Origin of the sequence: Candidatus Palauibacter sp. (assembly GCF_965197445.1) — a bacterium.
Classification (GTDB): domain Bacteria; phylum Gemmatimonadota; class Gemmatimonadetes; order Palauibacterales; family Palauibacteraceae; genus Palauibacter.
The window spans coordinates 1,608,886-1,666,556 of record NZ_CBDANE010000005.1 but is presented as its reverse complement, the minus strand read 5'-3'; the positions used below and the strand labels follow the sequence as shown (position 1 = coordinate 1,666,556).

The window sequence follows — 57,671 nt, the reverse complement described above, 5'->3', positions numbered from 1 at the left end:
CGACGCACCGTCCTCGTCCGCCCGATAGGTCGCATTCGCCACGGCCGAGCGCAGCAGCTTGCCGATCGGCCGGGCCGCCTTCTTCTTCGAGAACTGCAGGATGGCGTACGCGTCGTTGACGTCACGGCCACGAATCTGGTCGATAACCAGGCGCATCTTCCGCGCGGACATGCCGACGTTCTTCGCCTTCGCCGTGGCCCGCATCAGACTCTGCCCCGCCGATCCCGCGCCGAGCCGGCGTGTCCCCTGAACGTTCTCGTCGTCGCGAACTCGCCCAGCTTGTGCCCCACCATGTTCTCGGTCACGTAGACCGGGATGAACTTGTTGCCGTTGTGCACCGCGAGCGTGTGCCCGACGAAATCGGGGCTAATGGTAGAGGCCCGCGCCCAGGTCTTGATGACCGACTTGTCTCCGGAATCGTTCATCCGCTGCACCTTCATGAGCAGCTTCTCGTCGATGTACGGTCCCTTCTTGACGCTTCTCGGCATCGCTTTACCTCGCTCCTACTTTGTGGCCTTGCCGCGCTTGCGGCCGCGCACGATCAGCCTATCGCTCTGCTTCCGCTTCTTCCGCGTCTTGCGCCCCTCGGGCTTCCCCCAGGGCGACACGGGCGGACGACCACCCGAACTGCGCCCTTCGCCGCCCCCGAGGGGGTGGTCGACCGGGTTCATCGCCACGCCACGCACCTTCGGCCGGCGGCCCTTCCATCGCGACCGGCCGGCCTTGCCGGCGCGGATCAACTCATGGTCGACGTTGCCGACCTGACCGATCGTCGCCCGGCACAATTCGGGCACCATACGCATCTCGGTGCTCGGAAGCCGCAGCGTGACGGTCCCTCTCTCCTTCGCGACGACCTGGACCGAGGCTCCGGCGGAGCGGGCCATTTGCGCTCCCTTGCCAGGCACCAGTTCCACGCCGTGCACCAGGGTCCCGAGCGGCACTTCGCGCAGGGGAAGACAGTTCCCGACGTTAGGGTCGATACCCGATCCGGAGAGGACCGTGTCACCCACGCCAAGTCCGCGGGGATGGAGGATGTAGCGCTTCTCTCCGTCCACGTAGTGAATGAGCGCGATGCGGGCCGACCGGTTGGGATCGTACTCGATCTCCGCCACGACCCCCGGAACGCCGTCCTTCCTGCGCTTGAAGTCGATACGCCGATAGCGCCGCTTGTGGCCGCCGCCCCGCCTGCGGCTCGTGATCCGGCCGTGGTGGTTGCGGCCCGCCTTCTTCGGCAGCCCCTCGGTGAGCGACTTCTCCGGTTCGGTTCGCGTAATCTCCTCGAAGGTCGAGACGCTTCGGTATCTGGAGGCGGACGTGACCGGCTTGAACTTTCGAATCGGCATCGATCAGCCTCCCTCGAGCACATCGATGGGGCCATCGGCGATCTCTATGATCGCCTTCTTCCAGTGTGGCCGCCGCCCCACCGAGCGTCCCACGCGCTTCTTCTTTCCCCGCACGTTCATCGTTCGCACGGAGGTAACCCGCTGACCTTCGAAGATCGCCTCGAAGGCCCGCCGGATCTCGATCTTGTTCGCGTCCGGTGCCACCTCGAAGGTGTATTTCGGGCGAGGTTCAACCTCGCCGCGCTCGATTCGGGCCTGGAGCCTCCGGCCAACCCCGTCGGTCCCCTCGGACTGCAAGCTGGTCGAGCTCTTTTCGGTGAAGAGCGGACGAAGGATGATCTCGTTCGGCGCCCGTCTCATGCTTCACTCTCCCCGGCGCCGTCCGCCTGCCCGTTCAGCGCCGGTGCTTCCACGAGCACCAGGTCGGACCAGAGGATGTCGTACGCCGATGCCTCGCCCCAGGGGAGCACGCGCACGCCCGGCAAATTCCTCGCGGACAGATAGACCTTTGGCTTGTAGCCCGCGGTCAGGACGAGGACGTTCTCCGACGCGCGGCCGATGCGCGTCAGCAACGCAGCCACATCGCGGGTCCTGGGTGGATCGAAGTGCAGCGGCTCCACGAGCGCGAGATCACCGCTCAGGGCTCTCGTGTTGAGCGCCGAACGGATCGCGAGCCGGCGGAGCTGCCGGGGCACCCGGACTCGATATGATCGCGGATGCGGACCGAAGACCACCGAGCCACCGCGCCACAGCGCGGAGCGAATCGAACCCGCCCGAGCACGACCCGTGCCCTTCTGGCGCCACGGTTTGCGCGATCCACCATGCACGGTCGAGCGGGTCTTCGTCGAGGCGGTTCCCTGTCGGCGGTTGGCGAGCACGGCCGTGACTACCTGATGCAGCGCGTCTTCGTTGACGGTCCCGTCGAACGGCGTTTCCGGCAGCGACCGCTCTTCGCCTGACGTGCCGTCGGCCCTGTACGTGGCGACTTTCATCGACCCGGCCTCACCATGACGATGTTGTTGCGTCCACCCGGCACCGATCCCCGGACGAGAAGCAGGTTCCTGTCGGCGTCGATGCCGATGACCTTGCGGCTCATCGCCATCCGCTGCGTCCCGCCCATGCGTCCCGCCATCTTGCGGCCCTTGATGACCCGGGACGGATCGGTGCCGGCTCCGATGGAGCCCGGACCCCGGAGAACCGAGCTTCCGCCGTGAGACCCGCGCCCGCCCGCGAAACCGTGCCGTTTCACTACACCCTGGAATCCGCGGCCCTTCGTCGCCCCCGTCACGTTCACCCGAGACCCGACGTCGAACATCTCGACCGTGAGTTCCTGGCCCAGTTCAAGATCCTCACCCCCTAAATCGAACTCGGCGAGGACGCGCGGCACGTGATCGAGTCCGGCCCGTGCGGCGTGGCCTGCGCCCGGCTTCCGGACGTTGCGCTCCTTGACCCGATCGAAGCCGAGTTGCACGGCGTCGTAGCCGTCGTGTTCGGCGGTCTTGATCTGGACCACCGGACAGGGCCCGACTTCGAGCACGGTAACGCCGACGGCCCTGCCATCGTCATCAAAGATCTGCGTCATGCCGATTTTTCGGCCGATCAACCCGGGCATCTCGCTACTCGACTTTGATTTCGACATCGACGCCGGCCGCCAGATCCAGCTTGGTCAGCGCATCGATGGTCTGCGGTCGCGAGTCGTGAATGTCGATGAGCCGCTTGTGCGTCTTGAGCTCGAACTGCTCTCGCGACTTCTTGTCCACATGCGGGCTTCGGAGAACCGTGAACAGTTGACGGCGCGTCGGCAGCGGGATCGGGCCGCTGACCGACGCACCGGTCTTCTGCGCGGTCCGAACGATGTCCGCCGCGGTTTGATCGATCACCGCCGGATCGAATGCCTTCAACCGAATCCTGATCTTCTGCGCCATCTCTACGCCGTTTCGTTTCCCGGGTGTGGTTCAGCTAGTCGTGGATGGCGGTGACGACGCCCGCGCCCACCGTCCGGCCGCCCTCGCGGATCGCGAACCGGAGGTTCTCCTCCATCGCGATCGGCGCGATCAACTCCACCGCCATGTTCACGTTGTCCCCCGGCATCACCATCTCCACCCCGTCGGGCAGCACCGCCGAGCCCGTCACGTCCGTCGTCCGAAAGTAGAACTGGGGCCGGTACCCGTTGAAGAACGGCGTGTGACGGCCCCCCTCGTTCTTCGTCAGAACGTACACTTCCGCGCTGAACTTCCGGTGCGGCGTGATCGACCGGGGGTGCGCGACCACCATCCCGCGCTCCACCTCCGTCTTCGCCACCCCCCGAAGCAGCAGACCCGCGTTGTCCCCCGCCTGGCCCTCGTCCAGGATCTTCCGGAACATCTCCACGCCCGTCACCACCGTCTTCTTCTCCGAGCCCAGCCCCACCAGCTCCACACCCTCGCCCGTCTTCACCACCCCGCGCTCGATCCGGCCCGTCACCACCGTCCCGCGGCCCGTGATCGTGAACACGTCCTCCACCGGCATCAAAAACGGCTTGTCCGTCGCGCGCTCCGGAACCGGGATGTACGTGTCCAACGCCTCCAGCAACTCCCCGATGCACGCCGTGTCCGGCGAGTCCGGATCCCCGCTCTCCAGCGCCTTCAACGCCGAACCCCGTATCACCGGCACGTCGTCGCCCGGAAACTCGTACTCGCTCAACAGCTCCCGTACCTCCAGCTCCACCAGGTCCAGCAACTCCTCGTCGTCGACCTGGTCCACCTTGTTCAAAAACACCATGATGTACGGCACGTTCACCTGGCGAGCCAGAAGAATGTGCTCCCGCGTCTGAGGCATCGGCCCGTCCGCCGCCGACACCACCACGATCGCACCATCCATCTGCGCCGCGCCCGTGATCATGTTCTTCACGTAGTCCGCGTGGCCCGGACAGTCCACATGAGCGTAGTGTCGTGACTCCGACTCGTACTCCACGTGAGCCGTCGCGATCGTGATCCCTCGCTCCCGCTCCTCCGGCGCCTTGTCGATCTGGTCGAACGCCACGTACTCCCCGTGGCCCTTCGCCGCCTGTACCTGCGTGATCGCCGCCGTCAGCGTCGTCTTCCCGTGGTCCACATGTCCGATCGTACCCACGTTCACGTGCGGCTTCGTTCGCTCAAACCTTTCCTTCGCCATCGCCCCTCTTTCTCCCCTTTGCTCGTTTCCGGTATCGGGTCGCCGGAGCCCGCGTGCCGCCTAGGCGCCGTTGGCGGAGACGATCTCCGCCGTCCTGGATCCCGGAACTTCGTCGTAGTGGGAAAACTGCATCGTGTAGACCGCACGGCCCTGGCTGATCGACCGAAGCGAGGTCGCGTACCCGAACATCTCCGATAGCGGAACCGACGCCCCGATGACGCTCGCCGAAGAGCGCTGCGTCATGCCCCCGATCTTTCCGCGCCGGCTGGACAGATCGCCCATCACGTCGCCGAGATAGTCCTCCGGTGTGACGACTTCAACATTCATCACCGGCTCGAGCAGCACGGGCTGCGCCTTGCGGGCACCTGCCTTCAACGCGATGGAGCCGGCGATCCTGAAGGCCATCTCGCTCGAATCTACCTCGTGGTACGACCCGTCGATGAGCGTCGCCTTGATGTCGATGATCGGGTAGCCGGCCACGATGCCGGAATCGAGTGCTTCGCGAATGCCCTTTTCCACCGAGAGCACATACTCGCGCGGCACATTGCCGCCACGGATCTCGGAGTCGAAGACGAAGCCGCCACCGGGGTCCGTAGGCTCGAGGTTGATGATCACATGTCCGAACTGGCCGCGCCCTCCGGACTGTCGCACGAAGCGACCTTCGACCTTGCGAACCGCCTTGCGAATCGTTTCCCGGTAGGCCACCTGCGGCCGGCCGACGTTGGCGTTAACCCTGAACTCGCGCTGCAGCCGGTCGACGATGATCTCGAGATGCAACTCACCCATCCCGCTGATGATCGTCTGGCCGGTCTCCTCATCCGTGTAGACACGGAACGTCGGGTCTTCCTCGGCCAGCTTCGCCAGCGCCTCGGCCAGCTTGTCCTGGTCGGCTTTCGTGCGCGGCTCGATCGCGACCCGGATCACGGGCTCGGGAAAGCTCATCGACTCGAGTACGATCGGATCGGCCTGCGACGCGAGCGTGTCGCCCGTGCGCGTGTGCTTCAGGCCGATCGCGGCGGCAATGTCGCCGGCGAACACGGCGTCCCGCTCCTCACGCTTGTTCGCGTGCATCTGCAGGAGTCGGCCGATGCGTTCCTTCCGGCTCCGGGACGAGTTCAGGACATGTGAGCCGGCCTCGGCCGTCCCCGAATAGACTCTGAAATAGGTCAGCCGCCCAACGTAGGGATCCGTCGCGATCTTGAACGCGAGCGCTGAGAACGGAGCCTCTTCGTCAGCAGCGCGCTCGGCGACCGTCTCGTCGCGCTGCGGCAGGTGGCCCTGGACCGGAGGGACATCGAGCGGAGAGGGAAGATAGTCGATCACGGCGTCGAGAAGGCGCTGCACGCCCTTGTTCCTGAACGCGGATCCACACAGGATCGGCGTCATGCCGTTGGCCAGCGTCGCCTTGCGAACCGCCTGCCGGATCTCCTCCTCGGTGAGCTCGTCACCTTCCAGGTACTTCTCGAGCGATGGTTCGTCGTACTCGACCGCGGCCTCGATGAGGTCGTGTCGCAGTTGGGCGACCTGGTCCGCCAGGGCGTCGGGCACGGGGCCCTCGGTCCAGCGGGCCCCCAACGACTCGTCGTCATATACGACTTTGACCTCACGAATGAGGTCGACAATGCCGGTGTAGAGTTCACCTTCCCCGAGGGGAACCTGGAGCGGATGCGCGTTCGCCCCGAGACGATCGCGCATCATGCGCACGACGTTCATGAAGTCGGCTCCGACGCGGTCCATCTTGTTGACGAACGCGATACGCGGGACGCCGTACTTGTCGGCTTGGCGCCACACCGTCTCCGACTGCGGCTCCACGCCGCCGACCGCACAGAACAGCGCCACCGCACCGTCGAGCACGCGGAGGCTGCGCTCCACTTCGACCGTGAAGTCGACGTGTCCCGGCGTATCGATGATGTTGATGCGGTACGACTCGCCGAGGTGCTCCCAGTAGCAGGTCGTCGCGGCCGACGTAATCGTAATGCCGCGCTCCTGTTCCTGCTCCATCCAGTCCATGGTCGCGTCGCCGTGATGCACTTCACCCAGGCGATGCGTCCGGCCGGTATAGAACAGCACCCGCTCGGTCGTCGTCGTCTTCCCGGCATCGATATGCGCCATGATGCCGATATTCCTAAGCCGCTCCAGCGGCGTTCTTCTCTCCATCTATCTATCTGTCCCCGAACCCCATCCTTACCCGCGTCCGTCCCGGACGCCGCCTACCAGCGGTAGTGCGCGAACGCCTTGTTCGCGTCAGCCATCCGGTGGACATCTTCCTTCTTTCTCACCGCCCCGCCGTCACCTCGCGCGGCGTCGAGAAACTCGCCCGCGAGACGTTGTGCCATCGTCTTTCCGGCCCGGGACCGCGCGTGCTGGACGAGCCATCGGCGCGCCAGCGAGTCGCGTCGCCGGTACGACACCTCCATCGGTACCTGGTACGTCGCACCCCCGACGCGCCGGCTGCGCACCTCGAGGATCGGCTTCGCGTTCTGAAGTGCCTGCCGGAACACGTTCATGGCCGGCTGGCCCGTTCTCATCTCGATGAGCTGCATGGCGTCGTAGAAGATCCCCTCGGCGAGGGACTTCTTGCCATCCAGCATCAGCATGTTGATGAACTTCGTGACCTCGGTGCTCCCGTAGCGGGAGTCCGGAATCACGTCACGTTGTTCGGCACGGTTTCGTCGTGACATCTCGTCTCGCCATGTGCGGCTCCGGGTTCATCCGGAGACTTCGTACAGAGAGCCCGGCCACGGACTCCGAGGCCGGGCCCTGCTTTCACCTGCCGGTGAATTGCCCTGAACGCCTGAACGTCCGGCCCATTCGAATTTCCGGGAAAGACCCCGAGCTACTTCCTTTTCTTCGAGCCGTACTTCGAGCGGCCCTGATTCCTGTCATCTACGCCGGAAGCGTCGAGGGTCCCCCGGATGATGTGATATCGGACACCCGGCAGATCCTTCACCCGTCCGCCCCGGATAAGCACGATGCTGTGTTCCTGAAGGTTGTGACCTTCGCCTCCGATGTACGCGGTGACCTCGTACCCGTTGGTCAGACGCACGCGCGCAACCTTGCGCAAGGCCGAGTTGGGCTTCTTCGGCGTCGTCGTGTACACCCGCGTACAGACCCCGCGCTTCTGGGGGTTCCCCTCAAGCGCCGGCGCCTTGCTCTTCTTCTCGATCTTTCGGCGGCCCTTGCGGACCAATTGATTGATGGTCGGCATTCCCGCTCCATCGCTCCCTCCAGCCGCACCGGTGCGCCGATCACCGAACCAGGGGCGCGGCCGTTGGGGGTAAAAAAATCGGGGGCAGATCAAACCGCCCCCGCGGCGACTGCCGACCGGCCGGTCGACAGAACACGGAGAGTAGTCTTGGAGCTTGCCCGTGTCAAGCGACTTTTGGTCCCCGAGACTCGCCGTAAAGGGTCCGTCAGGTCGTCATCACCGCACCCTCTTCCTCCACGGACGCCTCTTCCTCCTCGGCCTGATCGCGGAGGTCCGAGAACAGACTGCGGGGCGCGTCCTCGGGCACCACCCGGCGGCGCATGGAGTCGATCTGCGCCTTGAGCGTATCGTCGACGAGGAACTCTATGTCGGAGAAGCGGTGGGTTCCCGTCCCGGCCGGAACCAGATGGCCGATGATGATGTTCTCCTTGAGCCCCCGGAGTTGGTCTTTGGCTCCGCGCACCGCAGCATCGGTGAGGACCCGTGTTGTCTCCTGGAAGGAGGCTGCGCTGATGAACGATTCCGTCGTCAGACTCGACTTGGTAATCCCGAGCAGGATGGGCTCGGCCCGGGGCGGCTCGTCTCCGCGCTCGAGCACCGCGCGCGTCGCGTCACGGAACTCCATCCGGTCGACATGCTCGCCCTCCAGGAACTCGGTCCCGCCCGGATCGGTAATGCGGACCTTCTGCAGCATCTGGCGCACGATGACGGCGATGTGCTTGTCGTTGATCCGCACGCCCTGGAGCCGGTAGACCTCCTGGATCTCGTTGAGCAGATATTCCTGGACGGCGCGAGGCCCCCGCACCCGCAGAATGTCGTGCGGGTTGACGGGTCCCTCCGACAACCGATCTCCCGCCCTGACCAGGTCGCCCTCGTGTACCCGGAGGTGCTTCCCGACGGGAATCTGATACACCATCTGCTCGTCGTCCTCCATCGTGACGATGATCTCGCGCTTTCCGCGCTTGATCCCGCCGAAGGACACACGGCCGTCGACCTCCGTGATCGTCGCCGGATCCTTGGGCCTGCGAGCCTCGAACAACTCGGCGACGCGGGGCAGGCCCCCGGTGATGTCGCGGGTCTTGTACGCCTCGCGGCTGATCTTGGCGAGCGTCTCTCCGGCGTTCACCTTCTGCGTGTCCTGCACGAGCAACTGAGCGCCCACGGGCACGATGAACTCGCGGAGTTTCTTGCCCTTTCCGTCCACGATGTCGATGACCGGGTGGAGTTTCTTCTCCCGATCTTCGATGATGACCTGCTGACGACGCCCGGTCGCCTCGTCGAGCTCCTCCCGGACGGTCTCCTCCGGCACGATGTCCGTGAACCGGATCCGACCCTTCTTGTCGGCCACGATCGGTTCCGAGTAGGGATCCCATCCGAACAACAGATCGCCGTGCCCCACCTGGGTGCCGTCCTCGACGAAGAGGGTCGCGCCGTAGGGGACGGAGAGGCGCGACAGGATCCGATCGTCCGCCGTCTGCATGAGCAGTTCGCCCTCGCGGCTGGTCACGATCGTATCGTCCGACGGACTCTGCACCGTCGTGACGCGCTCGAAGGCGATCTTGCCCTCCAGCTTGGAGCGCCTCTGCGTCTGGGCGGCGATGCGCGCCGCCGTGCCGCCGATATGGAAGGTCCGAAGCGTCAGCTGCGTACCCGGCTCGCCGATCGACTGAGCGGCAAGGATTCCCACCGCCTCACCGAAATCGACCAGGTCCATTGTCGCCAGGTTGCGGCCGTAGCACTGCTGGCAGATGCCCCGGCGGGACTCGCACGTGAGGACCGACCGGATACGCACCTGCTGTACGCCACTCTCATCGATCGCGCGCGCCCGCGCTTCCGTGATCATGGCGCCCGCCTCCACGATCACCTCATCGTCGATCGGATCGACCACAGCTTCGGCCGCGATGTTCCCCGCCACGCGGTCCGAGAGCGGCTCGATGATATCTTCGCCCTCCTTGAGCGCCGTGACGTCGAGACCGAGGATCGTATTGCAATCCGCCTCGATGATCGTGACGTCCTGCGCCACATCTACGAGCCGGCGCGTCAGGTAGCCGGCATCCGCCGTCTTGAGCGCGGTGTCCGCCAGCCCCTTGCGGGCCCCGTGGGTCGAGATGAAGTACTCGAGCACGCTCAGGCCCTCCCGGAAGTTCGACCGGATCGGGCTCTCGATGATCTCTCCGATTCCGCCCGTCAGCTTCTTCTGGGGCTTCGCCATGAGCCCACGCATGCCCGCCAGCTGTCGGATCTGATCGCGCGAACCCCGCGCGCCGGAATCGAACATCATATAGATGGGATTGAATCCCTCTCTCGAGTTCTTCAGCCCCCCCACCATGGCGTCGGCCACATCGTTGTTGGCATGGGTCCAGGCGTCGATGACCTTGTTGTATCGCTCTCCGAAGGAGATCACCCCGCGGTGGTACGCCTTCGTGAAGCGATTCACATCTTTCTGCGCCTCTCCGAGGATCTCCTGCTTTTCCTGCGGAATCTCCATGTCGTCGAGCCCGATCGAGACGCCGGCTCGAGTGGCATATCGGAACCCGAAGTCCTTGAGATCGTCGAGGAAGATCGTGGTCGCCTCGAGACCTGCCAGCCGGAACGACTGGAACACGAGTTCTCCCAGCGTTGCCTTCCCGAGAGTCTCGTTCACATATGGGACGCTGTCCGGCAGGATGTCGTTGAACAGGGCCCGTCCAACGCTGCTCACGACCCACCTCTTCTCAATCTGGCCGTCCTCGGTCTGCTGATCGACGAGGAGCCTGATCGGCATGTGGTAGTCGGGCGTCCCCCCCGGGGACCGCAGATATCCGGACTCCAATGCGATCTCAACCTGCGCCGAGTCCGCGAAGTGGGGCAGCCCCTCTCCCGCCTCGTGCTCGTCGAAGTCCGGCCGCACCTTTGTCATGTAGTAGCAGCCGAGCACCATGTCCTGGGACGGCGACGCGATCGGCCGACCGTTCGCCGGCTTGAGGATGTTGTTGCTCGACAGCATCAGGATCCGCGCCTCGAGCTGGGACTCGAATGACAACGGGACGTGGACGGCCATCTGGTCGCCATCGAAGTCCGCGTTGAACGCCGCGCACACGAGCGGGTGGATGCGGATCGCCTTCCCTTCCACGAGGACGGGTTCGAACGCCTGGATCCCCAGCCTGTGCAGCGTCGGAGCCCGGTTCAGAAGCACCGGGTGATCCTTGATGATGTCCTCGAGCACTTCGTAGACCGTCGGGTCGTCGAGTTCTACGAGCTTCTTCGCGCGCTTTACGGTCTCGGCGTGCAACCGCCGCTCGAGTTCGTGGATGATGAACGGCTTGAACAGTTCGACCGCCATCTTCTTTGGCAGACCGCACTGGTGGAGGCGGAGTTCGGGCCCCACGACGATCACCGAGCGACCCGAGTAGTCGACCCGCTTTCCGAGCAGGTTCTGCCTGAAGCGTCCCTGCTTCCCCTTGAGCATGTCGGACAGCGACTTGAGCGGTCGCTTGCCCCGCCCGCGGATGGCCTTCCCGCGGCGACCGTTGTCGAACAGCGCGTCCACCGCCTCCTGGAGCATGCGCTTCTCGTTACGGAGAATCACCTCCGGCGCGCGCATCTCGAGCAGCTTCTTGAGCCGGTTGTTCCGGTTGATCACCCGGCGGTAGAGGTCGTTGAGGTCGGATGTCGCGAACCGGCCGCCGTCGAGCGGGACGAGGGGACGCAGATCCGGCGGGATGACCGGAATCACGTCCATGATCATGTGCTCGGGGCTGTTCCGCTTCGACACTTCATCGTCGCTGTTGCGAATCGCGTCGATGACCTTGAGCCGCTTCAGCTTCTTTTTCTTGCGGTGCTTGGACGTCTCGTGAACGACCTCGTAGCGCAGCTGCTCGGCGAGTTCGTCGATGTCGAGCTGCCCGAGGAGGGTGCGAATCCCTTCGGCTCCGATCTCGGCACGGAACTCGGTATCTCCCTCTTCGCGCGCCTTGTCCGTCAGCTCCCAGTACTCGTCTTCCTCGATGACCTGCTTGAACTCGACTTCCTGCCGGCCGGGCTCGGTGATTACATGCGCGGCGTAGTAGATGACCTTCTCAAGATCACGCAGCTTCATCCCGAGCAGATAGCCCATCTGCGAGGGGAGGGTCTTGAAGAACCAGATGTGCGCCACGGGCACCGCGAGCTCGATATGGCCCATCCGCTCCCGGCGGACCTTGGACAGGGTGACTTCGACCCCGCACTTGTCGCATATGTGCCCGCGGTAGCGAATCCGCTTGAATTTCCCGCAGTGGCACTCCCAGTCCTTGACCGGGCCGAAGATGCGCTCGCAGAAGAGACCGTCGCGCTCGGGCTTGAACGAGCGATAGTTGATGGTCTCCGGCTTCGTGACCTCGCCGTGGCTCCAGGAACGGATCTCCTCGGGGGAGGCGAGCTTGATCTGGATCCAGTCGAACTCGGCCGGGCCGCTACTGCGATGTCGCGGAAAGTCGATCATCTGTCACCCTCTTGTTGGACCGCTAGAAGAGCGGGTCGGACTCGTCGCCGCCGAGCGTCACACTCAGCCCCAGCGCCTGAAGCTCCTTCACGAGCACGTTGAAGCTCTCCGGCACTCCCGGCTTGGGAAGGTTGTCGCCCTTGACGATTGCCTCGTACACGCGGCTCCGTCCCGTCACGTCGTCCGACTTGACCGTCAGCATCTCCTGAAGGGTGTGCGCGGCTCCGTACGCCTCCAACGCCCACACCTCCATCTCCCCGAACCGCTGGCCCCCGAACTGCGCCTTGCCGGCGAGCGGCTGCTGGGTCACCAGGCTGTACGGGCCGATCGACCGCGCATGAATCTTGTCGTCGACCAGGTGGGAGAGCTTCATCATGTAGATTTCACCCACTGCGATGTCCGCTACGAACTCCTCGCCCGTCCGGCCGTCGCGCAACCGCATCTTGCCGTTGGGGCGCAGCCCGGCCCGCTCCAGCAGCTCGATCACCGCGGCATCCAGCCCCTCGGTCACCCGGCGGCGGCCTGAAAGGGCAGCCGTCTTCGCCCAACCCGCGGAGTCCAGCTTCGCCGCCGTGGTCACGTTCGACACATCGCGTGCCACGGCAAGGACGAACGCGGCCAGGCTTCTCAGGTATTTCGGGAGCTCGCCCCGGCCGTCCAGGTAGGCGTCGAGCGAGCGTCCCAGGCTGGTGGAGTACCCCCCGACCGCCTCTTCGCCCTCCCAGGCCTGAATCTCGTGTACCAGCTTCTGGACCATCTCGTACCGGAGTTCGGGCGGGGTCACTTCGGAGCCCAGCGTGCGCGCTGCCCAGACCGCCCCGCCGATCTTCAGAAGCGCACCGATCTCGTGCTCGGTGGCTCCCTGAAAGACCGGTGTATTCGCCTCGAAGCCTAGTACGCGAGCCGCCCATCCGAGGGTGGTCTCAAGGATCTGTCCGACGTTCATCCGGCTCGGTACGCCGAGCGGGTTGAGCACGATCTCTACCGACCGACCGTCCGGCAGCACCGGCATGTCCTCTTCGGGGACCACGCGGGCGATGATGCCCTTGTTCCCGTGTCGGCCGGCCATCTTGTCTCCAACGGAGATCTTGCGCTTCTCGGCCAGGTAGACCTTCACCAACTGGACGACGCCGGGCGACAGTTCGTCGGGCTGGAAGATCTTGTCGATGCCTTCCTCGGTGCGCTCACGGATCCGCTCGACACGGGTGCGCGCCTCAGCGACCACGCGGCGGACCAGTTCGCTCGCCTTCTTCTTCTCCACGCTGAGGGTCGTGAGATCGATCTCCCCGAAGTCGAGGTTGTGCAGTTCCTTCTTCGACAGCCTCATGCCTTCGGCGAAGTAGGGCTCGATGCCGCCCCGCCGCAGGCACAGAGACACTGTCTCCCCCTCGAGCAACTCGCTGAGTTCCTCGTCACGAGCCTCCATGACGCGAGTGATCTCGTCGCGCTCGCCTTCGCGCAACTCGGCGATCCGCTCGCCGTGCTCACGCTCAAGCAGCGGATCGTCGATCCGCCGGGAGAAGATCTTGACGTCTATCACGGTCCCCTCGACGCCCGGGGGGACACGCAGCGAACTGTCCTTCACGTCCTTCGCCTTCTCGCCGAAGATCGCTGTGAGCAGTTTCTCTTCCGGCGAGAGTTCGGTCTCGCCCTTCGGCGTGATCTTCCCCACGAGGATGTCGCCCGACCTGACGGACGCGCCGATCCGGACGATCCCGCGGTCGTCGAGGTCTACCAGCGCCTCTTCGGCCACGTTGGGGATCTCGCGCGTGATCTCCTCCATCCCGCGCTTCGTATCCCGAACGTGGAGTTCAAGCTCCTGAATGTGGACCGACGTGTAGACATCCCCCTTGACCAGCTGCTCGCTGATCACGATGGCGTCCTCGAAGTTGTGCCCGAACCACGGCATGAACGCGACGAGCGCGTTGCGACCGAGGGCGAGCGAGCCGCCGTCGGTGCCCGCTCCATCGGCAATCACATCCCCGGCCTCGACCTTCTCGCCGGCCCGGACGATCGGCCGCTGGTTGATGGCCGTGTCCTGGTTCGTGCGCCAGAACTTGCGGAGGCGATAGCAGTCGTACTGCGTGAGCCGCGCCAGCGGGATCTCCCCGGCCGCCTGACGCGGCTTGCCGGTGTCGACCTCCACCTCGTCAGCGGTGACGCGCGTCACCGTACCGGCCCGACGTGCCAGCACCACCGCCCCGGAGTCCTCCGCCACCTTGCCTTCCAGCCCCGTCCCGACGAGCGGACGCTCCGGGAACAGAAGCGGGACGGCCTGCCGCTGCATGTTCGATCCCATCAGCGCGCGGTTCGCGTCGTCGTGTTCCAGGAAAGGGATCAGCGCGGGCGACACGGCGACCAACTGGTCCGGCGCGACATCCATGAAATCGATCTCGTCCGGCGGCAGCAGTGGATAGTCGTCACGGCGGCGACACAGGACGAGCGACCGTGCGAAGGTCCCATCGGGGTTGAGCTCGGCGTTGGCCTGCGCGACGGCGTATTCCTCTTCCTCGCTGGCCGAGAGCCATATGATTTCGTCGGTGCTCACCTTCTCGTTGACGACTCGGCGATAGGGGGTCTCCAGGAAACCCAGTTCGTTGAGGCGCGAGTAGGTCGTCACCGAGGTGATGAGACCGATGTTCGGTCCCTCGGGCGTCTCGATCGGACACATCCGGCCATAGTGCGAGTAGTGCACGTCCCGCACCTCGAATCCCGCGCGCTCCCGCGTCAGGCCGCCCGGCCCGAGCGCGCTGAGCCGCCGCTTGTGCGTGAGCTCCGACAGCGGATTCGTCTGATCCATGAACTGGCTGAGCTGCGAACTCCCGAAGAAGGCCTGGATGACGGCACTCACAGTGCGCGCGTTGACCAGATCGTCGATGGAGATCTTCTCGGGATCGCTGTTGATCGACATCCGCTCGCGGACCAGGCGGGCCATGCGCGACAACCCGACTGAGAACTGGTTGGCGATCAGTTCGCCGATCGAGCGGACGCGGCGGTTCCCGAGGTGGTCGATATCGTCGGTGTACCCGCGGCCCTCGTGCAGCTCGATGAGGTAGCGGATGATTGCGACGAAATCCGACGACGCCAGAACCACCAGGTCGCCCTCCGGCACGTCGAGCCCCAGCAGCCGGTACACGTCCTTCAGGCGGTGATTGACCTTGTGGCGGCCCACCCGCCCCAGATCGTATCGCTTCGGGTTGAAGAACAGCCGGTCCAGAGCACCGCGCGCCGTGGCCAGGTTCGGCGCCTCGCCGGGCCGGACCAGCGAGTAGATCGAGTGCAGCGCCGCCGCCTCGCTCCCGGTCGGATCCTTGGCCAGCGTGTTGCGGAGCAGAGGCGACTCCCCTCGCGGGCCACCCGTGAACACCAGGGCCTCGCGGACCTTTTCCGCCTTCAGGCTTGCGAAAAGTGCCGAGTCGAACCGGGCGCCCTTCTCGGCCAGGACTTCGCCCGTGTCCTTGACCACGACATCCGCGGCAAGCTGCGGACTCGAGCTCCAGTCGCGTCGCATGGCGAGATCCTCGTAGGTCCCGCGCAGGGGCACGAAGGTGGCACTCGAGTACACCTCGACCTCGGAGACGCCCGCGCGCACCAGGCGCTCGATCGCCTCTTCGGTGAGCGTTTCCCCGCGACGGATGACAAAGGCGTCCTCGTCCTCGAACGCGTCGACCTGCGTGACCTTCGCCTCGGTGGCGTGCTGCACGAGTTCGGCGTCGATGCGGTCGCCGAGGGCGGCGATCGGCTCTCCGCCCTGCTTGCCGGGAAGATCCTGAGCCAGCCAGTGCATCGATTCCGAATCGGGCTCGTATCCGGCCAGCTCAAGCGACTCCGGCTCATCTGCGAAGTCGCCGTTGGGAACGCTCCGGGCCACCAGCGTGCCGGTAACCTCGCGACGCATGGAGGACTCGTCGTCATCGGCCTCGAGGTGCGCGACCCGTCGCTTGTAGAACAACTCGAGGATGTCGACGTCTCGCCCATAGCCGAACGCTCGAAGCAGCGCCGTTGCCGGGAACTTCTTCTTCTTATCGATGTGGACGTGGATCACATCGTGGATATCGAGCGTAAACTCGACCCACGACCCGCGGAACGGGATGATCCGGGACGAGAAGAGTCGTGTGCCGTTCGGATGCACCGTCTCCTCGAACACGACGCCCGGGGAACGGTGCAGCTGGCTCACGATGACGCGCTCGGCACCGTTCACGACGAACGTGCCCTGCCCCGTCAGGAGCGGCAGGTCACCGAGGTAGACTTCCTTCTCGAGAATGTCACCCGGGCGCTTCTCGCCGTCTTTGTCGACCGTCTCGAAGATGACGAGCCGAAGGCGCGCCTTCAGAGGGGCCGAGTACGTCATGTCGCGCTCGATGCACTCGTCCACGGAGTACTTCGGCTCGCCGAGCGCGTAGCTTACGAACTCCAGCGAGAAGTTCTCGTTCGCATCGGTGATCGGGAAAATCTCGCGAAAGACGCGCTCGAGACCGAGGTCGTGGCGCTCTTCTGCGCTCCGTTGCGTCTGTAGCAGGCGCTCGAAAGCCTCCCGCTGCACATCCAGAAAATGCGGCATGTGCATCGGACGGTCGAGCTTGGCGAACGAGACTGCAGGTCTGCCGTTGGCCGTCAAATCGTACCTCCCCCGGGGACCACTCGAGTACATGGGAGATGCGCAAACGCCGGGGGCCGCGGATGAGCGACCGCCCCGGTTCGTGCATGGTGAGGTGCCGGACCCCGGCTCCGTCGGCCCGGTCGCGGTTCAACCGCGATCCGAGGCCGACAGGAAAACCGGCGCCGGCTGCCACGCTCCGCCAGCGTGACTACTTGAGATCCGCCGTAGCGCCCTGTGCTTCGAGCTTGGCCTTGATCTCTTCCGCCTCCTCCTTGGACACGCCTTCCTTGACGGGTCCCGGGGCGTTGTCGACGACAGCCTTCGCCTCCTTCAGACCGAGGCTGGTGACCTCGCGGACGACCTTGATCACCTGGATCTTCTTGTCGCCCACCGTCGTCAGTACGACATCAAACTCCGACTGCTCCTCTTCGGCGGCGTCTCCGCCGGCGCCAGGCGCGGCAGCGACGGCGACCGGCGCAGCGGCCGTAACACCGAAGGTCTCTTCCATCTTGTCTTTCAGCTCGGCGGCTTCCAGCACCGTCAGCGAGCCGATCTGTTCCAGAAGATCGTCGATCTTGGACATGTTCTTCCGTTCCCTGGATTCCATGCTTACGCTTTACGCACGCCCTCACGTCGCGCGTGCTCGACCCACCTCAGGCGGACTGGTTCTTCTTTCCGACCTGTTCGATCATGTCCGCGATATCGCGGATGAGCGCCGCCAGAGCGCCGGCGATTCCCCCGACGGTGGCCGTGAGTCCGCCCGCGATCCCGCCCAGCAGGATCTCGCGCGGCGGAATATCGGCCAGACGCCCGACGTCGTCCGGCGTCGCCGCCACCCTGTCGATGACACCCACCTTCACGACCGGCCGGTCGTCGTGCGCCTTCGCGAATTCCTTCAGCACCTTGGCCGGCGCGACCGGATCGGATTCGCTGAACACGAGCGCGGTCGGGCCCGACAGGTGGGCGCTCAGGTCCGGCAGGTCCAGATCTTCGAGCGCCCGCTTCATGAGTGTGTTCTTGACGACCCGGTATCCCAGGCCCTGCTCGCGGAGCAGCGCCCTGAACTCCGTGACCGCCTTCACGTTCAGCCCGGTGAAGTCGGTCAGGTAGATCGTCCCGTTCTCTTCGAGCTGCGCGCTCAGTTCACTGGTGACGCGTTGCTTTTCTTCGAGTCTCATCGATCTACCGATACAGGTCTTCGTCGATTGAAACGCCGAGGCCCATCGTGCTCGTCACGGTTACGCTCTTCACGTAGCGCCCCTTCGCGGCGGCCGGCTTCAGCCGTACGATCTCGTCCATGAGAGCATCGAGGTTCCCGGTCAACGGTTCGAGCTCGAAACTCACCTTGCCGATCGGCGCATGGATATTCCCCGTGCGGTCGACGCGAAACTCAATCTTGCCAGCCTTCGATTCGCGAATCGCCCGGCTCACATCCATCGTGACCGTGCCCGCTTTCGGCGTCGGCATGAGCCCGCGCGGACCGAGCACGCGTCCCAACCGCGCCACGTCCTTCATGAGATCCGGCGTGGCGATGGCGACGTCGAAGTCGAGCCAGCCGCCCTGAATCCGCTCGATGTATTCGGTCCCCACGTAGTCCGCACCCGCAGCGGTGGCCTCGGCGGCCCGGTCGGCCTGAACGAGTGCCAGGACGCGGACCGGACGTCCCGTCCCGGCCGGCAGAATAACGGTACCCCTTACGATCTGGTCGGCCTTGCGCGGGTCGACGCCGAGGCGCACCGCGGCCTCGACGGTCTCGTCGAAGTTCGCGAACGCCATCTTCTGCACGCGCTCCAGCGCGTCGCGGGGCGCGAGTGACCCGTTCCGCAGCGCGGCCGTCGCCGCGGAGCGGTATTTCTTGCCGTGTTTCGGCATGGTTCCCCGATTTCTCCCGATCAGCCCGCCCGCTCGATCCCCATGGATCGCGCGGTGCCCTCGATCATCCGCATCGCGGCTTCCTCGTCCGCCGCGTTCAGATCCTTCATCTTGATCCGGGCGATCTTTCGCAGCTGATCGTCCGTGACCTTCCCCACCTTCTGCCGGTTGGGTTCGGGTGAGCCCGACTCGAGACCCAGTTCCTTCTTGAGCAGCTCCACCGCCGGTGGCGTCTTGGTGATGAAGCTGAAGGTCCGGTCCTTGTAGACGGTGATCTCGACCGGGATGATCGTCCCCGCGTCCTGCTGTGTCTGCGCGTTGAACGCCTTGCAGAAGTCCATGATGTTGAGGCCGTGCTGGCCCAACGCCGGACCCACGGGCGGGGCGGGGTTCGCCTGCCCTCCCGGAATCTGCAGCTTGATGAATCCCGTGACCTGTTTCTTAGGCGGCATCTAGAAGCCCTGCAGCTGCGTGTAGTCCAGTTCGACCGATGTGGGGCGCCCGAACAGGCTGACCTGCACGCGCACCTTTCCCTTCTCCGCAAACACTTCTTCCACCGTTCCGCTGAAATCGCTGAACGGTCCTTCCATAACCTCGACGACCTGTCCGGGGCGGAACGGGATCTCCGCTTCCGGCCCAGCCTGCTCCAGCTCGTCCGCAATGCCGAGGATCTTGTTCATTTCCTCGGACTTGAGCGGCTGAGGTGCGTCCCCGCTCCCCACGAACTTGATGACCCCGGGCACATTGTTGACGACGTACATCGTGTTCTGGTCCAGCAGCATCTGGATGAGGACGTACCCCGGGTACAGCCGTTTCGTCGACTTGACGCGCTTGCCGCCCTTGATCTCGACCACTTCCTGAGTCGGGACGATCACTTCCCGAATCGGCGGCTCGCCCTCGTATTCCTGGATCTTCTGCTCCAGGCGCATCTTCACCTTCTTCTCATGGCCGGAGTAGGTCTGGAGCGCGTACCAGCGCAATTCATCCACGGTTCCGATCCTCCCCGACGCCCGCGTCCGCCCGCTCAGACACTGAAAGTCCTGACGACGAACCGCACGAACGCTGCGAAGACGGAATCCATGGCGCCGATCACCACGGCCATGATCATGACGAAGATCAGGATGCCGATCGTCGCCCCGCGCAGCTGGTCCCTATCGGGCCATGTGACGCGACGCATCTCGACCTGCACCTGCTCCGCGAACTCCTGGGTTCTCTTGACGATCCCGGCCAATCGACCCTCTTATCGGGTTTCTTTGTGCATTGTGTGGCCGTCACAGCGCCGACAGTACTTCTTCCGCTCGGCCCGCTGGGGGTGCGTCCGCCGATTCTTGGTCGTCGAATAGTTGCGCTCTTTGCACTGCATGCACTCGAGCGTGATCCGAGCCCTCATTTAGGTGTCCCCCCAAAAAAGATCCTGGTTCAGCTAGTCGTGGATGGCGGTGACGACGCCCGCGCCCACCGTCCGGCCGCCCTCGCGGATCGCGAACCGGAGGTTCTCCTCCATCGCGATCGGCGCGATCAACTCCACCGCCATGTTCACGTTGTCCCCCGGCATCACCATCTCCACCCCGTCGGGCAGCACCGCCGAGCCCGTCACGTCCGTCGTCCGAAAGTAGAACTGGGGCCGGTACCCGTTGAAGAACGGCGTGTGACGGCCCCCCTCGTTCTTCGTCAGAACGTACACTTCCGCGCTGAACTTCCGGTGCGGCGTGATCGACCGGGGGTGCGCGACCACCATCCCGCGCTCCACCTCCGTCTTCGCCACCCCCCGAAGCAGCAGACCCGCGTTGTCCCCCGCCTGGCCCTCGTCCAGGATCTTCCGGAACATCTCCACGCCCGTCACCACCGTCTTCTTCTCCGAGCCCAGCCCCACCAGCTCCACACCCTCGCCCGTCTTCACCACCCCGCGCTCGATCCGGCCCGTCACCACCGTCCCGCGGCCCGTGATCGTGAACACGTCCTCCACCGGCATCAAAAACGGCTTGTCCGTCGCGCGCTCCGGAACCGGGATGTACGTGTCCAACGCCTCCAGCAACTCCCCGATGCACGCCGTGTCCGGCGAGTCCGGATCCCCGCTCTCCAGCGCCTTCAACGCCGAACCCCGTATCACCGGCACGTCGTCGCCCGGAAACTCGTACTCGCTCAACAGCTCCCGTACCTCCAGCTCCACCAGGTCCAGCAACTCCTCGTCGTCGACCTGGTCCACCTTGTTCAAAAACACCATGATGTACGGCACGTTCACCTGGCGAGCCAGAAGAATGTGCTCCCGCGTCTGAGGCATCGGCCCGTCCGCCGCCGACACCACCACGATCGCACCATCCATCTGCGCCGCGCCCGTGATCATGTTCTTCACGTAGTCCGCGTGGCCCGGACAGTCCACATGAGCGTAGTGTCGTGACTCCGACTCGTACTCCACGTGAGCCGTCGCGATCGTGATCCCTCGCTCCCGCTCCTCCGGCGCCTTGTCGATCTGGTCGAACGCCACGTACTCCCCGTGGCCCTTCGCCGCCTGTACCTGCGTGATCGCCGCCGTCAGCGTCGTCTTCCCGTGGTCCACATGTCCGATCGTACCCACGTTCACGTGCGGCTTCGTTCGCTCAAACCTTTCCTTCGCCATCGCCCCTCTTTTTTCTCCTCACGGATTCCGGTTCGGTCGCGCGACGCGAGATCCCCCTGCCCGCACGCGCGCTACACCCTTTTGTGCTTCAGCGGCTTTGTGCTTCAGCGGCCAGATGGAAATGGTGGGGGGAGGATTCGAACCTCCGAAGGCATAAGCCAGCAGATTTACAGTCTGCCCCGTTTGGCCGCTTCGGTACCCCACCGCCGATTCCTGACCCCCGATGGACGAGTTCCAGTTTACGCCGCATCGGGGCGGCTGTTCGTCCGACTCGACCGAGCTGGCGGTGGGACTCGAACCCACAACCTCCGGATTACAAATCCGACGCTCTACCGGTTGAGCTACGCCAGCGACCCTTCTGCAAGACAGTCTTATAACATAAGGACGTGTCGAGCCGATCGTCAAGCCGCAATCAACGGTCCGCTCGGCCGGCGCGACGCACCGTTAGAGCCCGGGCCTGGGCACCACGATCGTGCGTGCTCCCAGGCGCAGACGGGTGCGGTCGGCCAGGTCCTCCACAGCCACGCCGCGCGCTTCGAGTTCGGCCCGAACCGCGTCCGCGAGAGCGTAATCCCGGTCTGCTCGGGCACGCTCACGAGCCCCTGCCCGCGCGGTGGCCCACGCGACCAGTTCCTCGTCGGCGTCGGCAGACTCCAGATCGCGCAAAGCAAGGACTCCGAACACGCGGTCGAAGTCATCGATTGCGGCGAGAACGGTCTCGGCGCCCCCGGGAGCGCGAGGGCGGGAGGTGTCGAGCAGGTGATTCACCTCGCGGACGAGCCCAAACACGGCAGCGAGCGCTTCGCTCACGTTCAGGTCGTCGTCCATCGCCGACTCGAAGGCCGCACGGCTGCGCTCCGCGAGCCCCGAGCTGTCCGCCGACTCATCGATGCCGGCTTCGATCGCACCGCTGAGGCGGCGACGAAACTCGTGCAGTCGCGTCACCGCCTTTTCCGACGCCTCGACACCATCGAAGGTGAAGTTCAGCTGGGTCCGGTAGTGACCGCTGAGCAGCAGATAACGGATCGCCGAGGGCGCGTGCCCGCGAGCGACCAGTTCGGGAATCGTGAAGCAGTTGCCGAGCGACTTCGACATCTTGCGGCCTTCCACCAGGAGGTGCTCGGCGTGCAGCCATAGCCGTGCGAACGTCTTTCCCGTGGCGCCTTCGGACTGGGCGATCTCGTTCGTGTGGTGCGGGAAGAGGTTGTCGACCCCTCCTGCGTGGATATCCAGCGTCTCACCCAGATATTGCATCGCCATCGCCGAGCACTCGAGGTGCCATCCCGGCCGGCCGGTGCCCCAGGGCGAGTCCCAGACCACCACCGCTTTTTCGTCGCCGCCCCGGTCTCCGCCCTTCCAGAGAACGAAATCCCTCGGATCGTCCTTGTCGTATTCCTCGTCCCCCGTAGCGCGGCTTGCAGAAGTCAGCCCCTGGGGATCGATGCCGGCCAGGCGCCCGTATCCGGGGAAGCGGCTGATCGCGAAATAAACGCTACCATCGCTCTCGTACGTGAGGCCGCGCGCCGAAAGCGATTCGATCAGCCGGATCATGCCGTCCACGTGCCCGGTCGCCCGGGGGCGGTGCTCAGGTTCCTCGAGCCCCAGTGTACGCCAATCCTCGAGGAACATCTCGATCACGGGCCCCGTCACCTCGCCCAGCGGAATGCCCCGGGCGGCGGCGGCGGCGATCGTCCGGTCGTCGACATCGGTCAGGTTCATCACCTGTTCGACCTCGTACCCTTTGAACCGGAGGTAGCGGCGGAGCAGGTCCTCCCATGTGAACGCGCGAAAGTTGCCGATATGCGCGCGGTCGTAGACGGTGGGGCCGCAGGTGTACATCCCGACCCGGCCGGACTCAACCGGCTCGAGCGTACGGAGTCGCCGGGTGAGGGAGTCATGGAGCCGGAGACTCATCGGCCGCCCCTGGCGACGTACTTCTCGGTCCGCCACGACCGGTACTCTCCGATCTCGTCCGCGCGCGCTTCGCGGACGACGGAGAGGCAGCCGCCCAGCTGACGGTCGGAGCGGTCCAGCAGCAGGCCGGGGAGGACTCCGGCCTCACGCGCGAACGCGAATTCGTCGAGCGGCTCGTACGCGGGGCCCCCGAACAGCAACCGGGCCACGATCCATCCGTCTACGAATCCGTCGAGCGCCTCGACTTCACGGGCGACGAGCGTGTCGCAGGCGACATCCGGATCCTGCCGGACCGCGTGCATGCGAAGGACCGCGTAGCTCTCGTACGCCCGACCGGCCTCACGGAGGTTGCCCGGCATAACGAGTGCCGCACTCGAATCGGTCACGACTTCAATCGCGTTCCACGGCCAGGCGTCACGCGACTCGGACTCGTCGAGGTGGCGACCGAACGACCGGTAGTAGAGAACGAGGGGATCTTCCACGAGATCGGTCATGAGAGAGTCGGAGCGGTCGCGGAAGCGCAGGAGACGATCAGCCTCGAATTCGACGACGGCACCGGACGGGGCCGTCAGCCGATACTGGCCCAGCCCCGGTTCGGCGCCGAAAGCTCCGGCCAGGAGCACGAGGACGGTGATTGCGAGAGGTCGGCGCGAGCGTCCGCCGGCCGACCCCCCGGGGCGGTCCCTACCCGTTCGTGGTAAGGGTGAGCTGCAGGCGTTCCGTTTCCGAGTCCGACCGCCGGTCGAGGAGTCCCGCGAACTCGAGGATATCGTCGCCCGCCCCGCCGAGTAGTTCCCGCTCGCGCGCAAGCAGGTTATTCGAGACCTCGAGCGCCGATCGCTCGCCGGTCCAGTGCTCCTCCACCACATCCCAGCCAAGCTCCTCTCCGATCCGGTGCGCCACATAGGCGCAGCAAAACACGTCATCCAGAAATCCGTACGGTCCGACCTCATCCTCCGGGATCACGTCATCAGGACTCACCAGGTAGGCGATGGCCGCGTCCACCCACAGCCGCTGCTGCCGGCTCAGGCGCGGATCCTTCATAAGGGTGAACATCAGCATGCCGTAGACGGGCGCGAGGATGACCACGTCACACAGCGTGCCCGCGTACTTCGCGACCTGCTCCTTCAATCCCTGGAGGTACACGCTCGGCATCCCCTTCCACTCCCGGTCCCGTGGCTTGCGCAGTGCCGGCAGTCGCGGGAGGGGGCACGGCCCCGACAGCCCGTGGCGAAGCCGGCGCGGGGAGTCACCACGGACGGACAGCCGCTCCCGCGACACCCGAAGATACTACCGGCACTTTCTCGCTGTAACCCCCGCGGTGCCGGGTGGAGGCGTCCTCGTTGCCCCTGCCCGATCACTCGACGGTGACCGTCTTGGCGAGGTTCCGCGGCCGGTCCACATCGCAGCCGCGCAGAACCGCGATGTGATAGGCGAGCAGTTGAAGCGGGACGACGTTCACGATCGGCTGCAGCAGAGGCAGCGTCTCCGGCACCGGGATCAGATGGTCTACCTTCGGGGCGAGATCGCGGTCCCTGTCCGTGACCAGAGCGATCACGCGCCCGCCGCGGGCCTTCACCTCTTCGATGTTGAGAAGCACCTTCGAGTAGACCGAGTCGCGGGGAGCGATGAAGACCACGGGCATCTCCTCGTCGATGAGCGCGATCGGCCCGTGCTTCATCTCGGCCGCGGGGTACCCCTCCGCATGAATGTAGGAAATCTCCTTCAGCTTGAGCGCGCCCTCGAGCGCGATCGGAAAGTTCGGGCCCCGCCCCAGATAGAGGAAGTTGCGGGCATCCGCAAACTCCTCGGCTACCCGGCGGATGTGCGTCTCGCTTTCCAGCACCTCCTCGATGAGCGCGGGAAGCCCGCGGATGGCGCGCACGAAGCGACGACCCTCCTCGCGACCCAACCCGCGCCGCCTCGCGATCATGAGGCCCAGGAGAGCGAGCGAGGTGATCTGGGCCAGGAAGGCCTTTGTCGAAGCGACGCCGATCTCGGGGCCCGCGTGTACGTAGACCCCTGCGGCCGTCTCCCTCGCGATCTGCGACCCGACCACGTTGACGATCCCGAACGTGGAGGCGCCGAGCCGCTTCGCCTCGCGCACGGCGGCCAGCGTGTCGGCAGTCTCGCCGGACTGCGAGATGCCGCCCACCAGGGTGCCCGGGGCGATGATCGGGTTGCGGTAACGGAACTCCGAGGCGTACTCGACCTCTACGGGAATGCGGGCGACTTCCTCGATCAGGTATTCGCCCGCCAGGGCGGCATGCCAGCTGGTCCCGCAACCGGTGAGCACGATGCGCTCGGTCCGGGAGATCTCACTCTCGAGTTCGTCCATGCCTCCGAGCCGGGCCGTGCCTTCCGCCTCCAGCAGACGGCCTCGCATCGCGTCGCGCACGGTGTTCGGCTGCTCGTGAATCTCGCGGAGCATGAAGTGCGGATATCCCGCCCGTTCGATCGTCTCGAGGTCCCAGTCTATGTGGCTGATCTCCTTCCGGATGGGCTCCCGGCCCGCCCGCCCGAGGCGCGAGCCGAGATCGCTCGTTTCGTATCCGTCGGGTGTGAGGACCGCGATCTCATCATCATCCAGATAGACGACCTGCCGGGTGTGTCCCAGGATCGCCGCCACGTCGGAGGCCACCCAGGTCGCTTGTTCTCCGTTCTCCCCGATCCCGAGCAGGAGGGGGGCGCCGCGGCGCGCGACCACGATCCTCGTGGGGTCGGCGACGCCGATCACGGCGATGCCCAGCGTCCCCTCCACCTGCGTCAGCATCGCGGCGACGGCGCGTTCCAGGCTCCCCTCGAAGGTCTCCTCGATCAGGTGAGCCAGGACCTCCGTGTCCGTGTCCGTCGTGAACCGGTGTCCGAGCTCGGAGAGCTTCGTCCGCAGCACCCCGCAGTTTTCGATCACGCCGTTGTGGACCAGGGCCAACTCCCCGCGGCAGTCGGTGTGCGGATGGGCGTTGACGCGCGTCGGCGCCCCATGCGTGGCCCAGCGCGTGTGCGCAATCCCGGTCGTCCCGAAGACCGGTTCGTCGTCCAGAACGCGCGCAAGGTTGTCGACGCGGCCGGCGCACTTGCGCAGTTCGATCCCGGAGCCGTCATGGACCGCCAGACCCGCGGAATCGTACCCGCGATACTCCAGCCGGCGAAGCCCGTTCAGCAGAAGCGGGGCCGCCTCTTCCTCGCCCGCATACCCGACGATCCCGCACATCCGCCGCTCAGCCCGCTCCGCGAACCAGGCCGTCGACCCAGTCCGCACGCCGGTGCGCCAGCTCGTCCCCCCGCGCCTCTGCCATGATGCGGAAAATCGGCTCGGTGCCCGACGGCCTCGCGTGAATCCATGACCCGTCCGGCCAGTCGAGACGTATCCCGTCCTGAACGTCCCTCTCGGTACCGCGCGGCGCCGCGGCCGCGATAGCCGCGATGGTTTCCTCGATCCCCAGGCCTTCCCGCGGTACCGTGCGCTTGACGATCCGGTACGAGGCTCGCTCGTCGACAATCTGGCCCAGCGTGCATCCGCTCTCCGTGAGGAACTGAAGGATGAGAGCGGCAGCCAGCGACGCATCGCGGGTCATATGAAGTCCGGGATAGATCACGCCGCCGTTCCCCTCACCCCCGATGGTGGCGCCCGACTCGAGCATGCGCGCCACGACGTTCGCCTCGGCCACCGGCGTACGGTAGAGCGGCGCTCCCACGCGCTCGGCCGCGTCCTGGATGGATCGGCTCGCGGACAGGTTCGTCACTACCGGCCCCGGCTCCCGGCTCGCGACGAGTTCAACCGCCAGCGCGAGCGTCCAGTCCTCGCCCACCGGCCGGCCGGTCTCATCCACCAGGGCGAGGCGGTCGACATCCGGATCCGCGGCGAACCCCACATCCGCGCCCGTTGCGACGACGAGTTCCGAGAGTCGACCGAGGTTGGCGGGCAGGGGTTCCGGCGGCCTCGGGAATCTGCCGTCCGGCTCCAGATCGAGCCCGCTGACCCGACAGCCCAGGCGTTGCAGGAGTTCCGGCAGGATCAGCCCCCCGGCGCCGCGCACGCAGTCGAGGGCCACGTGAAAGCCCCGTGCCCGAATGCGCCCGCGGTCGACGATCGGCAGCTCGAGAATCCGGGACAGATGGGCCCGGTTCGCCCCCTCGCGCGACGTCCGGGCCCCAATGTCCCACGGACCGGCGTACTCGACCCCCTCCTCGAACCGGCGCTGGATGTCCCGCCCGGCGGCCGGCGTTACGAATCTCCCCTCGCGTGAGACGAGCTTGAGCCCGTTCCACTCCGCAGGGTTGTGCGAGGCGGTGACGAGAAGTCCGCCGACCGCGTCCTCGTCGTCCCCAACGGCCATGAGACCCGTGGGCGTCGCGACGATGCCCAGGTCGCACACATCGAGTCCGACCGCTCGTACCCCGGACGCGACCGCGTCGAGCAGGGCCGGCCCGGAAACCCGGCTGTCGCGACCCAGAAGCACAACCCCCGAGTCGGGATCCGTGGCCGCGACGTGCGAGGCGAACGCAGCGCCATAGCGGGCGGCGATGTCCGGCGTGAGCCCTCGCCCGACGATGCCGCGGATACCTGAAGCAGAAACAATGAGTGACTCGGACACGCTTCGCGTTCTCCCGAAGTGGATCGGCCGGCCGGGGGGGGTCGGGGCCCGGTGTCCGCCCCCTCACGGCACCTGGTGAGATAGACGCGACAGCTTAACGGTTGGGCGTCGCCCGGGCTCGCCTCGCTGCGGCCCGATTCCGGGAATACCTTGCCGGGCGGCGCGGCGACGCGCGCCGCCGACCCCGACCCCAACCGGAGACGAAGACGTGGACCCAGCCGCCCAGCGGTTCGGGACCCGGGCGGTACACGCCGGGCAGCGTCCCGACCCCACGACCGGCGCCATCATGACGCCGATCTTCCAGACATCGACCTACGTCCAGGACGCGGTGGGCTCGCCCCGCGAGGGATACGACTACGCGCGGGTCAAGAACCCCACACGCGAAGCGCTGCAGGCGAATCTCGCCGCGCTCGAGAACGGGCGGTACGGCGCCGCGTTCGCCTCCGGTCTGGCCGCCACGGAAGCCATAGTCAAGACGGTTCTCGACGCCGGCGACCATCTCATCTGCGGTGCGGACGTCTACGGGGGGGTCGACCGCATGCTTCGACACGTCTGGGACAGGTTCGGTGTCGCATTCGATTTCGTGGACACGACCGACCTGGATCAGGTGCACGCCGCGATCCGGCCCGAAACGCGTCTCATTCACGTAGAGACGCCGAGTAACCCGATGATTACGATCACGGACATCGCGGCTTGCGCCGGGATCGCGCACGCCGCGGGGGCCGTGCTGTCGGTCGACAACACGTTCGCCACCCCCTTCCTGCAGCGCCCGCTCGACGAAGGGGCGGACATCGTGATGCACTCGACGACGAAGTTCCTCAACGGTCACAGCGACATGATCGGCGGTGCCCTGCTCACGAACTCCGAAGAGCTTGGGGAGGGGTTCCGCTTTCAGCAGAGGACCACCGGAGCCATTCCGGGCCCCTTTGACTGCTGGCTCGTGCTGAGGGGCACGAAGACGCTGCATCTGCGCATGCCCGCGCATTGCGCGAACGCGAGGCATGTGCTGGACCTTCTGAGAGGACACGAAGAGGTCGAGGCCGTGCACTACCCCGGCCTCGAAGACCACCCGCAGCACGAACTCGCGAAGCGCCAGATGCGCGATTTCGGCTCCATGGTGAGCTTCGATCTCGGCTCCGAGGATCGGGCGAACCGCTTCGCGGGGTCTACGCGAGTGTTCCAGCTCGCGGAGAGCCTCGGCGGGGTCGAAAGCCTGGTTTCGATTCCCTCGTCCATGACCCACGCGTCGGTGCCCGAGGCGAAGAAGAGCGAGATCGGACTCGGCCCCGGACTCGTGCGGCTGTCGGTGGGCGTGGAAGACGCGGAGGACCTGGTCGAGGATGTCGCTCAGGCGCTCGCAGCACTCCGAGCCGCGAGATGACTCCTCTGAAACAGACCACGGGGACGCGACGTACGACCGGACGCGCCACCAGCGGGCCGGCGTGGACGCGACGGGCCACACGAGGGCGGTACGGCGCCCAGAGGGGTGAATGATGGCGACAGACGAAGACAGCCAGCGACGGATCCTCACGCAGATCGCTGCAGTAGCCTGGGAGCACCCGGCTGACCGCGCGGCCCTCAACGCGCTGCGGAGGATCCCGGGCTTCGACCTTGTGCTGCGAAAGATCTTCGCGCTGTTCGGGGAGCGCGCCCTCAGACTGGCCTTCAAGGCCAACGCCGTGCGCACATCCGAGAACCAGTACGCACGGGTGCATGCGCGCCTGGCCCGCGTGTGCGAGGTGCTGGACGTGGAGAAACCACCGGAGTGCTACATCTCGCAGACGCCGATCGTGAACGCGGGGGCGGTCGGGTTCGGCGAGCCTTTCATCGTCCTTAATTCATCGATGCTCGAGATCCTCTCGGAGGACGAGGTGGAGGCCGTCCTCGGTCACGAGGTCGGGCATATCCTCTCCGGCCATGTGCTCTACCGGACTCTGCTGATCCTCGTCCTCAACCTGGTCATCCTGCGCTACACGCTGGCCGGCCTCGCTCTGCGGCCGATTCTCATGGCGCTCATGGAGTGGTACCGAAAGAGCGAACTCTCCTCGGACCGCGCCGGGCTGCTCGCTGTGCAGAACCCACGGATTGCGATGTCGGCTCTGATGCAGCTCGCGGGCGGGACCCGCGGCATCAGCCTGGACCTCGACGAGTTCATCGCACAGTCCGACGAATATCGCGCGGGCGGCGATCTCCTGGATGCCGTCTACAAGGTCCTGAACGTGCTTGGCCAGACCCACCCGTTCGCGGTCATCCGCGTCGCCGAACTGCGCGACTGGATCGAGAGCGGCGAGTACGACCGCGTGCTTTCGGGCGAATACCAGCGGCGTGGCGAGAAGGACGACCGTCCATATCACGAGGACCTGCGGGCGGCGATGAAGGGGTATCAAGAGGGCGCTCGCGAGATCTTCGACGAGGTCGACGCCGCGGTGGACAGGCTGCGCGGCCGGCTCACGGACGCGTTCAAGGGCCGCAAGGAGGGCTAGAGGCCCAACAGGCCGGCGGTTTCTCCCGTTGCCGTGGGACCGTTCACTGGTCATCCTGCCGCCATGAAACTGCTGATCATCGGAAGCGGCGGCCGCGAGCACGCGATCGCACACTGCCTGCGCCGCGACGCCCCCGACGCCACGATCCATGCGGCCCCCGGAAACCCGGGCATGCTGGACACGGCGGAACTCATCGAGATCCCGGCCGAAGATATCGGGGCCCTTCTCGACTTCGCGGTGGATCGACGCATCGACCTCACCGTCGTGGGGCCGGAGGCACCCCTCGCGTCGGGTATCGTGGACCGCTTCCAGGAGGCCGGGCTTCCGATCTTCGGACCTGACCGCGCGGGAGCCCGTCTCGAAGCGTCCAAGGCGTTCGCCAAGCAGCTGATGCGCGACTGCGGCGTGCCGACCGCGGACTACGAGACGTTCGACGATGCACGCGAGGCTCTGGACTACGTAGCCCGACACGCGGAGCCACTCGTGGTCAAGGCTTCCGGACTGGCGGCCGGAAAGGGCGCCATCGTCTGCGAGACCCGCGCCGAGGCCCGCACCGCCATCGAGGAAATGATGATCGGGGGGAAGTTCGGAACGGCTGGCGCCCGGGTGGTGGTCGAGGAGTTCATGCACGGCGTCGAGTTGTCCGTGTTCTTCGTGGCGGACGGAGAACGGGCGGTTCCGCTCCTTACGTCGAGGGACTACAAGCGGATCGGCGAAGGAGACCGTGGACTGAACACTGGCGGTATGGGGGCCTACGCCCCGGCCGCTCCGGCGGATCCGGCGTTCATCGACGACGTGCGTCGCAGGATCGCGCAGCCCGTGCTCGACGCGATGGGCGAGGCGGGCGCGCCGTATCGCGGCTTCCTCTATGCGGGGTTGATGCTGACGGCCGAGGGGCCGCGTGTGGTCGAGTTCAACTGCCGGATGGGGGATCCCGAGACACAGGTCGTGCTTCCCCTCACGAGCTCGAACCTGCTCGAGCCCATGCTGCGCGTGGCACGCGGTGAGTCGCTCGCCGGCTGGCACCCCGAAGCTGCCGCAGGCGCGGCGCTGGTGACGGTCATGGCCAGCGCCGGTTACCCCGCGAGTTCGGATGCGGGGCGGCCAATCCGGATCCCGGCCTTCGACCCGGACCGTGTACGGGTGTTCCACGCCGGTACCGCGATGGAAGGCGGTCGGCTTGTCACGGCGGGCGGGCGGGTCCTGGGCGTGGTCGGACTCGCCGACACGCTCGAAGAGGCGGGGCGCCGGAGCCGCGAGGCCGTTGCAGAGATCCGGTTCGACGGGGCCCACTCCCGCTCCGATATCGGGTGGCACGAACTCGAACCGGGGCGGCCTGGACCGGCCGGGTCGGCGCTGATCGCCCCCCCCGGGGCCGCCGCGCTCTAGCGGGCCGAGCATGCCTGAGCTTCCCGAGGTCGAGACGATGCGGCGGGACCTCGGCCCCCTCCTGCTCGGCCGGAGGATCGAGCGCGTCCGCGCCTATCATGACGACCTGATCCTGGGCGGCATGACGCCATCGGCGTTCCGGCGCGCGGTGCGCGGCCGCACCTTCGGGCCGGTTGGGCGCCGCGCAAAATACCTTCTCTTTCCGCTCCACGCCCCGGGCGACGTCCAGGATCCGCCGGAGTGCCTGATGCGCGTGCAGGTTCGCATGACCGGCCGCTTCGCGGTCGCGGTGAACCGGCCGGACTCGTCCGAGTTCCGACACCCGGGCATCGACATCGCGCTCGACGATGGGCGGACCCTTTACTACGACGACGTGCGACGGCTCGGCGGGTTCGACGTGCTGACGCCGGAGGCGTGGAAGGCGCGCGCCGCGGAGCTGGGTCCGGAGCCGCTAGACCGGTCGTTCCGCGCCGCGACGTTCGCGCGCATCCTCACCCCGCTCCGCGCCCCGATCAAGAATGTGCTCCTCGACCAGCGACGGCTCGCGGGCCTGGGGAATATCTACGCCAGCGAGGCGTTGTACCGCGCGCGGATCGACCCCCGCCGCCCTGCCGGTTCGCTCGAAATGACGGAGACTCGCCGCCTGCACCGGGCGGTTCGGGCCGTCCTGCGCGACGCGCTCGACAGCGCGGGGACGACGCTGCGCGACTACCGGGCCGTCAATGGCCGCTCAGGCTCGTTCCAGACGCGGCTTCTTGTCTATCAGCGCGAGGGCGCCGCATGCCCCGGGTGCGGCCGGCCTGTCGTCCGCATCGTACAGGCCGGCCGGAGTTCGTTCTTCTGCCCGAACTGCCAGCGCTGACGCTCCAGGAAGCCGAGTCGAGCTGACCGCGCCTGCCCTCCGAGGGTGTCCGGGCGCATATTCCTCGTTCGCATGGGTAGAGAGGGCCGAGATTCGACGGGCTGCGCCGACGACCGGGTCGGGGCCCGACTGCCGCGACCCCAACGGGCGAGATCGAGTGGGATACTCGGATCACAGCGACCAGACCCTCGTGGAGATGTGTCTCCGCGGCGACGAACGGGCGGCACGCGAGATCGTGCTCCGGTTCGAACGGCCGGTATTCTCCCTCATCTTCCGAATGGTCCGTGATCGCGAACTGGCCGAGGATCTGGCCCAGGAGACCTTCGTCCGAACCTTGAATAACCTCCGCCGGTACGATCCTTCCTACAAATTCTCCTCCTGGCTCTTCAAGATCAGCTACAACCTGACCATCGACCATCTGCGGAAGAAGGATCTCAAGGTCGTGTCGATCCACGGGGCTCCGGACGCCGTCACCCGCGAGCGGCAGGCCGCGACGGAAATCACGTTGGTGTCGCCGGATGAGCGACCGGATGAGCTTCTCGAGGCCCGCGAACTCGGATCCGAAATCGAACAGGCCATCGGGCGGCTGCGCCCCGAATACCGCACAGCGATTCTCCTGAGGCACGTCGAGGGATACGCGTACGACGAAATTGCCAAGGTCATGGACATCCCGCTCGGAACGGTCAAGACCTATATCCATCGAGGAAGAAACGAACTGAAGACGGCGCTCGTACATCTGACCGAGCCGTGATGTCCACGAGACCCCGGTATAGAGCGGTCGGCGGCCGGCGAAGGTGAAACCGGCCCTCGCGCCGGCTCGTACTGTGGGCGCAGGGTCCGAGCCATGGAAACAGGAGCGAATTTGCGCCATCTAACGGCCCAGGAGATCGAGCGACTCGCCGACGAGCGACCGGCTTCGTCCCCACCCGGGGCCGCGACCGGACACCTCGCGTCGTGCGCCCGGTGCCGGGAGAGAGTCGACGCGCTTCGAGCGCTGGTGACTCGCCTCGGCAGTCTTGGCCGGCACGGACCCGTGGCGGGCTTCGCGGACGCGGTTGCGCGGCGAATTGACCTCGTGGATTCCGTGCTGGATCACGAGCTGGAGCGGTTGCCCGCATGGGCGCCCTCGCCGGCCTTCGCGCGCGATATCATGGCGCAGGTCGACCTTCCCCATCCGGCGGTCGATCGCGCGCTCTCGCGGCTATCCCGCTGGGCGCCGGCACCCGGCTTTGCATCGTCCGTGCTGGCCCGGGTGCGGCTGCCGGTGCCGTGGCCCGAGCGACTGCTTCGCCTCGTACGGCGTCGCCGCGCGGCGCTTGCGACGGCGGGGGTTGCGACGCTGAGCATCTCGGGCGGCGGCGCTGCATGGCTGTTCGGGACACAGGGCTTCACACCCGGTTACATCTTCGCACTCGCGGTAGGCGGTGCGCGGACTCTGCTGGTCGACGCGATGCTGGCCGCAGGCCGGCTGGGATATCGCCTCGGTCTGGTGGACGCAGGAGGTTCGATCGTCGATCGCGTCGACCCGACGGCGACGTTGGCGAGTCTGGTGCTTTCCAGCCTCGTCGGCCTCGCATCGCTGTGGGTCGTGGCGTCGCTGTTCCGTCGTCCGGCCCGCCAGCCGATCCGCCTCCGCAGGGCGGCCTGATGTCGCCTGATCGGGCCGAGACGAAGCCCATGGCGGGGCTAGGGAGAACCGGCAGGAGAAGAAGAGGACCGATGGGACCGAGGCTCGAAAGCACGACCGGAACCGCGTTGGCGGTGGCCCTGCTGGCGGGCCTCCGCCTGACGCTCCCGGTCAGCGCACAGGAGGTCGCGATCGCGGACGCCGCGGGGACGCTCTCCTCCAGCGGGCGGGCCGAACTGTGGGTCCAGCTGGAGAACGGAACCGAGCATCGATTGCGCTTCGAAGGCGAGATGATCGAGGTGGATGGGGTCGTGATCGGCTCGTACTCCGAACGAGGGGCGCTGGCCTCGGCATGGCGCGACTTCGTTCATGGGTCCGGCGCGGAAGACCGGGACGGGGTGGGCCGCGGACTACTCCTCTTCCGCGGCCAGCTGGACGAACGGGCGATGGCCTGGGAGGGGGAGGACCGCGACGCGGCGCGTGTGCTGGGCGTCTGGCTCGATGAGCTTTTCGGGCTCGCCCCGGAAGCAGCGGCCGGTGCAGAGACCGAGGAGGGGCAGCCGGGTAGCCGCATCCAGTTGAGCGCGGGCGAACCGATGCAAATCGTGCCCGGCGGACTCGGTTTCGACATCGCCGGTGAACTGGCTCGGCTGCGGGACGCGCTGCACCGACTCGGGGACGCCGGCGAGTCCGTTGACGACGGGTTGGCGATGATCGTCCACGGCGATTACCGGATCCCGGCGGAGAGCGCCATTCGGGGAAACATCGCGATCCTCGACGGTACGCTGACACTCGCCGGCGCGATCGAGGGCGACGTTCTCCTGCTCGACGGTACGCTACTCCTGGACTCCGGCGCGCGGGTGGAAGGCAGTGTCCTCCAGGTCGGAGGTGACCTCGACTTTCGCGGTGAATCGGCGACGATCGCAGGGGAGATTCTGTCGGACCTCCGATTCGATTCGCCGGAGCCGGCCGCAGCGGCCACCCCGGAACCGCAGTCCGGCTCCGAGGTCGAGGCAATTGTCGCCGTGACCCGGACACGCCCCCGACCGCAGCCGAGCGCCTGGTCCAGGTTCACGGGCAACCTCGGGAACGCGGTGGAGAGTCTGATCGCGGTCATCTTCCTCCTCGCCGGCCTGGCCGTTCTGGGGTCGCTTATCGTCTATCGTGCGCGGGAGCGGCTGGAGACGGTTTCGGATACGGCACGGCGCGAATTCGCCCGCTCGTTTGCCATGGGGCTCGCAGGGCAGATCCTCTTCCTCCCGGCTCTCCTGGTGCTCGTGGTGCTCCTGATCACCTGGCCGATCGTACCCTTCTTCGTTCTTACGGTCGGACTCGCCACGCTGGTGGGGTATATCGCGATAGCACACGGGGCCGGCGAGCTGTTCGCTCGGCGCCGCTACCGCAACGCGTGGCTGGAGGGACTCCGCCGGTCGAATTCCTACTATTACGTCGTCAGCGGGCTCGTGCTGCTGCTCCTCCCCTTCGCCGCAGGCGCCCTTCTGTGGGTGTTCGGCGGGGCCGCGGACCTGCTTCGCGGCCTGATCTTTTTCGTTTCGGGCGCTGGGACCTGGGTTCTTGCCACCGTCGGCTTCGGGGCGGTACTGCTCACCCGCGCCGGGGGGCGGAGTGTCGTGGTCGATTGGTCGGACGGCCTCCGCCCCGATGATGTCGCGACGGATGTTGCCGGCGAACCGAGCCCGGACGCGGACAACCCCGCGCCCTCTGGCGACGGCGAGCCATCCGGGGGTCCGGCGGAAGATGCCTGACCGGGGGCTCCGGCGGCCCTTCCTCTCCGTGGTTCTGTCGCTCGTCCCGCTCTGCGTGGCGACGCCGGGAACCTCGCAGGAGTGGCGCGACTTCCGGGCGGCGCGACAGGCTGGAGATCTGGAAGCCGTCGATGTGCACCTGCTCTACCCGGGCGGACGTCTCAGCGTCTCCCCTTCGGAGACACCGCTTCTCTACGACGCGCGTCTCCACTATGACGCCGCCGATTGGGCGCCTCGCCGGACGTGGCGCCGTGAAGGTGGCACCGGGCAGTTCCGCTTCACCGTTTCCTCGCTGGCGGACGGGCAGGGCGAGGTTGAAGCTTCGATCCGCCTGGACCCGGGGGACCTGGGTTTCGATCTCGAGGATCTTCCGCGCGACGCGGGAGACACCGGGCGACTCTCCCTGGCCCTGCACCCTTCGGTGCCGATCAGGCTCAAACTCGGTGTAGGAGCCGGACGGGCCCGACTCCAGCTCGGCGGCCTCGCGCTCACTGCGTTCGAGTTTGCGACGGGAGCCAGTGACGCCCGGCTCAGCTTCGCCCGCGAGAATCGGGTGCCCATGGAACTGTTGTCGATCAAGTCGGGCGCGACAGGGTTCGCTGGCGAACACCTCGGCAACGCGCGCTTCGAGCGCCTGGAATTCTATGGCATCGTGGGAGATGTGGTGCTTGATTTCTCGGGGGTCTGGCGTTCGAGCGCGGAGGCGGAGATCAAGATTGTTCTCGGTGAACTCGTCATGCGGGTTCCCTCGAACATCGGCGTACGCGTGCGACGCAGCGGACTGGGCTCCTTCTCGGCCGAGGATCTGCAGAAAGTGGGCGAGGACTGGGTCAGCCCCAACTGGGAGGGGGCGCGGGTGCAGCTGGACATCACCGTTACGGCCGGACTCGGCAGCGTCACGGTGGAGCGCAGCTAAACCCTTTCCCGCTCCGCCTCGAGCGCGCCTAATCGAGCGGCCGCGGCCTGGGCGATGAGGCCGAAGGCGCGGGCTTCCGGAGCGTCGGGCCTTCCCAGGGAGGTCGGCACTCCCCGGTCGCTCTCCTCCCGGACAGCCACACCGAGAGGAACCGACCCCAGGAAGGGCACGTCGATCGATGCGGCGAGTCGCTCGCCCCCGCCGGAGCCGAAGATGTCGTGGGTCGTGCCGCACCCGGGACACGCGAATCCTCGCATGTTCTCGGCGATCCCGAGGACGGGAACCTCGAGCTTCTCGAACATCCGGATGCCCCGAAGCACACCGCCGACAGCCACATCCTGTGGTGTCGTCACCATCACGGCTCCGTCAACGCGCACGAGCTGGCACAGGGACAGCTGCGCGTCACCGGTCCCGGGCGGCATATCGATGACGAGGTAGTCGAGTTCGCCCCAGGCGACCTGCTGCAGGAATTGTCGGATCACACCCATGATGATGGGTCCGCGCCAGATCGCCGGCGCGTCTTCCTCGATGAGGAAACCGATGCTCATGAGCTTCACGCCGTGCGCCTCCAGCGGCACGACTTCCTCGCCGTCGATCCGGGGCTTCTGCTGTATGCCGAACATGGTCGGGATGTCGGGACCGTAGATGTCCGCATCGAGCAGGCCGACGCGGTAGCCCTGACGAGTCCAGGTGGCGGCGAGATTCGTCGAGATCGTGGACTTGCCGACGCCCCCCTTGCCCGAACTGACCGCGACCACGCGGCGCACGCCCGCCATGGGCGGGGCCTGTGATGGATGCCGGCGGGCCGCTTCCCGGTCGTCCGCCTTCGGAGGCGGCCCCGGGCGCTTCGGTGCCGGGTCCATGATCGGAAGCGGCCTTGGACCGCGCGCGGGAGTGTCGGACATGGGTTTTTCGCTGAACTACGCGACGGCCTCGACGGAATGGACCATCGGGAGTGCGTGCCGAAGCTGGTGCTCGATCCCGGCGCGCAACGTGGCGGTGGACATGGGACAATCATAGCACGCGCCGACCAGCCGGACTTCGACGAGACCGTTCTCCGGCTCGAAAGAGACGAGTTGGATGTCGCCGCCGTCAGCCCGCACGGCAGGGCGGATACCGTCGAGGATTTCCTCGATCTGATCGAGTGTGTTTTCGCCGGTGACGGTGCTCAAATCTGTCGAATCCTGGCGTGGGTCGAGGGCGTCCGCTCGCCCTTCGGATGCCTTCGAAAGTGACGCTAGCGGGCACCCACAAAGCTAAGATTCGGCCCTCCGGCGGTCAACGAGACCCGGCGAGGGGCCGGGGGCCGTCAGCGCCCTCGCGGGAGGAAGTGCAGTGCGTTCGCCGCAGTGTCCGGCAACCGACCGGGCCGGAGTTCGATCAACGAGCTCTCGGTCCACACGGCAGCCATATCCCGATAGTGCGGATCGAATGGGTTTCCGGCCTGGCCTGTCGGGATAAGGAAGTGTCCGGCCATGTCGCCGGGCGCGACCCGGGCGACGAACCGCGCGCTCGGCCCGTACTCGTTCATGGCCGGGAGCGACCACGCGGTCGAGTCGAGTCGGGATCTCAGTGAGGGGGCGTCCGGACGTACCGTGTGCCGGCCTCCGCGAGAAGGATAGGGACCTACGTGGAAACGGAAGATCCGGTCGAGGATCGCGACGCCCCCCAGCGGGTGGGCGGACCGCTCCCGGTGGACCTCGCCCCAGCGTTGCCCCACGACACGCGCGGCGGTCCGCGCAGCCTCCTCCTCCAGGGCTTCGAGGCGTTCGACCTGCGAAGTACGAGAATCGTCGACCCAGGCGCTGTCGCGGTTCTCGACAATCTCCATGAACGCCAGGTCGGGGAACCACCCGTCTCCAACCTCGAACTCGTCGGCCACCAACAGTTCGCGCAACCGATAGAGCCAGGTGTAGAACGGCGCGGCGCCCCGCGTCGCGATCTCGGTACGGAGATCCCATGTCTCGAGAACGAGGGCGAGCGAGTCGAGACCTGCGCGGCGCGCGGCGCGGACGGCACGGGGCCGGTAGCGCTCTGCCCACAGGCTGTAGCTGTCCAGCTGTGTGGTTCGCATGTGTTCGACGGTCCACCCCGACGCGCGGGACACCAGATCCTCGATGCGACGCGCTCGGAAGGGGGCAGGGTAATCCACACCCACGCGGCCGAACATCGGTCGCGCCTGCAGGTTGTTCGCGCTGACCAGATACCCGGTCTCGGGGTCGCGAAGGGCCGGCATCGCGTCCGGAGGCCAGAATCCCGACCACCCTGAGGGCATGCGCTCGAAGGACGCGGGCAACACGCCCTGCCCGGACGCACGGTTCGGAACGGATCCCGCCATCCGGTACCCGATTTCTCCGTCCGCAGCCGCGTAGATCACATTCTGGTGAGGCGACCGCAGCCGCATCACGGCTTGTTCGAAGGCATCCGCACTGCCAGCCCGATTCATGGCGAGGAGACCCGTGCTCGCACCCTCGGGCTCGAGTCCTGTCCACAGCAGCGAAAGGGTGAGACCGCCGGCCGGCACGAGGTCGGTGATGACGGGGCCTCGGGTGGTCAAGCGGACCACCAGGGTCTCGGGCCTGTCCCGGCCCCGCACCTGGATCTCTTCCGTGCGCGTCTCAAACGGTCGCCAACCATCGGTGTCCCGGTACATCGACCCGTCGAGGTTGATGCCCTCGACGATGAAGTCGGCGTCGTCGACCATCGCGTTCGTGAACGACCAGGCAATGTCCCGGTTGAGTCCGATGACGACGCCGGGGACACCGGGGATCGACATGCCCGCGACGGCGTGGTTCGACTCCGCCCCGGCGATGACGTTCAGATACCAGGTGGACGGGGCACGCAGGGACAGGTGCGGATCGTTCGCGAGCAGAGGATGTCCATCCGCAGTCCGGGATCCCGCGAGGGCCCAGGAATTCGATGCGCTAAATCCGAAGCCGGGAAAAAAGTCGAAGTCGGGCGGGGCCCCCGCGGCCGCACTCGTCGGTTGGGCCGCGACCGCGAGGGCTGGGCCCCCCGGCGCGCCCGCCGCGAAGAGGCGCGGGGGGTTCGCTCCGCTGAGTAGCGTATCCTGGAGTATCGTCGGTCCCCAGGCCGGATAGCCTGCGCCCAGGGCTCGGCGATGAGCAGCGTCGAGGGTGGCCAGCGCGGTAATCCGCGACAGTTCCGTCCGCCACTCGGTAAGGTCCAGTGCCATGATGCGGCCGATGGCGAGCGACGCCTGTGCACTCCACGATTGCGGCTCGATCCCCAGGATGAGAAACTCCGGAGGCCACGGTCCGCGCCAGCTCGCGAGGCGGGCGTTGAACCCCTCCGCGTACGCTTCGAGGAGTGCTCTGTCGGACGGTGAGGCGGCCTCGAGTTCGCCGGCGGAGGCCGACCACACATCGAGCGTCCGCATGAGCCGATCCGCGTCGAGCGCGGCTTCGCCGAAGAGTTCGGCCAGCCGCCCGCGGGCGACGCGCTGGAAGAACTCCAGCTGCCACAGTCGCTCGGAAGCGTGCACGAAGCCCTGAACGCGTATCGCATCGAGTTCGCTGGCGGCCGAGATCGACGGAATTGCCCAATCGTCGAACGTCACCGCGGCAGGTTGAGAGAGACCCGGGAGCGTGTGCTCACCGGAACGCGGCTGGACGGAACGGTGGACGTAAAAGTAGGCAGAGGTCACGAGGGCCCCGACGGCCATGAACGCGGCCACGAGCACCGCCCCCACCCGACGGCGCAGGGTCACCATTCGCCCCGATCCTCTGCGGGCGGCGGGTCCGCATCCTGAAAGGCCCGGCCGAGCGACACGTACCGGTTACCGTCGCGGATCACAAGCGCGCGCGTCACGAGTTCTTCGAGCATCCCCTGCACCCGGTGCACGGGCAGTTGGAGCCGGGTTGCAAGGGGCGACGCCCGGGTGCGGCCGAGCGTCCAGATCTCACGCCAGACGGCGACCGCTCCCGGATCGAGGGCGCCCAGCAGCAGTGGCTGTCCCTCGGCGCTCTCCGCCGCGGCCGCCAGGCCCTGTCTGCTGAGAGCGGTTTCGATCGGCCCGAGGTGCCGCTCCCCGATTCCTCGGAACAGGACGAACCACCGCTGTGGAGAGGCGTCGGAGACGAGGAGGACGAGCTTCGCCACGATCTCGTCCGCGCAGGAGAAATCGATCAACGGGACGTCGCGCATATCGAGAACCGCGAGGACCGTGCGACCCGCAGCAGCGATCTGGCGTTCGACGTTGGTTCGGACGGAACGACCGGTGGGCCGGGTCACCAGAAGGCTGAACAGGGTGGTGTGGATGATCGCCGGCCTCATCGCTTCACGCACCTTCCCGCCCCGCCCGCTCCGGCAGCACGATCAGGACCTGCGCTCCCGGGAATCTGGGCAGCCCGGTCCGTAGCGGCTCGGCGTCGTCCCACTCGGGTACGCGGGCGATGACCGCATCGCCGCTGCGGATGCGGATCGCGCCGTTCCACTTGATGACCTGTCGTCGGATGGCCTGAAGGCCCTGGCCGCGCCCGGGCTCCGGGAACCGCGATTCGCCGCGCAGGAATGCGGCCTCGAGCGCCGAGGCGGCCGACCACGATTCACCGTATCGGCGCGCGTGTTCCGCGCCGAGCGAGCCCTCGAACCCCACGCCGACATCCATGACGGCGAGGACGATCACATCGCGGCCCAGCCGCCGCTGCCACCGATAGCGCTGGGCACACACCCAACCGATCGACCGGGCGTGCTCGAGGATGTTCTGGCACACTTCGGACAGCATGACCGAGAAGTGGATCACCGCCGGCTTCGGGTAACCGAGCCGCGTGTGCAGGATCCGCTGTGCGCGCTCGCGGACCCCCTCCACGACGGCGTGTACATCCTCGTGCGAGCGGATCGTCGTGACCTCGATCAAGGCGTCGGTAATGCTGGGCGGACGCGAGGGGAGCGTCTTCAGATCGAACACCTCCGCGGCGGCCGGCCAGAAGTGCATCCGATTAATATAGGAGCGGACCTCCGCGTCTTGCGGTGGTTCGATGAGCGGGGGGAGGCCGGTGCGGAGCCGCGCTTCGTGCCCAACGGCAAGCAGGCCAATGAGGCCGTAGGGCGACACCCAGCGTACAGACCGGGCGTCGAGCAGAAGCCGGGCGTCGGGGTTGCCGCCCGAGCGCACGAGTCCGATGAGAGTCTCGAACGCGGACTCGTCCAGCGTGCCGGGAACCTCGACGACTCGACTCACGCCACGCCGCGCGGTTCGCTCCGCAATGAGCCGGTGACAAGGCCGGTCTCCGAGCGCAGATACTCCCCCAGGCCTGTGGCGCCGCGGAAACCGGCGTTCCGCTGCGCCGCGCGTGTGGCGACCCTCATCGAGGTCTCGAGGTTTTCTCCCGCGAGCATGGTCGCGAAGCAGGTGGCGCCCCACACATCGCCGCAGCCCGTGGGATCGCCTCCCTCGACGGCTCTCTCGGGCTCGACCTTCCCGCTCACCAGCGCCTCGGCGGGCTCCAGCGCGTCCTGGCCCGGCCGGGGGCCCGTGGGGGCGTCCCAGAACCCACGGGTCGAGACCCACGCGGACCCCCGGTCGCCGAGCGTGATCAGGAGCCCGCGCGTCACGGGTCCGACGACGTCGGCGGCCAGCGCCCAGGGGTCATCCCAGCCTGCAGCCAGAGTCATGAGTTCGTCCTCGTTCAGCTGAACGATGTCGAAGCAGGAGAGCCACGCCCGCCAGTCGGCGAGGGGTCGGGGAGAGCGCACCCCGTCCGCCCCGACCCCCAGGAGCAGCGAGTGCAGATCGGCATAGACCGCGCCGCCCGTGGCCGTGCGCAGGGCGGCGGCAGCGGGCAGATCGAGCTCCCAACCCGCGATGAAGTTCACGTAGATCGCGTCGCAGGATCGGGCGAGCGGCAGAAGATCTTCGAGCGTCCAGCCGGGCACGCCGCCCGTGAGCTTTTCGCATCGCCGCGCCTCGTCATGGTAGGAGAGTTCGACGCGGTTGTTCGGCTCCGGCACGGTACGAACGCCGTCAAGGGAGTCGACACGCTCCAGGCTTCCGAGAACGACATCCGCCGCCTCCCGCATGTCCTGCCCGATCTTGAGGATCGGAAACAGCGTCCAATCGTCCCCGAGGGCGGCGTCGGCCCCCGCCAGCGCGTAGGAGATCCCGCCCCACTCCTGCACCGGTCCCTTCCGGCCGACGTCGCGCGAGCGGATCGTATCCCACACCATCGTCCCCACGATTCCCAGCCTCGGCATCCGCGGCTCAAAGAGGGCCGAGTCGGGCGATGCGGAAGGTGGCGGCGGCCCCGATCACGCCGGCCGTTCCGCCGAGTTCACTGCTCACAATCCGGCAGGTCTCGGCCGCCGGCCGAAACGCCCGCTTCCTGACTTCGCGCCGGAGGGGATCGAACAGGTGGCGCCCCGCGCTCGTCACACCCCCCGAGACCGTGATCATCTTTGGATTCAGCACGTTGATGAGGTTCGCCAGACCGGTGCCGAGGAACCGCGCAGTCTCCCGCATCACGTCGCCGGCGTATTGGTCGCCGGCCACGGTGGCGTCCGATACGGTCTCCGCGGTGATCGCCCGGATGTCGCCGCCCACCAGTTCCGGGATCATGCTCGGGGCTCCCGCCTCGAGCCCCTCGATCGCTCGTGCGGCGATCGCCGGACCCGAGGCGTACGCTTCCAGGCACCCGTAGTTGCCGCATCGACACTTTCGGCCCGTGGAATCGATCGTCATGTGCCCGATTTCCGCGGCCACGTCCGAGGCCCCATGGTAGAGTTCGCCGTCGAGCATGATCCCACCGCCGATGCCCGTCCCCAGTGTGACGCCGACGAGGTTCTCAACCCCGCGAGCCGCCCCCTGCCACCACTCCCCGAGCGTGGCGGCGTTGGCGTCGTTGTCGAGTTCCGTCTCGAGTCCGGTCGCCTTCACGATGAGGTCTCGCAGCGGAAAGTTCCGCCAGCCGAGGTTCGGTGCCTCCAGCACGGTGCCGGTCTCCCGGTCGAGCGGTCCCGGCGCGCCGAGTCCGATCCCGCTGAATGCCTCCTCCCCGAACCCGCCTTCGCGTGCCGCGTCGCGCATGACCTCGTGGATCATGGATACGATCCGGTCGACGACAAACTTCGCGCCGATGTGGGCGTCGGTGGGCAGCGAACGCATGCCGAGCACGGTGCCACCGTTCACGGGCACGGCCCCGACGTTTATCGTAGTCCCCCCCAGATCGACGCCCACGATGTGACGTTTCTCGGTCACGGTCTCACCCCACGTCGTTTCGACGGGAACACGACCCGTCACTTGGAGCCACCGGGAGAATCATAGAGCGATGGGCCGGGCGGCTCCAAGAAGCCGGCTGCTAGTCGTTGTCGACCCGCAGCACCGCCAGGAAGGCCTCCTGCGGAACCTCGACGCTCCCGACCTGCTTCATCCGGCGCTTCCCTTCCCTCTGTTTCTCGAGGAGCTTCCGCTTGCGTGTGATGTCGCCACCGTAGCACTTGGCCGTCACGTTCTTCCGCAACGCCTTCACCGTCGTCCGCGCGATCACATCCCGCCCGATCGCGGCCTGGATTGCCACATCGAAGAGTTGTCGGGGGATGAGTTCCTTGAGCTTGCGGGCCATCTTCTGGCCGAATTCATAGGCCCGGCTTCGGTGGACGATGACGCTCAGGGCGTCGACGGGCGCTCCGTTGAGCAGGATGTCGAGCTTCACGAGGTCGGACGGTTCGTGCCCGGAGACGTCGTAGTCGAGGGACGCGTACCCCCGGGAAACCGACTTGAGCTTGTCGTAGAAGTCGAGCACGATCTCGCCGAGCGGCATCGAATAGGCGATCTCGACCCGGGAGGGATCCAGGTACCGAAGATCGACATATCTGCCGCGCCGATCATGGCAAATCCTCTGAATGGCTCCGATGTATTCGGCCGGAGACACGACCCGGATCTGCACAAAGGGTTCCCGCACCTCCGAGATGTGCACCCGGTCCGGCATCTTCGACGGGTTGTCGAGCTGGATCTCCTCACCGTTCGTCAGGGTCAGCTGATACTCGACGCTGGGCAGCGTCGTGATCAGGTCGACGTCGAACTCGCGCTCCAGCCTCTCCTGGACGATCTCCAGGTGGAGGAGCCCCAGGAAACCGCAGCGGAATCCGAACCCGAGCGCCCCGGACGTCTCGGGTTCGTAGTGTAGGCTCGCGTCGTTCAGCTGGAGCTTCTCGAGCGCCTCGCGGAGTTCCTCGAACTGGTCGGAATCCGTGGGATAGAGGCCCGCGAACACCATGGGTTTCGCGTCCCGGTAGCCGGGCAGGACTTCCGAAGCCCGGTTGTCGGCGTCGAGCACGGTGTCGCCCACGCGAGTGTGCCCCACGTTCTTGATCTGGGCGGTGAGATACCCGACTTCGCCGCAGGTAAGCACGCCCGTGCTTTCGAATCCGAGGCGCATGAAGCCGACCTCGTCTACTTCGTACACGACGCCATGCCGTCCGAAGCCGATGCGCGTGCCGGCGCGAAGCTCACCGTCCACGACGCGTACCATTGGGGTCGCCCCGCGGTAGCGATCGTACTGCGAGTCGAAGATCAGGGCCCTGAGCGGTGCCTCCGGGTCTCCGCGTGGAGGCGGCACGCGCTCCACCACCGCGTCGAGGACCGCGTCGATTCCCTTCCCCTCCTTCGCCGAAGTACGGACCGTCGCGGCGGGGTCGACCCCGAGTAACTCCGCTACCTCCTCGGCCACCCGATCCGGGTCCGCCGCGGGTAGATCGATCTTGTTGATCACCGGGATGACTTCGAGGTCCGCCTCGACGGCGAGGAGGAGGTTCGCAAGGGTCTGCGCTTCGATCCCCTGCGTCGCGTCGACGACGAGAAGCGCGCCCTCGCAGGCGACCAGGCTTCGGCTCACCTCGTAGGTGAAGTCGACGTGGCCCGGCGTGTCGATGAGGTTGAGCTGATATTCGACCCCATCTCCGTCACGGTGAGTCATGCGGATCGCGTTGAGCTTGATCGTGATCCCGCGTTCTCGCTCGAGTTCCATCGAGTCGAGGACCTGCTTTCTCATCCGGCGGGCGTCCACGGCTCCGGTGCGCTCGAGCAGCCGATCCGCCAGGGTCGACTTACCATGGTCGATGTGCGCGATGATGGAGAAGTTGCGGATCCGTGCCGCGTTCAAAGCTCCACCACCAGTCCATCGAAGGCGGGCTCGACCCCGGAGGGCAGGCGGCGCGCGATCTCCGCATGGGTCGTGCGGTGCGCGATGTGCGTGAGATAGGTACGGGCTGCTCCGAGTTGTCGGGCGGTCGCCGCCGCCTCTTCCATCGAGAAGTGCCCGGGGTGCGGGTCGCCGAACCAGAGCGCGTTCATGATGAGCACATCGACACCCGCGAAAATCTCCATGGCATCGTCCGGGACCGACTTCGCGTCGATCAGCACCCCGAGATCACCCAGTCGGAACCCGTAGCTTCGATACACGCCATGCGGGAGCGCGACGACCTGCAGCTCGAGTCCGGCCGGCGCGATCACCTCGCGGTCTTCGAAGGGAGTCAGGTCGAGCTGCGGTACGGCCGACCCGGGCTGTGTTCTCCCGCCCCCCCAGATATACGAAAACCGTCGCCGGATCGCGGGTTCGAACTCGCGCGCCACATGCAGCGGGATCGGGGCGCCGCCACGAAGGGAAAAGATCCTGAGGTCGTCGATCCCGTGCGTATGGTCCGCATGTTCGTGCGAGAGGAACACCGCATCGATCCGGCCCACGCCCGCCCGCAGGAGCTGCAGACGAAGCTCGGGAGGGGTGTCCACCAGAAGACGGGCCCCTCCCGACTCGATGAGCAGGCCGTGTCTCGTGCGACGGTCCCTGGCGTCGTCGGAGCGGCAGGCCGGGCAGTCGCAACCGACCACCGGGACTCCGAACGAGGTCCCGGTTCCGAGGAATCGGACTCTCACGGCCGTCAGCGCCGGGAGGGGCGGATCACAACTCTTCGACGCGCATCATGTTCGTCGTGCCGGGGACGTGGAAGGGCACCCCGGCCGTCACGACGAACCGCTGGCCGGGTTCGCCCATGCCCAGCTCCAGAGCCACTTCCCGCGCCTTGTCGAGCATGCTCGTGTAGCTGATGCCCCCGTGAAATATCACGGGCTTCACGCCCCACACCAGCGCCAGCTGATTATACGTCCGCCACTGGTCGGTGATCGCGAGGATGGGGACCGACGGGCGCTGCGCGGACACGATCCTGGCCGTATAGCCGCTCTGCGTGAACGTGACGATGAAGGGCGAGCCGACCCGCTCCACGGCGATCAGCGACGCCGCCGCGATGGCGCCGGATGTCGTCTGCTGAATCTGGGACACGCCCTCGACCTGCTTGCCGACCCGTCCGGTGCGTCCCAACCGCTCGTGCTCGATGCGCCGGATGATCCGGTCCATCGTGCGCACCGCCTCGACGGGATACCCGCCCGCGGCCGTCTCGGCCGAGAGCATCACCGCGTCGGTGCCGTCGAGCAGCGCATTCGCAACGTCCGAAACCTCCGCTCGCGTCGGGTGGGGACTCTCGATCATCGACTCCAGCATCTGCGTGGCCGTGATCACCGGCCGGGCACGTTCCTGCGCCAGCCGGATGATCCGTTTCTGGATCATCGGCACTTCTTCGTATGGCAGTTCGACGCCGAGGTCGCCCCGCGCGACCATCACGGCATCGCTCAGGGGGAGGATCTCCGTCAGATTCTCCAACGCCTGCGATTTCTCGATCTTCGCGATGAGCAGGCACCCCCGGTCCATCTTCTGGCGGGTCGTTTCGAGGTCGGCCGGCCTCCGGACGAAGCTCAGGGCCAGGTAGTCGAGCACCTGCTCCCCCGAGAACTCGATGTCGGCAAGATCCTTCTCGGTGAGGGCCGGCGCGCCGACGCGCACTCCCGGCAGGTTGATCCCCTTCTGCGGTTTGAGGACGCCGGCGCTGAACGCCAGCGCGGAGACCCACCGCGGATCTTCGTCCGAGATCTCCTCCACAATGAACTCGAAGTGGCCGTCGTCCAGGAGGATGCGGGTGCCGGGCTCGACTTCCTCGGCCAGTTCGGGATAGGTCGTGGGAATCCGGCGCCCGGGTGGACTGGCTTCCGGCGGGTCCTCCCTCTCAGGAAAGAACCAGTAGGACTCTTCCGGCTCGATGTCGAGCCGATCGCCGGGAAGATCGCCCACGCGGATTTTCGGGCCTCGGAGATCGCCGATGATCGCGACGGGCCGGCCGAGCTGGCGGGCCACCTCCGCCACGAGCTGGACGATCTGCGTTACGCGCTCGCTCGAAGTGTGCGTGAAGTTGATGCGGACCGCGTCGGTTCCGGCTTCGATCAACTGATACAGCACCTTCCGGTCCCATGTGGCGGGACCGATCGTGCTGACGATTTTAGCTCTTCGGAACCCTGCGCTCATCCGCGGCCCAGATCAGGTGGGAGGCCGCGATTCCTATCCAGGCAGTTGGCCGGCCTCCGAGAGGTTAGGTCGGTGGGCTACGATCCACTCGTGCATGTTCTGCAGTTGACCGAGCGGGAGCCCCTCGAGAGATTTCACCTGCAAGCCCGGGATGATACACGCAGCGGCACGGCGGAGAAAGTAAGCGCGTTGGCGCCTGCGCTGTTCCGGGTTGAGGCTGGTGCCGCCGGGAATGTCCGGTATCGGCTCCAGGAGTCGGCGGTAACTGTAGACTTCGCGGGCGGAGAATTCGGAGGGGATCAGGTAGGCGTGGCCCTCGACCTCGAAGGTGCCTTCCGACGTGATGGCAATCGGACGTGCCATGGCCAGTCTCCTTGCGTCGCAGTCAGAGACGCGAAAGACCGTGACACCGGAAGGTCGGACAATCTCCTCGATTCCCCTACACCCCAGCCACACGGTCCATCGGGCTTCCAGACTCACTATAGGCGTTGACTTGCCCCCGGCGCAAACTTTGTGATGCTCCCTTCGCGCCCTGGACCCGAACACTCGCCGAAGCCTCACCCGCATCGGAACCGCGATGGGCGGGGGGCTCCCTGTGCGCCGGAGCCGCAGCCGGGGTGGCGGGGCTCGCAGTCCACGCTACCGGGGCCCGGGCGGCCGCGCATTTGACGCACCGCCATGGGGGCCGCTAGACTTTAAGGCTGACCCTGCCAGGAGGCGCACACTTGCAGTACACGCTACGCGACAACGAAGAACTCGACCGCGCACTGCGGAAGTTCCGCCGAAAGGTTCAGCGGGCCGGGATCTTTCGGGATATCAAGAAGCACCGCTTCTACGAAAAGCCGAGCGAGGCCCGACGCCGGAAGATGAAGGCTGCGGAGCGCCGTCGGCGGCGTCGCCGCCGCCGCCAGAAGGCCCGCAGCTAGTCCCCGCCTCGGTTCGCTGCTAGGAGAACCGGCGCTCCACGTACCCGTCGAGAATCTGCAGAAACTCTTCCACAATCCCGTCGCCCCGAAGCGTCGAATGATGTTTGCCATCCATGTAGACGGGCGCGGTGGGCGCCTCGGCGACCCCCGGGAGCGAGATGCCGAGATCCGCGTGCTTTGACTCGCCCGGGCCGTTCACGACGCACCCCATAACGGCAACCGACAGGTCCTCGACTCCCGGATAGTGTTCCCGCCAGGCGGCGAGGCGATCCGCGATATGGTGTTCGACATCGAGCGCCAATTGCTGGAAGAAAGTGCTGGTGGTCCGGCCGCAGCCCGGACATGCCGTCACCTGAGGCTTGAAACTCCTCAACTCCAGCGACTGGAGAATCTGCTGCGCGATCCGGACCTCTTCGGTCCGGTCCGCGCCGGGCTCGGGCGTGAGTGACACGCGGATGGTGTCGCCGATCCCTTCAGAGAGGAGGATGCCGAGCGCCGCCGCCGATGCGACCGTGCCCTTGCGTCCCATCCCCGCTTCGGTGAGTCCGAGATGCAGCGGATAGTCGCAGCTGGACGCGAGCTCTCGGTACACGGTCGCGAGGTCCGGTACGCGCGACACCTTGGCACTGAGGATAATCCGGTCGGACGCGAGGCCGAGGCCCTCCGCGACCTCGGCCGAGACGAGCGCACTCTGCACAATGGCGTCGAGCGTCACGCGATGCGCGTCGCGCGGCTCGGCCTGGCGCGCGTTCTCGTCCATGAGGCGGGTCAGGAGAATCTGGTCGAGCGACCCCCAATTGACGCCGATCCTCACGGGCTTGTCGTGCTCTATCGCACAGCGGATGATCGTCGCGAACTGTTGGTCCCAGCGCTTCCGTCCGACGTTGCCCGGGTTGATGCGGTACTTGGCGAGCGCGCGGGCGCAGTCAGGGTGCCCGGGAAGCAGGATGTGCCCGTTGAAGTGGAAATCGCCGACGAGCGGGACATCGATCCCGCGGTCCGCCAGGCGCTCGGCGATGCGCGGCACGGAGGCGGCCGCACGCGGCGTGTTCACGGTGATTCGGACGAGTTCCGAGCCCGCCTCGAACAGCGCCTGCACCTGGTCCGCGGTGGCCGCCACATCCGCGGTGTCGGTGTTGGTCATAGACTGGACGACGATCGGGTGAGCGCTGCCCACCCGGACGCCCCCGATGTCGACCGTTCGCGTCGCGCGACGCGAAGCAGAGGGACTACTCAAGCCCTTACCTGTTACGGTTCAACTCCGTGGGAGGTGGGTGCGCCGCCGCCCGCTGCGCCGCCAGGGAGGCAAGCCGCCGCCCCGGAAGCGGAAGCGGGGGCAGGACGCTACGCCGGTTGGTGAACCCGGGATGGAGCGGTTATCCGCACTCGCTGTGTCCGCAAGCGTAGCACTTCGCGCAACCTTCCTCAAAGGCGAGGCTGCTTCCGCACTCGGAGCACACGCCCATGAACAGCCGAGCCGCCGATTCCTGGTAGCGCTCTATGACGGGGCGCTGGGCCGTCCTCACACCGCCGTTGGTGTTCTTCCTCCTGGCCGTCTCCACCTCTTCGATGGGAAGCGTCTGCTGGATTCCCTCTTTCTCTTCCAGGTAGCGCTCGATCACCTGGGCGATCGCGTCGGGGCCGGACAGAACCTTGCTCAAGCCCAGCCCGACAGCCCGGTCGGAGGAAATCCCTCGTAGCTGCTTGTGCACGTCGCGAAGCGAGATGCCGGAGCGGAGCGCCAGCGAACACAGTCGACCGATGGCTTCCGCATCGGCCATCGCCGCCCCGCCCGTCTTGCCGAGTGCGACGAACACCTCGAACGGCCGCCCCTGCTCGTCCTCATTGATCGTCACGTACATCGTTCCGAGCGGGGACTCGATCTGCCGCGTGTGACCCCTGAGCACCGCGGGCCGCCGCCGCTTCTCCACGCGGCGCATCCGCGAACCCTCGAGCTCGGTGATGCGCTGTTTCTTCTGCTCGACGGTCTTCTCGAGATTCCGGTTGTGGGCCTTCAACTCGCTGTTCTGGGCCTCCGTGGCCGCGAGGCGTGCGAGCGTACGCGCCATGTCCCCGGCGACCTCGCGGTCGACCTCCACGGGCTCGAGCGTGATCCCCTCCGCCGCCACCGCCGAGCCGCTCTCGCTCGTCTGGCGCTTCACGTCCTTCGCGGTCCTGCCCGTCGAGAGCACCTGCTCGTCGCGTGACCCATCTCGATAGACGGTCACGCCCTTGCACCGCAGCTCGTACGCCAGCTCGTAGATCTTGCGGACATCCTCCTGCGTGGCCTCGGTCGGGAAGTTGCAGGTCTTCGAGATGGCCGAATCGCAATGTGCCTGGAAGGCCGCCTGCATGCGGATGTGCTGTTCGGGTGGAACATCGTGCGCCGTGACGAAGATCCCCTGTACATCCCCCGGCACTTCATCGAAGTGGACATGGCCCTCGTCGGCGATGCGCTGCATCAACTCCTCCGAGTACCAGCCCCCTTCCTTCGCACGGCGCACGAAGTCCGGATTGACGTCCGGCATCAGTACGCCCGCCTGATTCCTCATGAACGCGACGGCAAAAAGCGGTTCGATCCCACTGGAACACCCCGCGATGATCGAAATGGTCCCTGTGGGAGCGACGGTCGTGACGTTGCAGTTGCGAAGCCGGCGCTCCGGGCGGATCCGCTGGCCGTCCTCGTCGCGCCTGCACGTCTCGTCCGGGCCCCAGATCGATCGTTCCCACTCGGGGAAGACGCCGCGCTCGGCTGCCAGCCGTTCGGATTCGACCTTGGACTCCTCATCGACGAATTGCATTAACTCCCGCGCCAACTCGGTCGAGCGGGACGAACCGTAGGGTTCACCGATCCTGACGAGCATGTCCGCCCAACCCATGACCCCGAGGCCGACCCGGCGGATCCCGTTCGAAAGCTCCCGGATCCTGGCGAGGGGATATCGGTTGGCGTCGATCACGTTGTCGAGAAAGCGCGTCGAATCGCGCACGGCCTTGCCGAGCCCGGTCCAGTCGACCTGCCCCTCGTGTTCAACGAAGTAGCCGGCGTTGATCGAGCCCAGATTGCATACGTCGTACGGAAGCAGTGGCTGCTCCCCGCAGGGATTCGTGGCCTCGTAATCGCCAAGGTGCGGGACCGGGTTGTGCCGGTTGGCCTCGTCGATGAAGAAGACGCCGGGCTCCCCGTTCCGCCACGCGCTGGCGATGATGCTCGAGAGCACCTCCTCCGCGTTCAGTCGGTCCACTACCTCGCCGGTACGCGGATTCAGGAGGTCGTAGTCCGAGCCCGCCCGCGCCGCCGCCATGAAGGCGTCCGTCACACCGACCGAAATATTGAAGTTGGTGATCCTGGTCTTGTCCGCCTTGCAGTCGATGAAATGGCGGATGTCGGGGTGGTCGACCCTCAGAATGCCCATGTTCGCGCCGCGGCGCGTGCCCCCCTGCTTCACGGCTTCCGTCGACGCGTCGTACACCTCCATGAAGCTCACCGGACCACTCGCCACGCCCATGGTCGACTTGACCACGTCGCCGGATGGACGCAGCCGGCTGAAGCCGAAGCCCGTACCGCCCCCGCTCTGATGGATGAGCGCCATGTCGCGAAGCGTCTCGTAGATCCCGTCGAGACTGTCCGGAACGGGAAGCACGAAGCAGGCGGACAGCTGGCCGAGCGGACGCCCCGCGTTCATGAGCGTGGGGCTGTTCGGCTCGAAGATGCCATCGGCCATCAGATGGTAGAAATCCTCCGCCCGCTCGCGGACCGCGTCCTCCCCGGCACCGTAGCGACGATCCTCCGATGCGACGACATCGGCCACACGCCAGAAGAGATCGCGCGGTTCCTCGATGGGCTCGCCGGTGTCATCCTTCTTCAGATAGCGGCGAGCCAGAACCGTGCGGGCGTTGTCCGTAAGCCGGGGCTCGGCAAGTCCAGCCGGCGTCGCGTCGGATCCCCCCATCACTCCCCCCTGTACCGGCGCGCCAGCCGATACGACTTCCCGCACCGCCGCGTCCGGTGGATTCATCGCCTTCCTCGTCTCCTGTTCAAAAACAGTTTCGGAAGCCCCGTCATTGGGGGAAAAACCGGCTTCGGCCGGGACCCGACGACCGCGCGAGTCGAATGCCGGCCTAGGCCGGTCAACCAGGTTCTTGCCGCAAGGAGGCGGCCCCCGAGACGCCTTCGATTGCGATGTTTCTTCGCTGTGGAGGCCAAGCTCACCGTTTTCAACGACTCCACAGTTTTTCCACACAAAACCCCGCAGCTTTTCCACACAAAACCGCTACATATGGTGGTCGCGGGCGGGACGTCACACTATATGTGGTAGGTGGGAGGAAATCAAGCCGGGCGCGCCCCCATGCTCCGGCTTCGGGGCCGGACCTCGTGGATCGGACCCGCTCACACGGCTCGAGGGCGATGGCCGCGGAGGGCCCAGAGGCTGGCCCCGCCCACAGCGGCCACAGCGGCGGCGAGGGCGGCGGTTCGCGGTTCCAGCAGCACCGCGCCGCCCAGGGCGAACATCGTTCCGAACAGTAGCAGGGTGGCGGCCGCGGCTCGCAGGAGCGCCGTCCCGAGCGGAAGATCCGGTTCGACTCCGGCGCGCGCCCGGATCGCGCGCCAGCCTGGCCCCGCCGGTCGGACCCGCCGGTAGAACTCGAGCAGAGTGGCGTCCTGTTCGGCCCGCGTGAACCACATCACGGGAAGCCAGACGGCCGCCGAGCCGAAGGCGGTTACCGCCAGCCTCGTCCCGAACTCCATCGAACCGAACGCGGGCAGGTACGAGCAGACCGCGATCGCGAACCCCGCCAGCATCGCGGCCAGTTCGGCCCACGCGTTCACGCGCCACCAGAACCAGCGCAGGATCAGCACCGCACCCGGTCCGGTGCCGATGGCGATCATGAAGCGGAACAGCGCTCCTATGTCGTCCGCGAAGAACGCCGCCGTCGTCGCGAAGGCGACGATCACCGCGGAGGCCAGCCGGCCGACCCACACGAGCCGCGCGGACGAGGCTTCGGGGGCGACGAAGCGAGCGTAGAGGTCGTTCACCACGTAGCTCGCGCCCCAGTTGATCTGAGTCGAGACGGTCGACATGAAGGCGGCAAAGAAGGAGGCGACGACCAGCCCCAGGAGGCCGGCGGGCAGATACCTGAGCATGAGCATGGGATAGCCCAGGTCGGGGTCGGCGAGGTCCGGGAGCACGACCACCGCGACGAGTCCGACCAACACCCACGGCCAGGCCCGGACTACATAGTGAAGCCACACGAAACACCAGGCGGCTCGTTCGGCGTCCGCTTCCGAGCGGCAGGCGAGCAGGCGCTGTACGAATTCGCCTCCCCCGTCGGAGCGCCGGAAGGCCCACCACTGGATGCCCAGGTAGGCGAGAAAGGTCCCGAACGGCAGCGACTCGGAACCCGGCGCGGGCGTCATCTCCAGCACGTCGCTGCGCCCCGCGGCCGCGAGCTGTGCCTTCAGTTCCGCGACCCCGCCGATCTCGGCCAGCGCGAAACCGGCGACGAGCAGGGCCCCGAACAGAGCCAGGAAGAACTGGAAGAAGTCGGTGGCGACGACCCCCCACAGTCCGGCGACCCCGGCATAGGCGAGCACGAACACGGAGAGGGCCACGACCGCCCACAGCCGCTCGTCGCCCGGCATCCACCCGGACAGGTCGGGAAGCAGTCCCAGCGCCTCGACGACCTTGCGCATGGCGAGCATCACGAACCCGATCGCGATGCAGTTGATGGGGACCGCGAACAGGAAGGCGCGTGTGGCGCGCAGGACCGCGGCGGGCCGTCCTCCGTACCGAAGTTCCGTCAACTCCACATCGGTTACGACCTCGGCTCGACGCCAGAGGCGAGCGAACAGATAGATGAGGAGAAGATGAGAGAGCCCGAAGGACCACCACTCCCAGTTACCTGCGATTCCCCTCCGGGCGATGAGCGCGGAGACGTAGAGTGGCGTATCGACCGAGAAGGTGGTCGCGGCCATCGAGGTGCCGGCGAGCCACCACGGGAGGGCGCGGCCACCGACGAAGAAATCGACGACGCTCCCGCGCGCGCGGCGCGACAGCCACAGGCCGACGCCGAAGGTGAGCGCCAGATAGATCCCGACGACCCACCAGTCTGCAGGGCTCAGGGCCGCGTCCCCGCTCTCAGCCAGGCGGCGGCCGCCCGTTCCATCACCGTCTCGGTGGACCAGGCGCAGATTGCGGGCGCGCCCAGCGTCTCGAGCCAGCGCGCGTGACCAAGCAGGACGACGATCCCCCGCCGGGCGGAGCCGACGAGAGCGCGCGCCTCGTTCAGGGCCCGGGTCGATGGTGCGCCGCGGCCCTTCCAGCTGCGGGGCGTGGCGGCGAGCACGACAACGCACTGCCGGGCCTCCGGTCCCGCACAGATGCTCCAGCCGGCCGAGCGCAACTCGTCGGCGACGATCGTGCCGAGGGGGCCGGCGCGTCCCGCCGGGGGCCCCACGTCCGGATCGTCCGATACGCCGACGACGCGGGTCGGGACATCAGGTCTCCAGCCCCGCACGACTTCGCGGTCACCGACGATCGTATCGCATGCGAACGCTACCGACTCCCAACCGCCGTGGGACGCCCCGCCTCGCGACGCCATCGCGCCCGGTGGACACACGCGATCGGCGCGGCCGGCGGCGTCCTCCAGCCTGGTTGCGAACGTCGGGTCCGCGGCGGCGCGCTCCAGGGCGTTGATGGTCGCGCCCGCGTCACCGGGGTAACAGACGAGATCGCAGCCGGCCTTCAGCGCTTCCACCGCAGCCCCCGCATCGTCTCGGCCGACGCCGCCCATGATCATGGCGTCGGTCGAGACGATGCCTTCGAAACCCAGGCGACCGCGCAGAAGCCCGGACACGATGTCCGGCGACACGGTGGCCGCCCGCCCCCCTCCAAGCGCCGGGTAGGAGACGTGGGCCACCATCATGCTCCCGACCCGGTCGGACACGGCCGCGAACGGAGCCAGGTCGTCCTCGAGGAGCGTGGCGGGGAAATCGACCGTGGGAAGGCCGATGTGCGAGTCGTCCTTCGTTCTTCCGTGGCCGGGGAAGTGCTTCGCGCACGCGATCGCCCCGGTGGACTGGCATGCTTCGATCCATCGACCCCCGAGTTCGCCGACCCGCCCGGGATCGGGCCCGAAACTCCGCGTGGCGATGATGGGATTGTCGGGCTCCGCGTCGAGGTCGAGCACCGGGGCAATCACCCAGTTGATCCCCACTGAGAGCGCTTCCTCCGCTGTGGTTCGGCCCGCGGTCGTCGCAGCCTCCTCCGGGTACGGATGTGCGGCGAGCGCCGCGGGCGGCGGGAATTCGCTCAGGCCGCGGACCTGCTGGCCCGCCCCCCGCTCGAGGTCCGCGCCGATCCATAGGGACCGCCCCGCATCATTGCGGAGACGTTCGACGAGACGCCCGACTTGTTCAGCCTCTCCGCCGAACAGGATGAACCCTCCCACGCCGAGTTCGAGGGCCCGGTCGGCGCGCACCTCCACCTCATCTGGAGACCAGCGGTCGAGCCGGAGCGCTTCGATGACGACCCGCGCCGGATCGACGCCGGGAGGTGTCATGCCGGGGTCCACACACCGAGCAGGCGGGGACCCTCCGCGCCGGTCGCCCAAGGGGCGTTGGCCGGAAAGCCCAGGGCGCGCTGCCGCGCGAGCAGCGCGAAGGCCACGGCTTCACGGGCGTCCGCGTCCAGGCCCAGAGCCGACAGGTCCCGGACCGGCATCGGCGCCAGAAGTCGGCCCAGACGTGCCGCCAGGACCGGGTTGCGGGCGCCCCCTCCACACAGATAGCAGGCCGACGGCGCCTGCTCGATCCAGCGATAGGCGTCGGCGATCGACCGCGCCGTCAGCTCGGTGAGCGTCGCAACCCTGTCTTCGGCGGAGAGCGTCGCGTGTCGGTTCAGCCAGTCGAGTAACCGCCCCCGCGAGAACCGCTCACGTCCGGTCGACCGGGGGGGCGGCTGGGAGAAGAAGGGATCCGCGAGCCATTCCGCCAGTGCGCGCTCGTTCACCGTGCCACGGCGTGCAAGTCTTCCGTCGAGGTCGAAGCTGGACGCGCCTCCGGTCAGGTGCTCGACGGCTCCGTCGATCAGCACCCCGCCGGGCCCGGTATCGTAGGCCTGCGGCGCCGCACCGCTAGACGCGGCCGGGAGTGCGGTCACGTTGCCGATCCCTCCGATGTTCTGGATCACACGTGATTCTTCGTCGTGGAAGAGCAGCCAGTCGGTGTAGGCCGTTAGCGGTGCTCCCTCCCCGCCCGCCGCCATGTCCCGCGCCCGAAAATCCGACACGACGGGGCACGAGGTTTTCTCGGCGATGACCGCCGGCTGGCCGATCTGCAGCGTGGCGCCTCCTCCCGTCGCTGTCGGCGGTTCATGCCAGATCGTCTGTCCGTGGCTGCCGACCGCCTCGATCTCGTCGGGCTCCAGCGACGCCGAAGCCAGTGTCCGAAGTACCGCATGGCCGATCTTCGCTCCCAACTCGAAGTCGAGAGAGCAGACCGATGCCGCGCTGCCCGACGTAATCGCGCGGCCGATCCGACGCCGCGTCGCGGCGTCGTAGGATTCGGTGCGGA

Annotated in this window: 51 protein-coding genes and 2 tRNA genes (2 of these 53 only partly in view); 9 read left to right on the top strand and 44 right to left on the bottom strand. The window is 66.8% G+C overall.

The window, feature by feature from the left end; translation table 11 throughout:
• The 28 genes from rplV to glmM all read right to left on the bottom strand — a co-directional run.
• Window positions 1-204, bottom strand: partial view of a 50S ribosomal protein L22 gene (rplV, locus tag ACN9M6_RS14610; RefSeq protein ID WP_419163610.1) — the 5' portion only. Its footprint begins 147 nt before the window's first position; only the first 204 of its 351 coding nucleotides appear in the window; its start codon is at window positions 202-204; its stop codon lies off the left edge, out of view.
• Entirely contained in the window at window positions 204-488 is a 285-nt protein-coding gene (rpsS, locus tag ACN9M6_RS14605) for a 30S ribosomal protein S19 (RefSeq protein ID WP_419163609.1), read from the bottom strand. The genes rplV and rpsS overlap by 1 nt, the downstream gene beginning before the upstream one ends.
• Window positions 489-503: 15 nt before the next feature.
• Entirely contained in the window at window positions 504-1,343 is an 840-nt protein-coding gene (gene rplB, locus ACN9M6_RS14600) for a 50S ribosomal protein L2 (protein WP_419163608.1), read from the bottom strand.
• A gap of 3 nt (window positions 1,344-1,346) precedes the next feature.
• Window positions 1,347-1,703 carry a 50S ribosomal protein L23 gene (rplW, locus tag ACN9M6_RS14595; RefSeq protein WP_419163607.1) on the bottom strand — a complete coding sequence of 119 codons (357 nt, stop codon included), beginning with the start codon at window positions 1,701-1,703 and terminating at the stop codon, window positions 1,347-1,349.
• Complete coding sequence (gene rplD, locus ACN9M6_RS14590; protein ID WP_419163606.1) at window positions 1,700-2,335, bottom strand: 50S ribosomal protein L4; 636 nt, start codon at window positions 2,333-2,335, stop codon at window positions 1,700-1,702. The genes rplW and rplD overlap by 4 nt, the downstream gene beginning before the upstream one ends.
• Entirely contained in the window at window positions 2,332-2,955 is a 624-nt protein-coding gene (rplC, locus tag ACN9M6_RS14585; RefSeq protein ID WP_419163605.1) for a 50S ribosomal protein L3, read from the bottom strand. Before rplC ends, rplD begins: the two co-directional genes overlap by 4 nt.
• Window positions 2,956-2,959: 4 nt before the next feature.
• On the bottom strand, window positions 2,960-3,268 hold the full coding sequence (gene rpsJ / locus ACN9M6_RS14580; RefSeq protein WP_310756558.1) for a 30S ribosomal protein S10: 309 nt from the start codon (window positions 3,266-3,268) through the stop codon (window positions 2,960-2,962).
• A gap of 34 nt (window positions 3,269-3,302) precedes the next feature.
• Window positions 3,303-4,496 carry an elongation factor Tu gene (gene tuf / locus ACN9M6_RS14575; RefSeq protein WP_419163593.1) on the bottom strand — a complete coding sequence of 398 codons (1,194 nt, stop codon included), beginning with the start codon at window positions 4,494-4,496 and terminating at the stop codon, window positions 3,303-3,305.
• A gap of 60 nt (window positions 4,497-4,556) precedes the next feature.
• A complete protein-coding gene (gene fusA, locus ACN9M6_RS14570; protein WP_419163604.1) occupies window positions 4,557-6,653 on the bottom strand; it encodes an elongation factor G in 2,097 nt (698 codons plus the stop codon).
• A gap of 53 nt (window positions 6,654-6,706) precedes the next feature.
• A complete protein-coding gene (rpsG, locus tag ACN9M6_RS14565) occupies window positions 6,707-7,177 on the bottom strand; it encodes a 30S ribosomal protein S7 (protein ID WP_419163603.1) in 471 nt (156 codons plus the stop codon).
• A 155-nt stretch (window positions 7,178-7,332) separates the two neighbouring features.
• Window positions 7,333-7,704, bottom strand: a complete 372-nt coding sequence (gene rpsL, locus ACN9M6_RS14560) for a 30S ribosomal protein S12 (protein WP_419163602.1) — start codon at window positions 7,702-7,704, stop codon at window positions 7,333-7,335.
• A gap of 205 nt (window positions 7,705-7,909) precedes the next feature.
• Window positions 7,910-12,163: a DNA-directed RNA polymerase subunit beta' gene (rpoC, locus tag ACN9M6_RS14555; protein WP_419163601.1), complete on the bottom strand. Its 4,254-nt coding sequence runs from the start codon at window positions 12,161-12,163 to the stop codon at window positions 7,910-7,912.
• Window positions 12,164-12,185: 22 nt separating this feature from the next.
• Window positions 12,186-16,724 (bottom strand): DNA-directed RNA polymerase subunit beta, encoded by a 4,539-nt coding sequence (gene rpoB, locus ACN9M6_RS14550; RefSeq protein ID WP_419163770.1) that lies wholly within the window; start codon window positions 16,722-16,724, stop codon window positions 12,186-12,188.
• Between the two features lie 247 nt (window positions 16,725-16,971).
• The gene (gene rplL, locus ACN9M6_RS14545; protein WP_419163600.1) at window positions 16,972-17,346 is read right to left on the bottom strand and encodes a 50S ribosomal protein L7/L12; all 375 of its coding nucleotides are present in this window, start codon (window positions 17,344-17,346) and stop codon (window positions 16,972-16,974) included.
• Window positions 17,347-17,416: 70 nt separating this feature from the next.
• On the bottom strand, window positions 17,417-17,941 hold the full coding sequence (gene rplJ, locus ACN9M6_RS14540) for a 50S ribosomal protein L10 (RefSeq protein ID WP_419163599.1): 525 nt from the start codon (window positions 17,939-17,941) through the stop codon (window positions 17,417-17,419).
• 4 nt (window positions 17,942-17,945) lie between these two features.
• Entirely contained in the window at window positions 17,946-18,635 is a 690-nt protein-coding gene (gene rplA / locus ACN9M6_RS14535; RefSeq protein WP_419163598.1) for a 50S ribosomal protein L1, read from the bottom strand.
• A 20-nt stretch (window positions 18,636-18,655) separates the two neighbouring features.
• Window positions 18,656-19,087 carry a 50S ribosomal protein L11 gene (gene rplK / locus ACN9M6_RS14530; protein ID WP_419163597.1) on the bottom strand — a complete coding sequence of 144 codons (432 nt, stop codon included), beginning with the start codon at window positions 19,085-19,087 and terminating at the stop codon, window positions 18,656-18,658.
• The gene (nusG, locus tag ACN9M6_RS14525; RefSeq protein WP_419163596.1) at window positions 19,088-19,624 is read right to left on the bottom strand and encodes a transcription termination/antitermination protein NusG; all 537 of its coding nucleotides are present in this window, start codon (window positions 19,622-19,624) and stop codon (window positions 19,088-19,090) included.
• Window positions 19,625-19,659: 35 nt separating this feature from the next.
• Complete coding sequence (secE, locus tag ACN9M6_RS14520) at window positions 19,660-19,866, bottom strand: preprotein translocase subunit SecE (protein WP_419163595.1); 207 nt, start codon at window positions 19,864-19,866, stop codon at window positions 19,660-19,662.
• A gap of 9 nt (window positions 19,867-19,875) precedes the next feature.
• A complete protein-coding gene (gene rpmG, locus ACN9M6_RS14515) occupies window positions 19,876-20,025 on the bottom strand; it encodes a 50S ribosomal protein L33 (protein WP_419163594.1) in 150 nt (49 codons plus the stop codon).
• A 33-nt stretch (window positions 20,026-20,058) separates the two neighbouring features.
• Window positions 20,059-21,252: an elongation factor Tu gene (gene tuf / locus ACN9M6_RS14510; RefSeq protein ID WP_419163593.1), complete on the bottom strand. Its 1,194-nt coding sequence runs from the start codon at window positions 21,250-21,252 to the stop codon at window positions 20,059-20,061.
• A gap of 122 nt (window positions 21,253-21,374) precedes the next feature.
• A tRNA-Tyr gene (locus ACN9M6_RS14505) sits at window positions 21,375-21,457 on the bottom strand.
• 73 nt (window positions 21,458-21,530) lie between these two features.
• A tRNA-Thr gene (locus ACN9M6_RS14500) sits at window positions 21,531-21,603 on the bottom strand.
• 93 nt (window positions 21,604-21,696) lie between these two features.
• Window positions 21,697-23,166 (bottom strand): cysteine--tRNA ligase, encoded by a 1,470-nt coding sequence (cysS, locus tag ACN9M6_RS14495; protein ID WP_419163592.1) that lies wholly within the window; start codon window positions 23,164-23,166, stop codon window positions 21,697-21,699.
• The gene (locus ACN9M6_RS14490) at window positions 23,163-23,789 is read right to left on the bottom strand and encodes a hypothetical protein (RefSeq protein WP_419163591.1); all 627 of its coding nucleotides are present in this window, start codon (window positions 23,787-23,789) and stop codon (window positions 23,163-23,165) included. Before ACN9M6_RS14490 ends, cysS begins: the two co-directional genes overlap by 4 nt.
• 61 nt (window positions 23,790-23,850) lie before the next feature.
• Window positions 23,851-24,321 (bottom strand): YkvA family protein, encoded by a 471-nt coding sequence (locus tag ACN9M6_RS14485; RefSeq protein ID WP_419163590.1) that lies wholly within the window; start codon window positions 24,319-24,321, stop codon window positions 23,851-23,853.
• Between the two features lie 202 nt (window positions 24,322-24,523).
• Window positions 24,524-26,380 carry a glutamine--fructose-6-phosphate transaminase (isomerizing) gene (gene glmS / locus ACN9M6_RS14480; protein ID WP_419163769.1) on the bottom strand — a complete coding sequence of 619 codons (1,857 nt, stop codon included), beginning with the start codon at window positions 26,378-26,380 and terminating at the stop codon, window positions 24,524-24,526.
• A gap of 7 nt (window positions 26,381-26,387) precedes the next feature.
• Entirely contained in the window at window positions 26,388-27,764 is a 1,377-nt protein-coding gene (glmM, locus tag ACN9M6_RS14475; protein ID WP_419163589.1) for a phosphoglucosamine mutase, read from the bottom strand.
• 208 nt (window positions 27,765-27,972) lie between these two features.
• Here glmM and ACN9M6_RS14470 point away from each other — a divergent pair, with 208 nt between their 5' ends.
• From ACN9M6_RS14470 to ACN9M6_RS14435, 8 genes are all read left to right on the top strand, one after another.
• Window positions 27,973-29,145, top strand: a complete 1,173-nt coding sequence (locus tag ACN9M6_RS14470) for a cystathionine gamma-synthase (RefSeq protein WP_419163588.1) — start codon at window positions 27,973-27,975, stop codon at window positions 29,143-29,145.
• A 109-nt stretch (window positions 29,146-29,254) separates the two neighbouring features.
• Complete coding sequence (locus ACN9M6_RS14465; protein ID WP_419163587.1) at window positions 29,255-30,247, top strand: M48 family metallopeptidase; 993 nt, start codon at window positions 29,255-29,257, stop codon at window positions 30,245-30,247.
• Window positions 30,248-30,310: 63 nt separating this feature from the next.
• Window positions 30,311-31,636 (top strand): phosphoribosylamine--glycine ligase, encoded by a 1,326-nt coding sequence (purD, locus tag ACN9M6_RS14460; protein ID WP_419163586.1) that lies wholly within the window; start codon window positions 30,311-30,313, stop codon window positions 31,634-31,636.
• A gap of 10 nt (window positions 31,637-31,646) precedes the next feature.
• Window positions 31,647-32,498, top strand: a complete 852-nt coding sequence (mutM, locus tag ACN9M6_RS14455; RefSeq protein WP_419163585.1) for a bifunctional DNA-formamidopyrimidine glycosylase/DNA-(apurinic or apyrimidinic site) lyase — start codon at window positions 31,647-31,649, stop codon at window positions 32,496-32,498.
• Between the two features lie 157 nt (window positions 32,499-32,655).
• Window positions 32,656-33,249 carry a sigma-70 family RNA polymerase sigma factor gene (locus tag ACN9M6_RS14450; protein ID WP_419163584.1) on the top strand — a complete coding sequence of 198 codons (594 nt, stop codon included), beginning with the start codon at window positions 32,656-32,658 and terminating at the stop codon, window positions 33,247-33,249.
• Window positions 33,250-33,360: 111 nt separating this feature from the next.
• Window positions 33,361-34,146 (top strand): hypothetical protein, encoded by a 786-nt coding sequence (locus ACN9M6_RS14445; RefSeq protein WP_419163583.1) that lies wholly within the window; start codon window positions 33,361-33,363, stop codon window positions 34,144-34,146.
• Between the two features lie 71 nt (window positions 34,147-34,217).
• The gene (locus tag ACN9M6_RS14440) at window positions 34,218-35,891 is read left to right on the top strand and encodes a hypothetical protein (RefSeq protein WP_419163582.1); all 1,674 of its coding nucleotides are present in this window, start codon (window positions 34,218-34,220) and stop codon (window positions 35,889-35,891) included.
• A complete protein-coding gene (locus tag ACN9M6_RS14435) occupies window positions 35,884-36,807 on the top strand; it encodes a hypothetical protein (RefSeq protein WP_419163581.1) in 924 nt (307 codons plus the stop codon). The genes ACN9M6_RS14440 and ACN9M6_RS14435 overlap by 8 nt, the downstream gene beginning before the upstream one ends.
• On the opposite strand, the gene ACN9M6_RS14430 is transcribed toward ACN9M6_RS14435, so the two are convergent.
• From ACN9M6_RS14430 to ACN9M6_RS14380, 11 genes are all read right to left on the bottom strand, one after another.
• On the bottom strand, window positions 36,804-37,712 hold the full coding sequence (locus ACN9M6_RS14430; RefSeq protein ID WP_419163580.1) for an Mrp/NBP35 family ATP-binding protein: 909 nt from the start codon (window positions 37,710-37,712) through the stop codon (window positions 36,804-36,806). The two genes, ACN9M6_RS14435 and ACN9M6_RS14430, sit on opposite strands and share 4 nt — an antisense overlap.
• Window positions 37,713-37,727: 15 nt before the next feature.
• Window positions 37,728-37,979 carry a NifU family protein gene (locus tag ACN9M6_RS14425; RefSeq protein ID WP_419163579.1) on the bottom strand — a complete coding sequence of 84 codons (252 nt, stop codon included), beginning with the start codon at window positions 37,977-37,979 and terminating at the stop codon, window positions 37,728-37,730.
• Between the two features lie 137 nt (window positions 37,980-38,116).
• Entirely contained in the window at window positions 38,117-40,540 is a 2,424-nt protein-coding gene (locus ACN9M6_RS14420) for a penicillin acylase family protein (protein ID WP_419163578.1), read from the bottom strand.
• A complete protein-coding gene (locus tag ACN9M6_RS14415; RefSeq protein WP_419163577.1) occupies window positions 40,534-41,103 on the bottom strand; it encodes a hypothetical protein in 570 nt (189 codons plus the stop codon). The genes ACN9M6_RS14420 and ACN9M6_RS14415 overlap by 7 nt, the downstream gene beginning before the upstream one ends.
• Before the next feature lie 4 nt (window positions 41,104-41,107).
• Entirely contained in the window at window positions 41,108-42,010 is a 903-nt protein-coding gene (locus ACN9M6_RS14410) for a hypothetical protein (RefSeq protein ID WP_419163576.1), read from the bottom strand.
• Window positions 42,007-43,023: a hypothetical protein gene (locus ACN9M6_RS14405; protein WP_419163575.1), complete on the bottom strand. Its 1,017-nt coding sequence runs from the start codon at window positions 43,021-43,023 to the stop codon at window positions 42,007-42,009. The genes ACN9M6_RS14410 and ACN9M6_RS14405 overlap by 4 nt, the downstream gene beginning before the upstream one ends.
• A 7-nt stretch (window positions 43,024-43,030) precedes the next feature.
• Window positions 43,031-44,023 carry an ROK family protein gene (locus tag ACN9M6_RS14400; protein WP_419163574.1) on the bottom strand — a complete coding sequence of 331 codons (993 nt, stop codon included), beginning with the start codon at window positions 44,021-44,023 and terminating at the stop codon, window positions 43,031-43,033.
• Window positions 44,024-44,123: 100 nt separating this feature from the next.
• Window positions 44,124-45,926 (bottom strand): translation elongation factor 4, encoded by a 1,803-nt coding sequence (lepA, locus tag ACN9M6_RS14395; protein ID WP_419163573.1) that lies wholly within the window; start codon window positions 45,924-45,926, stop codon window positions 44,124-44,126.
• The gene (locus ACN9M6_RS14390; RefSeq protein ID WP_419163572.1) at window positions 45,923-46,696 is read right to left on the bottom strand and encodes an MBL fold metallo-hydrolase; all 774 of its coding nucleotides are present in this window, start codon (window positions 46,694-46,696) and stop codon (window positions 45,923-45,925) included. Before ACN9M6_RS14390 ends, lepA begins: the two co-directional genes overlap by 4 nt.
• A gap of 25 nt (window positions 46,697-46,721) precedes the next feature.
• Entirely contained in the window at window positions 46,722-48,173 is a 1,452-nt protein-coding gene (gene pyk, locus ACN9M6_RS14385) for a pyruvate kinase (RefSeq protein WP_419163571.1), read from the bottom strand.
• Window positions 48,174-48,206: 33 nt separating this feature from the next.
• The gene (locus ACN9M6_RS14380; protein ID WP_419163570.1) at window positions 48,207-48,536 is read right to left on the bottom strand and encodes a hypothetical protein; all 330 of its coding nucleotides are present in this window, start codon (window positions 48,534-48,536) and stop codon (window positions 48,207-48,209) included.
• Window positions 48,537-48,898: 362 nt separating this feature from the next.
• Here ACN9M6_RS14380 and rpsU point away from each other — a divergent pair, with 362 nt between their 5' ends.
• Window positions 48,899-49,099 carry a 30S ribosomal protein S21 gene (gene rpsU, locus ACN9M6_RS14375; RefSeq protein WP_419163569.1) on the top strand — a complete coding sequence of 67 codons (201 nt, stop codon included), beginning with the start codon at window positions 48,899-48,901 and terminating at the stop codon, window positions 49,097-49,099.
• Window positions 49,100-49,118: 19 nt separating this feature from the next.
• On the opposite strand, the gene ispG is transcribed toward rpsU, so the two are convergent.
• From ispG to ACN9M6_RS14350, 5 genes are all read right to left on the bottom strand, one after another.
• Complete coding sequence (gene ispG / locus ACN9M6_RS14370) at window positions 49,119-50,336, bottom strand: flavodoxin-dependent (E)-4-hydroxy-3-methylbut-2-enyl-diphosphate synthase (RefSeq protein ID WP_419163568.1); 1,218 nt, start codon at window positions 50,334-50,336, stop codon at window positions 49,119-49,121.
• Window positions 50,337-50,475: 139 nt separating this feature from the next.
• Window positions 50,476-53,115, bottom strand: a complete 2,640-nt coding sequence (locus tag ACN9M6_RS14365; RefSeq protein WP_419163567.1) for a vitamin B12-dependent ribonucleotide reductase — start codon at window positions 53,113-53,115, stop codon at window positions 50,476-50,478.
• A 371-nt stretch (window positions 53,116-53,486) separates the two neighbouring features.
• Entirely contained in the window at window positions 53,487-55,160 is a 1,674-nt protein-coding gene (locus ACN9M6_RS14360; RefSeq protein ID WP_419163768.1) for a sodium:solute symporter family protein, read from the bottom strand.
• Window positions 55,161-55,216: 56 nt separating this feature from the next.
• Complete coding sequence (locus ACN9M6_RS14355; protein WP_419163566.1) at window positions 55,217-56,659, bottom strand: glycoside hydrolase family 3 N-terminal domain-containing protein; 1,443 nt, start codon at window positions 56,657-56,659, stop codon at window positions 55,217-55,219.
• A protein-coding gene (locus ACN9M6_RS14350; protein ID WP_419163565.1) for an anhydro-N-acetylmuramic acid kinase crosses the window boundary here: on the bottom strand, window positions 56,656-57,671 show its 3' portion. Its footprint extends 112 nt past the window's final position; only the last 1,016 of its 1,128 coding nucleotides appear in the window; the start codon falls outside the window, past its right edge — the gene reads right to left on this strand; it ends in the stop codon at window positions 56,656-56,658. Before ACN9M6_RS14350 ends, ACN9M6_RS14355 begins: the two co-directional genes overlap by 4 nt.

Excerpts from the sequence above, each read along its gene's own strand:
- rplC (WP_419163605.1), bottom strand. The coding sequence starts at position 2,955 with ATGCCCGGGTTGATCGGCCGAAAAATCGGCATGACGCAGATCTTTGAT.
- rplB (WP_419163608.1), bottom strand. The coding sequence starts at position 1,343 with ATGCCGATTCGAAAGTTCAAGCCGGTCACGTCCGCCTCCAGATACCGA.
- purD (WP_419163586.1), top strand. The coding sequence starts at position 30,311 with ATGAAACTGCTGATCATCGGAAGCGGCGGCCGCGAGCACGCGATCGCA.
- ACN9M6_RS14415 (WP_419163577.1), bottom strand. The coding sequence starts at position 41,103 with ATGAGGCCGGCGATCATCCACACCACCCTGTTCAGCCTTCTGGTGACC.
- rpoB (WP_419163770.1), bottom strand. The coding sequence starts at position 16,724 with ATGCCGCATTTTCTGGATGTGCAGCGGGAGGCTTTCGAGCGCCTGCTA.
- rplL (WP_419163600.1), bottom strand. The coding sequence starts at position 17,346 with ATGTCCAAGATCGACGATCTTCTGGAACAGATCGGCTCGCTGACGGTG.
- glmS (WP_419163769.1), bottom strand. The coding sequence starts at position 26,380 with ATGTGCGGGATCGTCGGGTATGCGGGCGAGGAAGAGGCGGCCCCGCTT.
- tuf (WP_419163593.1), bottom strand. The coding sequence starts at position 21,252 with ATGGCGAAGGAAAGGTTTGAGCGAACGAAGCCGCACGTGAACGTGGGT.
- ACN9M6_RS14365 (WP_419163567.1), bottom strand. The coding sequence starts at position 53,115 with ATGAATCCACCGGACGCGGCGGTGCGGGAAGTCGTATCGGCTGGCGCG.
- rpsS (WP_419163609.1), bottom strand. The coding sequence starts at position 488 with ATGCCGAGAAGCGTCAAGAAGGGACCGTACATCGACGAGAAGCTGCTC.
- rplD (WP_419163606.1), bottom strand. The coding sequence starts at position 2,335 with ATGAAAGTCGCCACGTACAGGGCCGACGGCACGTCAGGCGAAGAGCGG.
- ACN9M6_RS14465 (WP_419163587.1), top strand. The coding sequence starts at position 29,255 with ATGATGGCGACAGACGAAGACAGCCAGCGACGGATCCTCACGCAGATC.
- rplK (WP_419163597.1), bottom strand. The coding sequence starts at position 19,087 with ATGCCGCCTAAGAAACAGGTCACGGGATTCATCAAGCTGCAGATTCCG.
- tuf (WP_419163593.1), bottom strand. The coding sequence starts at position 4,496 with ATGGCGAAGGAAAGGTTTGAGCGAACGAAGCCGCACGTGAACGTGGGT.
- ACN9M6_RS14355 (WP_419163566.1), bottom strand. The coding sequence starts at position 56,659 with ATGACACCTCCCGGCGTCGATCCGGCGCGGGTCGTCATCGAAGCGCTC.
- ACN9M6_RS14435 (WP_419163581.1), top strand. The coding sequence starts at position 35,884 with ATGCCTGACCGGGGGCTCCGGCGGCCCTTCCTCTCCGTGGTTCTGTCG.
- rpoC (WP_419163601.1), bottom strand. The coding sequence starts at position 12,163 with ATGATCGACTTTCCGCGACATCGCAGTAGCGGCCCGGCCGAGTTCGAC.
- cysS (WP_419163592.1), bottom strand. The coding sequence starts at position 23,166 with ATGAGTCTCCGGCTCCATGACTCCCTCACCCGGCGACTCCGTACGCTC.
- rplW (WP_419163607.1), bottom strand. The coding sequence starts at position 1,703 with ATGAGACGGGCGCCGAACGAGATCATCCTTCGTCCGCTCTTCACCGAA.
- rpsG (WP_419163603.1), bottom strand. The coding sequence starts at position 7,177 with ATGTCACGACGAAACCGTGCCGAACAACGTGACGTGATTCCGGACTCC.
- rpmG (WP_419163594.1), bottom strand. The coding sequence starts at position 20,025 with ATGAGGGCTCGGATCACGCTCGAGTGCATGCAGTGCAAAGAGCGCAAC.
- rpsJ (WP_310756558.1), bottom strand. The coding sequence starts at position 3,268 with ATGGCGCAGAAGATCAGGATTCGGTTGAAGGCATTCGATCCGGCGGTG.
- mutM (WP_419163585.1), top strand. The coding sequence starts at position 31,647 with ATGCCTGAGCTTCCCGAGGTCGAGACGATGCGGCGGGACCTCGGCCCC.
- ACN9M6_RS14405 (WP_419163575.1), bottom strand. The coding sequence starts at position 43,023 with ATGCCGAGGCTGGGAATCGTGGGGACGATGGTGTGGGATACGATCCGC.
- ACN9M6_RS14430 (WP_419163580.1), bottom strand. The coding sequence starts at position 37,712 with ATGTCCGACACTCCCGCGCGCGGTCCAAGGCCGCTTCCGATCATGGAC.
- ACN9M6_RS14380 (WP_419163570.1), bottom strand. The coding sequence starts at position 48,536 with ATGGCACGTCCGATTGCCATCACGTCGGAAGGCACCTTCGAGGTCGAG.
- rplJ (WP_419163599.1), bottom strand. The coding sequence starts at position 17,941 with ATGAGACTCGAAGAAAAGCAACGCGTCACCAGTGAACTGAGCGCGCAG.
- ACN9M6_RS14440 (WP_419163582.1), top strand. The coding sequence starts at position 34,218 with ATGGGACCGAGGCTCGAAAGCACGACCGGAACCGCGTTGGCGGTGGCC.
- fusA (WP_419163604.1), bottom strand. The coding sequence starts at position 6,653 with ATGGAGAGAAGAACGCCGCTGGAGCGGCTTAGGAATATCGGCATCATG.
- pyk (WP_419163571.1), bottom strand. The coding sequence starts at position 48,173 with ATGAGCGCAGGGTTCCGAAGAGCTAAAATCGTCAGCACGATCGGTCCC.
- rplA (WP_419163598.1), bottom strand. The coding sequence starts at position 18,635 with ATGCCGAAACACGGCAAGAAATACCGCTCCGCGGCGACGGCCGCGCTG.
- rpsL (WP_419163602.1), bottom strand. The coding sequence starts at position 7,704 with ATGCCGACCATCAATCAATTGGTCCGCAAGGGCCGCCGAAAGATCGAG.
- ACN9M6_RS14420 (WP_419163578.1), bottom strand. The coding sequence starts at position 40,540 with ATGGTGACCCTGCGCCGTCGGGTGGGGGCGGTGCTCGTGGCCGCGTTC.
- ACN9M6_RS14485 (WP_419163590.1), bottom strand. The coding sequence starts at position 24,321 with ATGCCGAGCGTGTACCTCCAGGGATTGAAGGAGCAGGTCGCGAAGTAC.